54 protein-coding genes, 1 riboswitch and 1 other annotated feature (2 of these 56 running past the window's edge) are annotated in these 57671 nt (G+C 39.2%); of the genes, 43 read left to right on the top strand and 11 right to left on the bottom strand.

The window, feature by feature from the left end:
• The 3 genes in view from liaF to MF646_RS07590 are tightly spaced (at most 1 nt apart) and all read left to right on the top strand, a layout consistent with a single transcriptional unit that may run on beyond the window.
• Positions 1-188, top strand: the final stretch of a protein-coding gene (gene liaF, locus MF646_RS07600) for a cell wall-active antibiotics response protein LiaF (RefSeq protein WP_250095893.1). 607 nt of this gene lie to the left of the window's left edge; only the last 188 of its 795 coding nucleotides appear in the window; its start codon lies beyond the left edge, outside the window; its stop codon occupies positions 186-188.
• Positions 185-1234 carry a sensor histidine kinase gene (locus MF646_RS07595; protein ID WP_250095892.1) on the top strand — a complete coding sequence of 350 codons (1050 nt, stop codon included), beginning with the start codon at positions 185-187 and terminating at the stop codon, positions 1232-1234. Before liaF ends, MF646_RS07595 begins: the two co-directional genes overlap by 4 nt.
• A gap of 1 nt (position 1235) precedes the next feature.
• Positions 1236-1868 carry a response regulator transcription factor gene (locus tag MF646_RS07590; RefSeq protein ID WP_250095891.1) on the top strand — a complete coding sequence of 211 codons (633 nt, stop codon included), beginning with the start codon at positions 1236-1238 and terminating at the stop codon, positions 1866-1868.
• A gap of 52 nt (positions 1869-1920) precedes the next feature.
• Here MF646_RS07590 and MF646_RS07585 read toward each other — a convergent pair whose 3' ends face one another.
• Positions 1921-2328 (bottom strand): antibiotic biosynthesis monooxygenase family protein, encoded by a 408-nt coding sequence (locus MF646_RS07585; protein ID WP_250095986.1) that lies wholly within the window; start codon positions 2326-2328, stop codon positions 1921-1923.
• 227 nt (positions 2329-2555) lie between these two features.
• Here MF646_RS07585 and MF646_RS07580 point away from each other — a divergent pair, with 227 nt between their 5' ends.
• The 8 genes from MF646_RS07580 to MF646_RS07545 all read left to right on the top strand — a co-directional run bounded on the left by MF646_RS07580 (position 2556) and on the right by MF646_RS07545 (position 14585).
• Positions 2556-4700 (top strand): transglycosylase domain-containing protein, encoded by a 2145-nt coding sequence (locus tag MF646_RS07580; RefSeq protein WP_250095890.1) that lies wholly within the window; start codon positions 2556-2558, stop codon positions 4698-4700.
• Positions 4701-5057: 357 nt separating this feature from the next.
• Positions 5058-6098, top strand: a complete 1041-nt coding sequence (gene hemE, locus MF646_RS07575) for a uroporphyrinogen decarboxylase (RefSeq protein ID WP_250095889.1) — start codon at positions 5058-5060, stop codon at positions 6096-6098.
• Between the two features lie 14 nt (positions 6099-6112).
• Entirely contained in the window at positions 6113-7045 is a 933-nt protein-coding gene (gene hemH / locus MF646_RS07570) for a ferrochelatase (protein ID WP_250095888.1), read from the top strand.
• 9 nt (positions 7046-7054) lie between these two features.
• Positions 7055-8461 (top strand): protoporphyrinogen oxidase, encoded by a 1407-nt coding sequence (gene hemY / locus MF646_RS07565; RefSeq protein WP_250095887.1) that lies wholly within the window; start codon positions 7055-7057, stop codon positions 8459-8461.
• 156 nt (positions 8462-8617) lie between these two features.
• Positions 8618-10399 carry a sigma 54-interacting transcriptional regulator gene (locus tag MF646_RS07560; protein ID WP_250095886.1) on the top strand — a complete coding sequence of 594 codons (1782 nt, stop codon included), beginning with the start codon at positions 8618-8620 and terminating at the stop codon, positions 10397-10399.
• Positions 10400-10554: 155 nt separating this feature from the next.
• Positions 10555-11742, top strand: a complete 1188-nt coding sequence (locus MF646_RS07555) for an iron-containing alcohol dehydrogenase (protein WP_250095885.1) — start codon at positions 10555-10557, stop codon at positions 11740-11742.
• A gap of 26 nt (positions 11743-11768) precedes the next feature.
• Positions 11769-13103 carry a GntP family permease gene (locus tag MF646_RS07550; RefSeq protein WP_250095884.1) on the top strand — a complete coding sequence of 445 codons (1335 nt, stop codon included), beginning with the start codon at positions 11769-11771 and terminating at the stop codon, positions 13101-13103.
• Positions 13104-13130: 27 nt separating this feature from the next.
• The gene (locus MF646_RS07545; protein ID WP_250095883.1) at positions 13131-14585 is read left to right on the top strand and encodes a CoA-acylating methylmalonate-semialdehyde dehydrogenase; all 1455 of its coding nucleotides are present in this window, start codon (positions 13131-13133) and stop codon (positions 14583-14585) included.
• A gap of 47 nt (positions 14586-14632) precedes the next feature.
• Here MF646_RS07545 and MF646_RS07540 read toward each other — a convergent pair whose 3' ends face one another.
• The 5 genes from MF646_RS07540 to MF646_RS07520 form a co-directional block, all read right to left on the bottom strand.
• Positions 14633-14773: a YrzI family small protein gene (locus MF646_RS07540; protein ID WP_250095882.1), complete on the bottom strand. Its 141-nt coding sequence runs from the start codon at positions 14771-14773 to the stop codon at positions 14633-14635.
• Between the two features lie 126 nt (positions 14774-14899).
• A complete protein-coding gene (locus MF646_RS07535) occupies positions 14900-15034 on the bottom strand; it encodes a YrzI family small protein (RefSeq protein WP_250095881.1) in 135 nt (44 codons plus the stop codon).
• A 420-nt stretch (positions 15035-15454) separates the two neighbouring features.
• A complete protein-coding gene (locus MF646_RS07530) occupies positions 15455-16462 on the bottom strand; it encodes an aliphatic sulfonate ABC transporter substrate-binding protein (RefSeq protein WP_250095880.1) in 1008 nt (335 codons plus the stop codon).
• Positions 16463-16496: 34 nt separating this feature from the next.
• Complete coding sequence (locus MF646_RS07525; protein ID WP_250095879.1) at positions 16497-17252, bottom strand: ABC transporter permease; 756 nt, start codon at positions 17250-17252, stop codon at positions 16497-16499.
• Positions 17185-18030, bottom strand: a complete 846-nt coding sequence (locus tag MF646_RS07520) for an ABC transporter ATP-binding protein (protein WP_250095878.1) — start codon at positions 18028-18030, stop codon at positions 17185-17187. Before MF646_RS07520 ends, MF646_RS07525 begins: the two co-directional genes overlap by 68 nt.
• Positions 18031-18294: 264 nt before the next feature.
• Here MF646_RS07520 and MF646_RS07515 point away from each other — a divergent pair, with 264 nt between their 5' ends.
• The 4 genes from MF646_RS07515 to pheA all read left to right on the top strand — a co-directional run bounded on the left by MF646_RS07515 (position 18295) and on the right by pheA (position 21589).
• Entirely contained in the window at positions 18295-18828 is a 534-nt protein-coding gene (locus MF646_RS07515) for a Spo0B C-terminal domain-containing protein (RefSeq protein ID WP_250095877.1), read from the top strand.
• Positions 18829-18838: 10 nt separating this feature from the next.
• Positions 18839-20122, top strand: coding sequence for a GTPase ObgE (obgE, locus tag MF646_RS07510; RefSeq protein WP_250095876.1), 1284 nt, complete (start codon positions 18839-18841; stop codon positions 20120-20122).
• Between the two features lie 136 nt (positions 20123-20258).
• Positions 20259-20705, top strand: a complete 447-nt coding sequence (locus MF646_RS07505) for an ACT domain-containing protein (RefSeq protein ID WP_250095875.1) — start codon at positions 20259-20261, stop codon at positions 20703-20705.
• Positions 20706-20722: 17 nt separating this feature from the next.
• The gene (pheA, locus tag MF646_RS07500; RefSeq protein WP_250095874.1) at positions 20723-21589 is read left to right on the top strand and encodes a prephenate dehydratase; all 867 of its coding nucleotides are present in this window, start codon (positions 20723-20725) and stop codon (positions 21587-21589) included.
• A gap of 121 nt (positions 21590-21710) precedes the next feature.
• Here the strand turns inward: pheA and MF646_RS07495 are convergent, their stop codons facing one another.
• On the bottom strand, positions 21711-22253 hold the full coding sequence (locus tag MF646_RS07495) for a transcription repressor NadR (protein WP_250095873.1): 543 nt from the start codon (positions 22251-22253) through the stop codon (positions 21711-21713).
• Entirely contained in the window at positions 22240-23379 is a 1140-nt protein-coding gene (locus tag MF646_RS07490) for an IscS subfamily cysteine desulfurase (protein WP_250095872.1), read from the bottom strand. The genes MF646_RS07495 and MF646_RS07490 overlap by 14 nt, the downstream gene beginning before the upstream one ends.
• 121 nt (positions 23380-23500) lie before the next feature.
• Here MF646_RS07490 and nadB point away from each other — a divergent pair, with 121 nt between their 5' ends.
• The 12 genes from nadB (at position 23501) to yajC (ending at position 36521) form a co-directional block, all read left to right on the top strand.
• The gene (nadB, locus tag MF646_RS07485; protein WP_250095871.1) at positions 23501-25063 is read left to right on the top strand and encodes an L-aspartate oxidase; all 1563 of its coding nucleotides are present in this window, start codon (positions 23501-23503) and stop codon (positions 25061-25063) included.
• A gap of 11 nt (positions 25064-25074) precedes the next feature.
• The gene (gene nadC / locus MF646_RS07480) at positions 25075-25914 is read left to right on the top strand and encodes a carboxylating nicotinate-nucleotide diphosphorylase (protein WP_250095870.1); all 840 of its coding nucleotides are present in this window, start codon (positions 25075-25077) and stop codon (positions 25912-25914) included.
• Between the two features lies 1 nt (position 25915).
• Positions 25916-27022, top strand: a complete 1107-nt coding sequence (gene nadA, locus MF646_RS07475) for a quinolinate synthase NadA (RefSeq protein ID WP_250095869.1) — start codon at positions 25916-25918, stop codon at positions 27020-27022.
• Between the two features lie 1083 nt (positions 27023-28105).
• Entirely contained in the window at positions 28106-29362 is a 1257-nt protein-coding gene (safA, locus tag MF646_RS23225; protein WP_338035480.1) for a SafA/ExsA family spore coat assembly protein, read from the top strand.
• 181 nt (positions 29363-29543) lie between these two features.
• Complete coding sequence (locus tag MF646_RS07465; protein ID WP_250095868.1) at positions 29544-30932, top strand: YhcN/YlaJ family sporulation lipoprotein; 1389 nt, start codon at positions 29544-29546, stop codon at positions 30930-30932.
• A gap of 164 nt (positions 30933-31096) precedes the next feature.
• Positions 31097-31669 (top strand): intercompartmental signaling factor BofC, encoded by a 573-nt coding sequence (locus MF646_RS07460; RefSeq protein WP_250095867.1) that lies wholly within the window; start codon positions 31097-31099, stop codon positions 31667-31669.
• 349 nt (positions 31670-32018) lie between these two features.
• A complete protein-coding gene (ruvA, locus tag MF646_RS07455) occupies positions 32019-32630 on the top strand; it encodes a Holliday junction branch migration protein RuvA (RefSeq protein WP_250095866.1) in 612 nt (203 codons plus the stop codon).
• Between the two features lie 18 nt (positions 32631-32648).
• On the top strand, positions 32649-33650 hold the full coding sequence (gene ruvB, locus MF646_RS07450) for a Holliday junction branch migration DNA helicase RuvB (RefSeq protein ID WP_250095865.1): 1002 nt from the start codon (positions 32649-32651) through the stop codon (positions 33648-33650).
• The gene (locus MF646_RS07445) at positions 33647-33865 is read left to right on the top strand and encodes a DUF2905 domain-containing protein (RefSeq protein WP_250095864.1); all 219 of its coding nucleotides are present in this window, start codon (positions 33647-33649) and stop codon (positions 33863-33865) included. The genes ruvB and MF646_RS07445 overlap by 4 nt, the downstream gene beginning before the upstream one ends.
• An 83-nt stretch (positions 33866-33948) precedes the next feature.
• A complete protein-coding gene (queA, locus tag MF646_RS07440; RefSeq protein WP_250095863.1) occupies positions 33949-34974 on the top strand; it encodes a tRNA preQ1(34) S-adenosylmethionine ribosyltransferase-isomerase QueA in 1026 nt (341 codons plus the stop codon).
• A 17-nt stretch (positions 34975-34991) separates the two neighbouring features.
• Positions 34992-36131, top strand: coding sequence for a tRNA guanosine(34) transglycosylase Tgt (tgt, locus tag MF646_RS07435; RefSeq protein ID WP_250095862.1), 1140 nt, complete (start codon positions 34992-34994; stop codon positions 36129-36131).
• Positions 36132-36257: 126 nt separating this feature from the next.
• Entirely contained in the window at positions 36258-36521 is a 264-nt protein-coding gene (gene yajC, locus MF646_RS07430; protein WP_250095861.1) for a preprotein translocase subunit YajC, read from the top strand.
• Between the two features lie 62 nt (positions 36522-36583).
• On the opposite strand, the gene MF646_RS07425 is transcribed toward yajC, so the two are convergent.
• The gene (locus MF646_RS07425; protein WP_250095860.1) at positions 36584-36961 is read right to left on the bottom strand and encodes a TIGR04086 family membrane protein; all 378 of its coding nucleotides are present in this window, start codon (positions 36959-36961) and stop codon (positions 36584-36586) included.
• A 159-nt stretch (positions 36962-37120) separates the two neighbouring features.
• On the opposite strand from MF646_RS07425, the gene MF646_RS07420 reads away from it, so the two are divergent.
• Positions 37121-38410, top strand: a complete 1290-nt coding sequence (locus MF646_RS07420; protein ID WP_250095859.1) for an ArsB/NhaD family transporter — start codon at positions 37121-37123, stop codon at positions 38408-38410.
• Positions 38411-38496: 86 nt separating this feature from the next.
• On the top strand, positions 38497-39156 hold the full coding sequence (locus tag MF646_RS07415) for a DUF421 domain-containing protein (protein WP_250095858.1): 660 nt from the start codon (positions 38497-38499) through the stop codon (positions 39154-39156).
• Positions 39157-39388: 232 nt separating this feature from the next.
• Here the strand turns inward: MF646_RS07415 and spoVB are convergent, their stop codons facing one another.
• Positions 39389-40963 (bottom strand): stage V sporulation protein B, encoded by a 1575-nt coding sequence (spoVB, locus tag MF646_RS07410; protein WP_250095857.1) that lies wholly within the window; start codon positions 40961-40963, stop codon positions 39389-39391.
• A gap of 74 nt (positions 40964-41037) precedes the next feature.
• On the opposite strand from spoVB, the gene MF646_RS07405 reads away from it, so the two are divergent.
• The 14 genes from MF646_RS07405 (at position 41038) to MF646_RS07340 (ending at position 57448) form a co-directional block, all read left to right on the top strand.
• A complete protein-coding gene (locus MF646_RS07405) occupies positions 41038-41571 on the top strand; it encodes a COG2426 family protein (protein WP_250095856.1) in 534 nt (177 codons plus the stop codon).
• Between the two features lie 15 nt (positions 41572-41586).
• Complete coding sequence (locus tag MF646_RS07400) at positions 41587-41877, top strand: post-transcriptional regulator (RefSeq protein ID WP_250095855.1); 291 nt, start codon at positions 41587-41589, stop codon at positions 41875-41877.
• A gap of 341 nt (positions 41878-42218) precedes the next feature.
• A complete protein-coding gene (secD, locus tag MF646_RS07395; RefSeq protein ID WP_250095854.1) occupies positions 42219-43523 on the top strand; it encodes a protein translocase subunit SecD in 1305 nt (434 codons plus the stop codon).
• Positions 43513-44454 carry a protein translocase subunit SecF gene (gene secF / locus MF646_RS07390; protein ID WP_250095853.1) on the top strand — a complete coding sequence of 314 codons (942 nt, stop codon included), beginning with the start codon at positions 43513-43515 and terminating at the stop codon, positions 44452-44454. Before secD ends, secF begins: the two co-directional genes overlap by 11 nt.
• 201 nt (positions 44455-44655) lie before the next feature.
• Positions 44656-45579: a cation diffusion facilitator family transporter gene (locus MF646_RS07385; protein ID WP_250095852.1), complete on the top strand. Its 924-nt coding sequence runs from the start codon at positions 44656-44658 to the stop codon at positions 45577-45579.
• Positions 45576-45926, top strand: coding sequence for a LapA family protein (locus tag MF646_RS07380; protein WP_250095851.1), 351 nt, complete (start codon positions 45576-45578; stop codon positions 45924-45926). The genes MF646_RS07385 and MF646_RS07380 overlap by 4 nt, the downstream gene beginning before the upstream one ends.
• 54 nt (positions 45927-45980) lie before the next feature.
• Entirely contained in the window at positions 45981-48344 is a 2364-nt protein-coding gene (recJ, locus tag MF646_RS07375) for a single-stranded-DNA-specific exonuclease RecJ (RefSeq protein WP_250095850.1), read from the top strand.
• A gap of 3 nt (positions 48345-48347) precedes the next feature.
• The gene (locus tag MF646_RS07370) at positions 48348-48863 is read left to right on the top strand and encodes an adenine phosphoribosyltransferase (RefSeq protein ID WP_250095849.1); all 516 of its coding nucleotides are present in this window, start codon (positions 48348-48350) and stop codon (positions 48861-48863) included.
• Positions 48864-49343: 480 nt separating this feature from the next.
• The gene (locus MF646_RS07365; protein ID WP_250095848.1) at positions 49344-51530 is read left to right on the top strand and encodes a RelA/SpoT family protein; all 2187 of its coding nucleotides are present in this window, start codon (positions 49344-49346) and stop codon (positions 51528-51530) included.
• A gap of 9 nt (positions 51531-51539) precedes the next feature.
• Positions 51540-51980 carry a D-aminoacyl-tRNA deacylase gene (dtd, locus tag MF646_RS07360; RefSeq protein WP_250095847.1) on the top strand — a complete coding sequence of 147 codons (441 nt, stop codon included), beginning with the start codon at positions 51540-51542 and terminating at the stop codon, positions 51978-51980.
• Positions 51981-52150: 170 nt separating this feature from the next.
• Positions 52151-52327 (top strand): hypothetical protein, encoded by a 177-nt coding sequence (locus tag MF646_RS07355; protein ID WP_202595330.1) that lies wholly within the window; start codon positions 52151-52153, stop codon positions 52325-52327.
• A 56-nt stretch (positions 52328-52383) separates the two neighbouring features.
• Positions 52384-52613: a binding site (T-box leader), on the top strand.
• 291 nt (positions 52614-52904) lie between these two features.
• Positions 52905-54185, top strand: coding sequence for a histidine--tRNA ligase (hisS, locus tag MF646_RS07350; RefSeq protein ID WP_250095846.1), 1281 nt, complete (start codon positions 52905-52907; stop codon positions 54183-54185).
• 1 nt (position 54186) lies between these two features.
• The gene (gene aspS, locus MF646_RS07345; protein WP_250095845.1) at positions 54187-55974 is read left to right on the top strand and encodes an aspartate--tRNA ligase; all 1788 of its coding nucleotides are present in this window, start codon (positions 54187-54189) and stop codon (positions 55972-55974) included.
• A gap of 69 nt (positions 55975-56043) precedes the next feature.
• Positions 56044-56158: riboswitch (SAM riboswitch) on the top strand.
• 60 nt (positions 56159-56218) lie between these two features.
• Entirely contained in the window at positions 56219-57448 is a 1230-nt protein-coding gene (locus MF646_RS07340; RefSeq protein ID WP_250095844.1) for a homoserine dehydrogenase, read from the top strand.
• Here the strand turns inward: MF646_RS07340 and MF646_RS07335 are convergent.
• Positions 57425-57671 carry the 3' portion of a hypothetical protein gene (locus MF646_RS07335; protein WP_250095843.1) on the bottom strand. Its footprint extends 59 nt past the window's final position, so only the last 247 of its 306 coding nucleotides appear in the window; the start codon falls outside the window, past its right edge — the gene reads right to left on this strand; it ends in the stop codon at positions 57425-57427. The genes MF646_RS07340 and MF646_RS07335 overlap by 24 nt on opposite strands.

The following is a 57671-nucleotide window of genomic DNA, read 5'->3' as shown; positions in this document are numbered from 1 at the left end:
TACCAGAAGATTTAGCGGTTGCCATCCAAGCCACTTCAACGATTGGTGAAGTTTCCCTCTTTCATGAAAGTCACAGTGGAATCAATCAACAGCTTAGCATCGCAACAAAAGATTACAAACAAGCACAAAGAAGAGTCAAACTCATCCTTTCTACTTTTGTTGGCGAAGTGAAGGTGAGAGCAGTATGAAAAAACGGTTAGCTAGCATTCGTTGGCAATTTATTAGACATAGTCTCCTTGTTACTTTTATTTTGTCATTTCTTTTGCTTTTTCTAATGACATATGATGAACCACGTGGCTTACTCATCGTATTTGATCGTAAACTAGTAGCGATTCCGCTCTTTTTTTGGGTGCTTACTGTAATCGTGATTACGGGAATAATTGCTGGTTATATTCAAGCCGATCCAATAAGGAGGCGGGTTGACCAATTAGTTCATGGAGCACTGAGATTTGAACGTGGGACATTTACGCACAGGGTTGAAGTCGAGGGGGAAGACGAATTAGCAGAGCTTGGTAAGCGACTAAATGGAATGGCTCAAAACTTTGAAGAACAAGTGGCGTCCTTGCAGCGACTTTCTAGCGAACGTGCTGCGATGCAAGAAACGGTCAAAAAGGCAGCTGTATCAGAAGAACGGCAGCGTTTAGCTAGAGATTTGCATGATGCGGTTAGTCAACAGCTATTTGCTATCTCCATGATGACCGCTGCTATTAAACAAACGATGGTACAGACGTCAGATCCAAGTGTTGAACAAGTAAAGATGGTTGAAAAGATGGCTAATACGGCTCAAGCAGAAATGCGTGCATTGTTACTTCACCTTAGACCTGCCCATTTAGAAGGGAAGAGTTTAAAGGATGGTATACATCAATTATTTAATGAATTGCAAGAAAAGTATGGAATGGATGTCACCGTGACGATTGAAGAGAATATGATGATCCCTAAAGGAATAGAAGATCAAATTTTCCGAATGGTTCAAGAAGCGATTTCGAATGTTTTGCGGCATGCAAAAGCAACACAATTAGAGCTTCAGCTTAGACAAACGAATCAAGATCTAAAAATAAAACTAATCGATAATGGTGTTGGTTTTGATGTGAAAAATGTTCAGAAAAATTCTTATGGTTTACATACAATGCGAGAGCGAATGACTGAAATTGGCGGAACGCTCCAAATCGTTTCTGTTCCTAATAAAGGAACACAAATTGAAGTGAATATTCCAATTGCATGGAAGGGTGAGTAAAATGATTCATGTCTTGTTAGTCGATGACCATGAAATGGTACGAATGGGATTGTCAGCGTATTTATCGACACTGCCAGATATAAAGGTTGTTGGGCAAGCGAGTAATGGACTAGAAGGGGTCAAGGCGGCATTAGAACTGCAACCGGATGTTGTGTTGATGGACTTAGTAATGGAACAGATGGACGGGATTGCTGCAACAGCAGAGATTGTTAAGGAATTGCCACATTGTAAGGTGATTGTTCTTACAAGTTTTATCGATGATGAGAAAGTGTACCCGGTAATTGAAGCTGGGGCATTTAGTTACCTGCTCAAAACATCATCAGCAATTGAAATCGCTGATGCGATCCGAGGAGCCGTAGAAGGTAAGTCTGTCGTGGAAGCGAAAGTTACGAATAAAATGATGGACCGGATGAGAGGAAAGAAAGAGAAACCATTACACGATTCACTTACCCCACGAGAAAGAGAAGTACTTGAGCTAGTGGGAGAGGGGAAAAGCAATCAAGAAATAGCTGATGCGCTCTTCATTGGTATTAAAACGGTTAAAACGCATGTTAGTCATATTCTGCAAAAGCTTGAATTAGAGGACCGTACACAAATGGCAGTTTATGCACATCGTTCTGGATTAGTAAAGTAGTAGAGAACATGCAGGGAGAATATAGCTGCATGTTCTCTTTTTCGCGGTTATTTTATCCAACTTTAAATGTCGTAACAAAAGAAGGACGTGGGAAAATGGTAGTTGGTAACGCTTGAGAAGTTCCTCGTTTCTTATGTGCGTTCTCATACGATTTCGATGTTTGCCACTTTTGAAAAGATTCCTCATCATCCCATATTGTCATGATTGCATATGTATCATCACTAACAGGTCGTAAAATCCGAATGGCTTGGAATCCAGGCTCGCCATCAACTAATCCTGCACGATTACGAAAACGTTCTTCAAAAGAAGGGCGTCCTTCTTCGCTGACAGGAATATTATTAATAACAACAAATCCTTTCGTATCAATCGTTCCTGTTTCACTAATGACTTCATAATGTTTTGCCGTACTAAGTTCAGAGACTTCCTCTACATAAACAAACTGCCCCTCTTCTCCTTGCATCGTAACTCCATTAAGCGCAGGAGTTTCACTATTAATTTGAACAATACTAGCTTTTTTCAAATGAGGCACCTCCTATTGTTTTGTAATCTTTGAAACGAAAAAGTAAATCTATTCGTAAATAAGTTTAGCTGTAGGGGATTTGCTTTGCAACTGTTATGAACTAGTCGCAGACGGGTATAGTAGGTAATAGAAAGGATTGCGCTCTGAAAAAGGGAGGTGAATGTCATTTGAAAAAGAAAACAATTATAGGGATAGCAGCGGTTGTAGGAACAATGCTTTTTGCTCTTATTATTTATTTAAGTATTATTCTAGCAGGGAATTATGTAATAGATGATCAGAAATTGGTGATGAAGGCGACAACGTCTCTTGTTGATCAAAATGGAGAGGTTCTTACCCAACTTTATATTGAAAATAGAGAACCTGTGGCCATTGGTGATATACCTGAACATGTACAGCAAGCCTTTGTTTCGGTGGAGGATATACGTTTTTATGATCATCAAGGGATAGACATTCGTGCTATAGGGAGAGCGTTATATCGTGATTTGCTTGCAGGTGCAAAAGTAGAAGGAGGAAGCACAATTACTCAGCAACTTGCAAAAAATGTCTTTCTTACAAGTGAGAAGACATTACTACGAAAAACGAATGAAGTTCTAATTGCTATGAATTTAGAACGAAAATACAGCAAAAGTGAGCTTTTGGAAATGTATTTGAATCGAATCTATTTTGGTCACGGAGCTTATGGAATACAAGCCGCGTCTAAATTGTATTTTAATAAAGATGTGAATGATTTATCAATTGAGGAAGGAGCTCTACTTGCCGGGTTACCAAAAGCCCCTAACTCTTATTCTCCTATTATAAATCCAGAACAAAGCAAACAACGGCGGGATCTTGTCTTAACATTAATGGAAAGGCATGGGAAGTTAAATCCTGAAGAGGCTAGGCATTTACGTGGACGAACTGTTGTTATTAATCAAAATCGTATAACGGAAAATGAAGCTTATTTAACCTATATTGATATGGTGTTAGATGAAGCGCGCGATCGTTATCACTTAACGAATGAAGAGGTCCTAACGGGAGGCTATCAAATTGTCGTTCCGATGAACAAAGAGATCCAAATAGATTCATATCAAAAGATACAAGATAATCGATATTTTCCAAGTGGCAATGAGGATGCTGAGGCAGCCATAGTTCTCCTTGACTCAAAAACGGGAGGTGTTCTTGCAGTACAAGGTGGAAGGGAGTATGTACGAAAGGGTTTAAATCGTTTGAATGTAAAACGACAACCTGGTTCTACAATTAAGCCACTTGCTGTTTATGCTCCGGCAATGGAGATGGGGACATTTCATCCGTATTCGATGATTGTTGATGAATTGATTGATTATGATGGATATACTCCTAGGAATTTCAATCAAGAGTATTCAGGGAAAATGACGATGTATGATGCAATCACTTATTCAGCCAATGCACCAGCTGTTTGGCTGATGAATGAAATGGGAGTTGAAACGTCTGTCGAAGCTCTAGAACGTTTTGGTATTCACACAAATGATCGAGGATTAGCAATCGCATTAGGAGGATTATCAGAAGGTGTAACTCCTCTTGAACTCGCTTCTGCTTACAGTGTCTTTGCCAATAACGGCAATCAAGTAGATCCCTATTTTATTGAAGCTATTTATACTAAAAATGGGGAGCGGTTACTAGGTGAAAAATGGCGCAATGAAACGATCATATCGCCTCAGACGTCATGGTACATGACAAGAATGCTCGAATCTGTTGTGAAGAATGGTACGGGAAAAAGTGGAGAGGTCCATAGCTCTTTAGCTGGAAAAACAGGGACGACATCTTTTCCAGGAGTAGAAGGCGCAGTAATGGACGCCTGGTTTGTCGGCTATACGCCAACGGTTGTGGGGGCAGTATGGATGGGTTATGATGTTACAACAAGTGAACAGCATCTTAGAGGAGGAAGTGCGTATCCTACTGTGTTATATAAGGATATGATCAATGAACTGCCAAGTCGGATGCGTGTAGAGGCTTTTGAGAAACCTGGTGAAGTAGAGGAACTGCTGCCACCTGTTGAACTTCCAGTGATTACAGATTTATCAGCGACTTTTTCAATGGGCGGAAGAGGATTTTCTAGTATTCACCTAAACTGGAGTGGCAAAGCTGATGAGAGAATTTACTATCATATTTATGAGAATACTGAAGATGGAAGCCACCTTCTTGCAACAGTTGTTGGACAGACAGAATTTTACATTAATAGTCGAAATCCATTTACATCTAAAAAATATGAGGTTATTCCTTATAACTCAATAACAGATCAAGAAGGGGTATCTTCAAATTTAGCTGAGGTGGAATTTAGGCTAGGATTTCATTAACTACGGGGGGGTGTCCTAAGAGGTCTGTTTTTGACCTTTTGATACACCCCTGAAGCAATGAGCGAAGTCGATACATCTTTTAAAAGCCTTGAGAGGAGTGGGTTTCTCACTCACGGTGCGTAGCGAACGGAGCCATTCCCACCTCTGTTCCGGACTTTTGGGACAGCCCCTTAACGCTTTCTTTGGGCCTAGTAGCTAAGTCATTGAAACATACGGGAAACATTCATCTATTTTATGACAGTTGTTCGGATTGTCTATACACGTTAAGGTTCGGTCATTATAGTAAAAGTGTATAATATGCTTTTTGGAATGTAATCAAGTAAAATAGGTAGGAAAGATATTTAAAGGAGTGGCACAATGGATCAGAAGATTTTTAACGATACGTTTTTAAAAGCCTGTAGAGGAGAGGCTCATGATCATGTACCTGTTTGGTATATGAGGCAAGCTGGACGGTCTCAGCCTGAATATAGAAAAATTAAAGAAAAATATTCTCTTTTTGAAATTACACATCAACCGGAACTATGTGCCTATGTGACTAAGTTACCTGTTGATCAATATAATAACGATGCTGCTATTTTGTATAAAGATATCATGACACCGTTACCAGCCATTGGAGTAGATGTTGAAATTAAGTCTGGAATTGGTCCAGTTATTGATAATCCGATTCGTACGAAAGCAGACGTAGAAAGGTTAGGAACGATTAACCCTGAAGAAGATGTGCCTTATGTTCTAGATACAATTAAGCTGCTCCGTGAACAGCTAACGGTTCCATTAATTAGTTTTGGAGGAGCTCCTTTTACGCTTGCTAGCTATATGATTGAGGGTGGCCCATCTAAAAACTACAACAATACAAAAGCGTTTATGTATGCAGAGCCTGAAGCTTGGCACCTGTTGATGGACAAGCTAGGTGAAATGACCATTACATATGTAAAATCGCAAATCGCAGCGGGAGCGCAAGCGATTCAAATTTTTGATTCTTGGGTAGGGGCGTTAAATGTTGCTGACTATCGTACGTTTGTAAAGCCGGTCATGAACCGCATCTTTGCAGAACTTAAACAAGAAAATGTCCCACTTATTATGTTCGGTGTAGGAGCAAGTCATTTAGCAAACGAGTGGAATGACTTACCTCTAGATGTAGTTGGGCTTGACTGGCGTTTGTCTGTACAAGAAGCAAGAGAGCTAGGTATTAAGAAAACGGTTCAAGGAAATTTAGATCCTGCCATTTTATTAGCGCCATGGAATGTGATTGAAGAACGCGCGAAAGCAATCTTAGATCAAGGAATGAAAAATCCAAACTTTATCTTCAATCTAGGACATGGAGTCTTCCCGGAGGTTAGTCCAGATACGTTAAAGAGATTAACGGCGTTTGTGCATGACTATTCAATGAACAACAAGTAATTTGAGGTGAGGAAATGACTAAGAGAAAAATTGGCTTATTAGTAATGGCATATGGAACACCACGAAAGAAAGAAGAGATTGAACCGTATTATACTCATATTCGCAGGGGGAGGAAACCTTCTGATGAAGCGTTAGAAGAGTTGACGGAGCGCTATGAAGCTATTGGAGGTATTAGCCCCCTAGCTAAAATTACAGAAGATCAAGCATTTGGCTTAGAGGCACAATTAAATAGCGAATTTGAGGATATTGAATTTAAAGCTTACCTTGGTTTAAAGCATATTGATCCTTTTATTGAGGATGCTGTTAAGCAAATGAAAGAAGACGGAATTGAAGAAGCGGTAAGCTTAGTCCTTGCACCCCATTTCTCTACATACAGTGTTAAATCTTACAATGGCAGGGCTAAAGAGGAGTCAGAAAATGTTGATGGACCAACGATTTACAGCATTGATAGCTGGTATGATGAGCCGTTGTTTATCGATTATTGGGTAAATCAAGTAAAAGAAACATTAGGTAAAATTAAGGATAAGGATAAATCCTGTGTTATCTTTTCAGCCCATAGCCTGCCAGAAAAAATTACAAAAATGGGAGATCCGTACCCAGATCAACTGCAAGAAACAGCTGACTTGATTGCAGAAAAAGCAGGAATTAAGAATTATACAATTGGCTGGCAAAGTGAAGGCAACACACCTGACCCTTGGCTAGGTCCAGATGTCCAAGATTTAACGAGAGATCTATACGAACAGCATGGTTATACTTCCATTGTCTATTGTCCGGTTGGGTTTGTCGCTGACCATTTAGAAGTACTTTATGATAATGATATTGAATGTAAGATTGTAACAGATGAGCTTGGGATTGATTATTATCGCCCTGAGATGCCCAATGCCAAACCAGAATTTCTTCAATGTTTAGCAACTGTTGTCAAAAAAAAGCTTGCAGAGAGAGAGTAGTGAAAATTTGTGGTGCAAAAGGATAGAAGGATAGCGATTATTGGCGGTGGAATTACTGGGTTAGCAGCTGCGTATAAACTAAAAAAGGCAAAGGCAAATGGTGCATCTATTTCCTATGATTTGTTTGAAAAGAGTGAGCGACTTGGTGGGAAGATACAGACCGAGCGTGTCAATGGCTTTGTTGTTGAACTTGGGCCAGATTCTTACTTAGCTAGAAAGGACAGCATGACAAGGTTAGCGATAGAAGTTGGGCTAGAAGAGGAACTTCTGTTTAATGATTCAGGTCAAGCATATGTCTTAAAAGGTGAAACCCTTCATCCGATTCCTGGTGGAGCCATCATGGGCATTCCTACAGAGATCAAGCCGTTTTTGCATACAAGTCTATTATCTCCAATTGGGAAACTAAGAGCAGCAGGCGACTTCTTTTCTCCACGTATTACAGCTAGAGATGAGGATATCTCTCTTGGCCACTTCTTTCGGCGGAGATTAGGCAATGAAGTGGTTGATAGTCTCATTGAGCCGTTATTATCTGGGATTTACGCAGGTGATCTAGATAAGCTAAGTCTAAAAGCTACCTTTCCTCAGTTTTTGCAAGTTGAGCAAAAGTATGGGAGTCTCATTCGAGGAATGAAAGGAGCAAAGGCCAAGCAAGCAAAACCGCAAACGGAGGCTGCTAAATCAACAGGCATGTTTTTAACGTTTCGAAGGGGGTTACAGTCTTTCGTTGACGCCATTGAAATGCAGCTTGACTCAGATTCAGTCCATAAAGGTAGTGATCTCATGAAAATAGTTAAGCAAGATAAGCATTTCCATTTGTATTTTAAAAATGGCGAGGAAGCTATCTATGATGAAGTGATCATTACTACCCCGCCTAAGGTAACAGCGAGCTTGCTAGCTGATTATCCATATTTCAGTTATTTAAGTGAGATGGAATCAACAACGGTTGCAACAATAGCGCTTGCTTATAAGAAAGAAAAGGTCATAAATCGACATGAAGGGACAGGCTTTGTTGTCTCGAAGAAAAGTAACCACACCATTACCGCTTGTACATGGACGCATAATAAGTGGCAGCATTCCACTCCAGAAGGGTACGCGCTACTCCGCGCTTATGTTGGACGCGCCGGCGATTCGGCCATTGTCTCGAGATCAGATGAGGAAATAGTAAGTGCTGTCCTTTATGATCTGAAGCAAATTATGACAATTGAAGGAAAGCCGGAATTTTACTTTATTAAACGTTGGCAGGAGGCTATGCCACAATACAATGTGGGTCATACATATAAATTAGCCAAAGTGAAAGAAGACATTGTGCGGAATCTTCCTGGCCTTCATCTTGCTGGCGGAGGGTATGATGGAATTGGGTTGCCAGATTGTATTAATCAAGGAGAGGCAGCTGTAGAACAAATTTTAAATAGGTAGAGAAAAAGCAGGCACTGAAAAAGGATGGTATTCCCTTTTTCAGTGCCCTCTATTTAAGTCCGTATGTTGTTATATGACCTTATTAATGGAATGGAGAATCAGAAGCCCTCTTTTTTCCATTTTAAATTTGAAAATGTAAGACAAGGAGGCGAAAGGATGGAGAACTCAACTGATCAATTGAGTGTAATCGATGAATCTGATCTTCAGTCGGAGCTTCAAGTGATACATTGGATGGTTCCTCCTCATTTTGTTGTATACGACAACCACTCCATACATGACATACTTGAAATAATGCAATATAAAAACAATGATCTAATTGTTATTGATCAGGATCATGTTGTATTAGGGGTCATTACTCAACAAATGGTGAATCGTCTTTATTTAGAAGGGATATCTCCTAATCAAAAACTGGAGGTAGCATGGCTCGAAATATCACCTACTATTTTTCCTGATACATCAATTTTACATATCCCTTTTAATGAACAAGTGATTCCAGTTGTGAATCAAAACGATAAATTAGTTGGCTCTATCAGTACGAGAGAAATGTTCGTTGCACAGGAATTTTTAATAAGTTCGATTCAGCATAATGTGAATGTTATTGATATCATTCTTGATATTGCTTATGAAGGGGTTGCTCTTGTCGATCGAAATGGATTTATCGTAAAGATGAATCAAGCGTATCGAAATTTCTTAGGTATTATTTCAGAAGATGTTATAGGAAAACATGTAACAGAAGTTATTGATAATACGGAGCTCCATCTAACGGCCAAGACAGGCATACCTCAAAGAGGAAAAGTTCAAGTAATTCAAGGTCAAAAAATGATTGTCCACCGCATACCGATTTGGCAGAACAATGAGCTGATTGGCGCAATTGGGATGTTAATTTTTGAAGGAGTTTCAGAGTTGTACCGTATATTAGAAAATGCAACTCAAGCTTCAAAAGAAGACTCTCCATTTTCTTTTATAAGTGAAGAGAAGAAAAAAATTGAAGTAACGCCTTTGAACACATTTGATAGAATTCTAGGAGTTAGTGATGAAATTAATGCATGCAAAAGACTTTCAAAGAAAGCAGCTAGGACAAACGCTACGGTACTGATTACTGGAGAGACCGGAACAGGAAAAGAAGTGTTTGCCCAAGCTATTCATCAATCTAGCGGAAGGTCGCAAGGGCCCTTTGTTGCTATTAATTGTGCAGCTATCCCAGAAAACCTTCTTGAATCAGAATTATTTGGGTATGTAGAGGGGGCATTTACAGGGGCGAAAAAGGGAGGAAGTCAAGGGAAGTTCGAATTGGCTAATGGAGGTACAATTTTTTTAGATGAGATCGGTGATATGCCAAAGCATATGCAAACCAAAATTCTTCGTGTGTTAGAGGAGAGAAAAGTGATGAAAGTCGGAGGGAATCAGGAAGTTCCTGTCAATGTTAGAGTCATTGCAGCAACGCATCAAGCTTTGCTTGAGAAAGTAAAGGCAGGTTCCTTTAGAGAGGATTTATATTATCGACTTAACGTCATTGAATTAGAAATTCCTCCATTAAGAAGACGTCGTTCGGATATTCCAATATTGTTTGCTTATTATTTAAAACAATTTTCTCTTGAAAATAAAGTAGAAGTGAAAAAGGTCGATCCAACTGCTATGGAAAAAGTCATGTCATATGATTGGCCAGGTAATATTCGTCAACTCATCAATACAGTTGAACAACTTAGTGTTTTAGTCGATGGACAGATAATTAAAACGATACATTTACCTGCAGCTATTAGAGATCAGCAAAAGGTAATGGTAGGTCAGCCGCTTAAAGTTGAGCGAATTGAGAAAGAAAAGCTCACAATTGAACAGATGTTAGAAGAAGTAGGCGGGAATAAGTCAGAGGCAGCTAAGCGATTAGGGATTCATAGAACAACGCTTCACAAGAAAATGAAGCAGTATAATTTAAAATAGTGTAGCAAAAAAGATACATATCTATATAGGGTGTATCTTTTTTGCTACACTATTTTCTTTTCTATTTCTTTGAATATGGCATATTTTCAACAATTGAAAAGTTGGCACGAATTTTGCATTACTGAAATCGAAAAGCAAAAAAGGAGGAATCAAATATGAATGTAGCGGCAGTCCACTTGCCAAAGAGTATTTTCTACGGTCAAGGAAGCTTTGAAAAAATCGGAGAAGAGGCGGCGAAACTAGGGAAAAAGGCACTGATTATTAGTGATTATGTGATGAGAGACTTAGGGAATTTAGAAACTTGTCATACATATTTAAGCGAATCAGGTGTTGCTTTTGTTGATTTTTTAGAAGTTGCGAGTGAACCAACGGATCAATACGTTTACGATGCACTTACTTTAACGAAGACAGAACAATGTGACGTTATTATAGCGTTAGGTGGAGGCAGTTGCATTGATACGGCAAAAGCAGTGGCGGTGCTAGCAACAAACGATGGAGAAATTAGTGATTACATGAATTTGAAAACGTTAGCAAAGGTCAAGCCTCTGCCGCTAATAGCTATTCCTACTACGGCTGGTACCGGATCAGAGGCAACTGATGTAACGGTTATTACCAATACGAGTAATGATGTAAAAATGATGATTAAACAACCGGCATTTATGCCTGAGATTGCCATAGTTGACCCTGTATTAACGATATCGTCACCCAAAAATACAACATCTGCAACTGGAGTTGATGCGCTAACTCATGCGTTGGAAGCATATATCTCAAGAAAAGCACATCCATTTACAGATCACATGGCTCTTTCGGCAATTAAGTTAATTACAGAAAATTTATTAACAGCTTATCATAATGGTTCTGATCTAGAAGCAAGAGATAAGATGATATACGGTTCAATGCAGGCTGGAATTGCATTCTCAAATGCTTCGGTTTGCCTTGTGCACGGGATGTCTAGACCAATTGGCGCATTATTCCATGTTCCTCATGGCATATCAAATGCGATGTTATTGCCTGCTGTCTTAGAATATACAAAAGATTCATGCGTGATGCGTTTAGCGGAAATAGGACGTTTTTTATACCCAGAGATGAAAGGGTTTACAGATGAAGCAATGGCTGACCGTGTAGTAACAAATATTCTAGAGTTGTGTCAAAGCTTACATATTCCTAATTTAAAAGCGTGGGGTGTAGATGAAGCGGAGTTTGAAAGTGTTCTTGAAAAAATGGCAAAGGATGCTTTAGATAGTGGAAGTCCAGCTAATAACCCTAAAGTTCCTACAGAAACAGAGATCATTTCTTTATATCGTCAAGCTTATGTGTACGAACATTCATTGAAGAAGGTATAATGGACACTTTTTAGGGGGAGAAAAAGATGTTGAGCATGATTGGGTTATTTGTCGCACTAGGTCTTCTAATCTTTTTAACTATGAGAGGGATTAACATCATTGTTGCAGCATTGCTTTGCTCGATTGTACTTGCTATAACAGGAGGGTTAAACCTAAATACAGCAATGGCTGGCTACTATATGGATGGGTTTACAGGTTATTTTGCTAATTGGTTTTTGATCTTTCTTTTAGGGGCCATTTTTGGAAAGGTCATGCAAGATACTAAATCAGCAGAATCCATTGCCGATTGGGTAAGTCGGACAATGGGACCTCAATGGGCGGTTTTTGCAGTTGTAGGTGCCTGTGCCATTATGACGTATGGTGGTGTGAGTTTATTTGTAGTTGGATTTACCGTTTACCCAATTGCTGTTTCATTATTTAGACTAGCTAATTATCCACATAGGTTTATTCCTGCAGCCTTAGTTTTTGGATCAATTTCTTTTACAATGACATCACCTGGGTCGCCTGAAATTCAAAATTTAATTCCGACCGAGTTCTTTGGTACGACACCTACAGCTGGTGGCTGGGTCGGAGTTTTCACAGGGGTTTTCATTGCGACAGTTGGTGGATTGTGGTTACGATTATTAGTTAGAAAAGCAATAGCGAATGGTGAGGTGTTTGAATTACCAAAATCAAGCCCGTTCTACTCTGCAGACAAAGCTGAAGATGAGATAGCTGCTACAACGGAGAAGAAAAACTTACCAAATCCATTTTTTGCTATTTTACCACTTGTTATTGTAATTGCAGTACTAAATATTCTTTCTTTCTACATGCCGCCAAAGACGGCAGCTCTTGTTGCGTTAATACTTGGTATTTTAGCAGTTTGGGGATTTAACTATAAATTTGTTCAAGAGTATTGGCAGTCATTAGCTGTAGGTACACAAAATTCACTTGTAGCCATTGCCAATACGTGTGCTGTTGTAGGTTTTGGAAGTGTGGCAGCCCAAGTATCTGCTTTTGATACATTTATTAATGCTCTTGTAAATATTTCAGGACCTCCGCTACTTGGCTTAGCTATTGGAGTTACGATTATATGTGGACTTACCGGCTCTGCCTCAGGTGGTCTCGGGATTGCTCTTCCTCTATTGGCGCCGATTTATTTAGCGAAAGGGATAGATCCTGGTTCTATGCACAGGGTTTCAGCCTTAGCATCTGGTGGATTAGATTCCTTGCCACATAACGGATATGTGGTAACAACGGTTAGGGCGATCTGTGGTGAAACACATAAGAGAGCTTATTTACCGATATTCTGTGTAAGTGTTATTCTTCCGACAATTGCGCTAATTTTAGCGATTGTATTATATTCTTTGTTTTATATTTAAATAAATGAGAAAAAGGAGTTTTTGAAAATGACAGTAACAACAACAGCAGTATTAAAAAATTATATTAATGGTGAATGGGTTGATTCTACATCATCTGAATATGAAATTGTTCCAAATCCTGCAACGGGTGAAGAGATTGCTCGTGTTCCGCTTTCTACAAAGGAAGATGTGGATCGTGCTGTATTAACAGCGAAAGAAGCTTTTAAAACATGGAAGAAGACTCCCGTGCCAAAGAGAGCTCGTATTCTATTTAAATATCAACAACTTTTAATGGAAAATTACGAAGAGCTTGCAACTTTAATAACGAAGGAAAATGGTAAGTGTTATGATGATGCGTATGGGGAAGTGCAAAGAGGAATTGAATGTGTAGAGTTTGCAGCGGGTGTACCTAGTTTAATGATGGGGGAAATGTTACCTGATATTGCAACTGGAATTGAATCTGGTATGTATCGTTATCCAGTCGGAGTAATTGGTGGAATTTCTCCATTTAACTTTCCGATGATGGTTCCTTGTTGGATGTTCCCATTAGCGATTGCTTGTGGAAATACGTTCGTGTTAAAGCCGTCTGAGCGCACGCCGTTACTTGCTGAGCGTTTAGTTGAATTATTTACAGAAGCTGGCTTACCTAAAGGTGTGCTGAGCTTAGTTCATGGGGCACATGATGTTGTAAATGGATTACTTGAGCATAAAGATGTCAAAGCCATTTCGTTTGTAGGCTCTCAACCAGTAGCTGAATATGTTTATAAAACAGGTGCTAGTTACGGGAAGCGAGTTCAAGCTTTAGCTGGGGCGAAAAACCACTCGATCGTTCTTGCTGATTGTAATATGGAAAAGACGATTCAAGGAATTGTTGGAGGGGCATTTGGAAGTGCAGGTCAACGTTGCATGGCTACGTCAGTCGTTGTTGTAACCGAAGATATTGCGGATGAACTTATTTCTAAATTAAAAGAAGCGGCAGATCAGTTAGTTTTAGGTGACGGATGTGATAAATCTGTGAATCTAGGGCCGGTTATTCGTCAGTCTCATTTAGATAAGGTCAACAAGGCGATTGAAGAAGGCATTCAAGAAGGGGCAACGCTTGTGCGTGATGGTCGTCCGGATGGCCAGGATCTTGACGGTTTCTTCTTAGGAGCAACGATTTTTGACAACGTGACGACAGATATGAATATTTGGAAAAAGGAAATCTTTGCACCTGTTTTATCTATTGTTCGTGTGAAAGATTTAACGGAAGCAATTGAAGTGACGAATGAGTCTGACTTTGGGAATGGCTCTGTATTGTATACTGATAGTGGAGCAGCAGTCCGTCAGTATCGTGAAGATATTGAGGTAGGAATGCTTGGTGTCAATGTAAATGTGCCAGCGCCAATGGCATTCTTCCCATTCTCTGGCTGGAAAAATTCATTCTATGGTGATCTTCATGCAAATGGAAAAGATGGAGTGAACTTTTATACAAGAAAGAAAATGCTAACTTCACGTTGGTAAGATATTAAAAAAGGCGACTAGCTTGATAAAAAGCTAGTCGCCCTTTTTTAGTTCCATTTTTCAATGCGCGAGATTCGCTCTTGGTGTTCTTGTTCGTAATCTTGTTGTCTAACAATTTTCTCTAATTCTTTCCCGGTATATTTGCGTTTCTTTATTGTAATCGTAAATAAAATAAAATGAAATGTCATAGATGCCTCCTAAATAGAAATTTTAGTCATTCAGGTGAGGCCTTTCACCTGTTCATACCAGCCTTGTAAAACAATCCCTTTAAGAAAAATCATCGTCATTACCTCCTTTTTAAATTTTATTTGGTTTTATTGCATAAATTTGTGAATCTGTTGATTATGGTACTCTTCTAATTTCTGTTGTCTAACTAATCGTTCAAGTTCTTCTCCAGTATATTGTCGTCTTTTTATAGAGATTGTAAAAAGTAAAAATGTAAAAGTCATTTGATCACCGCCTTTCTATTTCAAAGATAAGCAAAAGCTATTCCTATTTTTGGAAGTTGGATTAGAAACAAAAAGCCACAGGAAGACGATCCTGTGGCTAGATAGATATCTAAAAAAGCCACAGGTATACGCTCTACCTGCGGCTTGAAAAATTAGCTTCCTAATAGAAATTTAACAAACTTCTAGTTTGAGGCTAGCAGGTTTTGAACGCATGATATATGAAGATAATGTAGGTGTAAGTAATCCTTTAATCATTTTGTTCAACCTCCTTTGCTCTCAAATTTGTTTTCATAAGGAATTATATCCAATGTTTGGTAAGTTGTAAATATAAAATGTGAATTTTTTTTGCCTATTTTATAAAAGGGTTGACAAAAAGACAAAAACCGCTCAAATCCAACAGGATCTGGGCGGTTCGTATTTTTATTGATTTAAGATAGCCTCTAGACGAGAAGTATCAACAAATCCAGTAAGGTCTGGGTCTTTATCCATGAATTTCAATTCATAAGAAGCATCTGCCCAAGCTTGTAAAGCATCTGGGTGTGTTTCTGTTGTAACAGCCATACGAGTCCAAGCTTTTTCAAGAACGGTTTCAGGTAGACGGTTTTGTGTTAAATCAAAAAGATGATCGTTAATTGTTGTTAGTGTATCCTCTGTATTCTCTTGTGTGTAATCAACGGCTTGCTTATGACCACGTAATACAGCATCAACAGCTTCAGGATTTTCTTCTAAGAACTTTTTAGATGTAACGACAACAACACTTGCTAGTTCTTCACCTAAGAAAACATTATTCCATTCTGTAACGACATTAGCATTTAGCTCTTCTACAAGGTACGTGCCCCAAGGCTCTGGTGCAGCTGCAGCATCAATTTGTCCTTGCTCAAACATAGCAACCATATTCGCTGGAGCAATCCGTGATTGATGTTCTACAGTTCCACCAACACGGTTTGATTCTAGACCAATGTCTTTTAACATCATTTCAAGCTGAACATTGTGTGTGCACCCATTTCCTGGCGTACAGAACGATTTACCACCAAAATCTTCAAGTGTTTCAATACCAGAGTCCTCACGAGAAACAATGAGTGTAGCTCCGTTAGCAGCAGCTCCAAGAACAACGATATCTCCACCAGTAAGGAAGTAGTTAATAGCTGGACCTGGTCCAACGTATCCAACATCTAGATTCCCTGTTTCAAGCGCTTCGATGAAGTCATTTCCATTTGGGAAGTGGGTATACTCAGCACCTCTTTCGCCTAATTCATCGTCAAAAAATCCTTTTTCTTTCCCAATAATAGCAGCGGCATGGTCAAGATTTGGAAAATAACCAATACGAACATCGCTTTCTGAGTCTGAACCACTCGTACTACCTGCACCACACGCAGTTAATGCCCCAAGCACTAACGCAATACCAGTTGCTTTCAACCATTTTTTCATCGTCTTCTCTCCCTTTTTAAAAGTTAATTTTTATTTATTTCGCATATCCCCAACGACTAAGTACTTTCCGTTCAATTGGATTAAAAATACAATACTCTACAATAAGACCAATAACAGCAATGATAATCATAATGGCAATGACTAATTCCATATTAAAGAAGTCACGAGCATCTAGAAGAGTACGGCCAAGGCCACCTCTTCCTAGAAGTTCTGCTGCCATCAATGCACGCCATCCAAATGCCCAGGATAAACGAACCCCTGTAAGAGCGGATGGTATGGAAGCTGGTATCATTACTTTCCATATTAATTCATAGCCTTTGTAGCCCATTGTACGTGCGGCTCTAATTAATAGTGGCTGAACATTTTTAATTCCCATTCTAACATTCATCGTCATTGGCCACGTTCCCCCAAGTACAATCACAAATAAAATGGCTGTTGTTCCGCCTTGAAACATAACTAAGGCTAACGGCAACCAAACGATACTTGGTACAGATTGCAAAGCAACAACAAGTGAACCAAGTGTTTCATCAGCAATTTTAGAAGTAGCTAAAATAATACCAAGAATGGAGCCGATGATAACAGCTAGGGCAAAACCTAAGCCAATACGTCCTAAACTTGTTGTTAAAGCAACTGTTAAGATCCCGGTCTCGAAAAAGCCTTTATAAAGCTCTACAAATGAGAGAAGGGGGGAAGGGAACATCCTTGTACCAAAGACATCAAGTTTATATATTATCTCCCATATCGCGATGAGAGCTGTAAAGAAGAGTAGCCTTCTGACTATGGTAATCATCGCCCATTTCCTCCTTCATCACTTTCTCAATTTCCCCTGCTAGTTGTTTACTAATTTTATCTTCTAATGAAGCAAAAGCTTCATCAGATGGTTTTCTAGGACGAGCAAGAGGAACGTCAAAAATATTAATAATTCCACCTGGTCTTACACCCATTAAAACAATTCGATCTGATAATAAAATAGATTCGCGAATGTTATGGGTAACAAAGATAATGGTTTTACCAGTTTGTTCCCAAATGAATTGTACTTCTTTATGAAGCATTGATCTTGTTTGCTCATCTAATGCTCCGAACGGTTCATCCATTAATAGAACTTCTGGATCCATTGCTAAAGCACGTGCAATGGAAACCCGCTGTTTCATTCCACCGGATAACTCGTGTGGATATGAGTCAACAAATTTACTAAGATGTACAAGTTTAAGGTATTCAATTGCCCGTTCTTTTGCTTCTTTTTTGCTGTAACGCTTTTTAATTCCGAACATAACATTATCTAGAACGGTCATCCAAGGCATAAGTGCAGCTTCTTGGAAGACTACTCCTCGGTCGACGCCAGGACCTGTAACTTTACGTTCACCGACTAATACAGAACCAGTGCTTGCTTGATCTAGTCCAGCAATGATATTCAATAATGTTGATTTTCCGCATCCAGATGGACCAAGTAGTGATACAAATTCACCTGATTTTACATGTAGATCAATGTTATCGAAAACAGTATAGGAAGTTTGTTCCTCTTTATTCTCAAATGTCTTTCCTACACTAGCAATTTTAACGTCTGACATGGTATCCCTCCTCATTCAAGGAATTTCTTTACAATTCATAGTAATTTAGTGGGTTTTAGCTTTTATTAAGTATATGTAGAAGTTTGTCATCTGTCAATTATTTTCTTAGATTTCCGAGTTGGATAGTGAGGATTAGTATTGTACAATATTTAATAATAGACTGAATAAAGAGAACATGGTTTCTATTCCTTACTTTGTGGTAAGATAATCCATGTAATGAAAAGAGCGATTCTTATTTTAATGGAGGACAAGGGAGAGACTGAAATGGATAACCAATTAGATGTCTTAAAGGCGCTTAGGCAAACACGTCATGATTGGTTGAACGTTATGCAGTTAATAAAAGGGAATTTAGCACTTAAACGATACGATCGCATTGAAGAAATTATTGATCAAGTGACACAACAATCGATTTGCGAGAGCAAAATTTCAGAAATACAGGCAGTTAGTGTTGTGTATTTTCTTTTAACGTATAATTGGTTCAGCAGTAAACTGAAATTAGAAATAGATGTTGCAGGTGACGTCTTTTCACTTGAAAAAGATGAAGTTCGTATGTTGCGATTATGTGAGCAAATTACGGAGAAACTAACAGAAGGGTGTTCAACAGAATCAGAAAATAATTTGTTGATTACATTTCTTTTCACAGATATTGAATGTAAAATAACATTTGATTTTCAAGGGTCATTACAAATGAAAAAGGAAGATTGGCTTGAATTTTTAAGTGAATGGGAGCCAAACGTAAAGCTAGTGGAGATGGACGAGTCTGAATGTGTATTAGTCGCTAGGTTTATGAGAAGTTGAGGTGAAAGGTATGTTTGTAGATAAGGTAAAAGTATACGTAAAAGGTGGAGACGGTGGAAATGGACAAGTCTCTTACCGTAGAGAGAAGTATGTACCTGACGGTGGCCCAGCAGGTGGAGATGGCGGTCGAGGTGCAAGTGTCGTTTTTGAAGTAGAAGAAGGATTACGAACGTTAATGGATTTCCGTTATAAGCGTCATTTTAAAGCCCAAAGAGGTGAGCACGGAAGACCAAAAAATCAGCACGGAAAAAACGCAGATGATATGATTGTCAAAGTACCACCGGGAACAACCGTTATTGATGATGCAACTGGTCAAATTATTGCAGATTTAACCGAACATGGACAAAAAGCTGTCATCGCTAAAGGTGGTAGAGGCGGACGGGGAAATACTCGTTTTGCTACACCGGTAAATCCTGCACCGGATATTGCTGAAAATGGAGAGCCTGGTCAGGAACGAGATGTTGTGCTTGAATTAAAGGTTCTTGCTGATGTCGGGTTAGTTGGCTTTCCTAGTGTAGGTAAGTCGACATTGCTTTCAGTAGTCTCTGCAGCTAAGCCTAAAATAGCTGATTATCATTTTACTACGATTACACCGAACTTAGGGGTCGTTGAGACAGAAGACAATCGTAGTTTCGTTATGGCTGATTTACCAGGGTTGATTGAAGGTGCACATGAAGGGGTCGGGTTAGGCCATCAATTTTTGCGACATATAGAACGAACGAGAGTGATTGTTCATGTAATTGATATGTCAGCACTTGAAGGTCGCGATCCATATGAAGACTTTTTGATGATTAATGATGAGCTGAAGCAATATAACATGCGATTACTTGAGCGACCGCAAATAGTTGTAGCGAATAAAATGGACATGCCCGAGTCTGAAGAAAATTTAAAGATCTTTAAAGAAAAGCTTAACGGACAATATCCTGTCTTTCCAATATCTGCAGTGACAAAAAAGGGGTTACGTGATCTCTTAATAACAGTAGCTGATAAGATTGAAGAAACCCCAGAGTTTCCTCTCTATGAAGAAACGGAGGAGTCTACTCGCGTTGTCTATCGTCATGAGAAAAAAGAAATTCCATTTGTAATCACAAGAGATGACGATGGTACATTTGTATTATCTGGAGCAGAGCTTGAACGATTGTTTAAAATGACTGACTTTTCTCGTGATGAGTCAGTAAGGCGCTTTGCAAGACAAATGAGAGGAATGGGCGTTGATGATGCTCTTCGTGCAAGAGGAGCTAAGGATGGAGATCTTGTTAGGATCATGAAATTTGAGTTTGAGTTTATCGATTAATACAGACTATATAGAAAAACTGTCTCTTCTATGGAGACAGTTTTTTACTGTAAAAAGACATATTTGTGTTGTCAAAAAGTTTCGTCAATTCTATAATGATACATAGCTCTTCGTTGAAAGAAGGTGAATACGATATATGACAGCAAGAAAATCATTTTATCTTGTACGTGAGGATATGCTAACAGAAGCAATGGAAAAAACGTTAGCTGCTAAAGAGCTGCTGGAATTAGGTAAAGTGAAGAAGATTAATGAAGCTGTTAATAAGGTTGGGCTTAGCCGAAGTGCTTTTTATAAATATAAGGATGGAATCTTTCCTTTTCATAAAGTAGTGAAGGAAAAAATTATTACCCTTTCGATTATATTAGTCGATCGCTCTGGTTCGCTTTCACAGTTACTAGGGAAAGTCGCTGAGACAGGTGCAAACGTATTAACAATAAACCAGACAATTCCCTTACAAGGGAGGGCTCATATGACGTTATCAATCGATACGGAGCCAATGAAACTAGATTTAGATGAACTTATGGAGTGGCTTGTAGGATTAGAAGCAGTAGAAAAGGTGGAACTGGTAGGAACTGGTTCATAGGGAGGAGTTTGGACAACATGAAGATCGGTTTTTTAGGACCAAAAGGGACATTTACAGAAATGGCGGCGAGAGGACTATTTGAAAAAGGGGACTTCCTTCCTTTCCGGACCATTCCTTCGTGTATGGATGCAGTTGCTACGGAAGAAGTACAGGTTGCTGTTGTACCTATTGAGAACGCAATTGAAGGCTCTGTTAATATGACATTAGATTATTTAATTCATAAACAAAGGCTACCAATTATAGGAGGAATCACAGTCCCAATCGAGCAGCATTTATTAATGAACCCTGATTATCAAGGTAGTAAAATTGATAAAATAGTATCTCATCCACATGCGATTGCTCAATGCCATGAATTTTTACAAAACTATTACCCGGATACTGAATGGGAATATATGAATTCGACAGGAGCGGCAGCTGAGTATGTAAAGAACCACCCTGAATTAGCAATTGCAGCAATAGCTAATGAGAGAGCTGCGCAAGAATATGGGTTAAAGATGGCTCATACAAATATACATGATTTTGAGAACAATGGAACAAGCTTTGTCGTTTTAAGTAAAGAGCCACTTAATGTTTTATATGAAGGTGCGAATTTTATGGAAGACAAAACGACATTAATGGTGACGTTGCCTTCAGATTATTCAGGTGCACTTCACCAAGTACTGTCGGCTTTTGCTTGGAGAAAATTAAACCTAAAGAAAATTGAATCTAGACCAACGAAGACAGGATTAGGGAATTACTTTTTTATTATCGATGTTGAAGGTGCAATGGACGATGTTTTAATACCAGGGGTAGTGTCAGAAGTCGAAGCCCTCGGATGTGGCGTCGAAATTCTTGGAAGTTATCCATGTTACACAATGGCTAAAAACAAAGCGAAATCTTTTTAAAAATCTCTTTTAGCAAATTCGAGGAAAGACCACTGAAAAAAGCTGTAAAACGTTCCTTTTTCAGTGGTTGGTAGTTGAGAAGGAACCGGCATGCTCTTAGCTGGTTCTTTTTTTTATATGATCAATCATTTAAAATAAAGCCTTTTTCATTAAGAGCCTCGATTGCTGTATCAAGTTGATTAGTGCTATCTCCTTCAATTACATGAAGATGAACTCCATCGGTCAATTCAGATAACAATGAGGATTGAGTTTGCTCAACTTTTTTACAAAATGCTTCAACATCTAAGCGAGTGGAGAGCATGAGTGAAGCGGTAATTTCACCGTAAATAGCATGCTCGACAATAACTTGTTGGACTGTTACGCCATGGTCAACTAAAGTAAATAATTCTTCTTTCGTTTCAGCTGGAGAATGCTTGCAAGCGATAATTCGATTCACTTTTGGTGAAGGCGTTTGCTGAACGTAAATATATCCTTGAGCGGTTGCAATAATTGGGTGCTTTTTCGCTTTTAGAATTGAAATGTCTTGGACGATAACTTGTCTACTTACATTTGAACGCTTTGCAAGCTCTCCGCCCGTGAGTGGCTCCTCACTGCTAGACAACCATTGAATAATTAACTCTCTTCTTTTGTCACCTAATATTTTTTTTCCATCATTCACTTCCATCAAACCCCTTAAATTCTAACAATATTTGTTTAAACGCTTTAATAAATTTTATAACTTCATCTTCAGTCGTATAGCGGCCAAACGTGATTCGAATTAGTTCGTGAGCTTCATGGTGTTTCCGACCTAAACTAATTAATGTCCGAGGTGGAGCGCTCTCTCCTACTCTACACGCAGAACCGGTCGAAATAGCAAAACCCTTTCGGTTAAACTCGAGCATCGCGAGCTGACCTTCAATGCCACTAATTCGCAAGCTTATGTGAAAGGGAAGACGCTCAGTTGGATGTCCTTCAAAATAAATGTGGCGATTGCCTTTAAATTCATCTACAACTTTATTTCTGAATGCTAGTAACCGTTTCATATCTGATGGAGCTTGGGGGAGATACTCTTCTATTGCCGCTGCAAATGCTGCTATACCGGGAACATTGACTGTCCCTGCCCTAAATCCACTTTCATGAGTTGTGCCGTGCAAAAAAGAAGACCAAGGAACCTGTTTATTAAGATAAGCGGCACCTACTCCTTTTGGTCCATAGCATTTATGTGCGGTAATGCTGATACTTGTCAACACGTCAATAGGAATAGGCAGTTTTCCAAAAGTTTGGACGCAATCACTATGAAAAAGTATATCATTATCAGCTAAAAAAGACCCAAGAGCCTGTAAGTCTTGAACGGTCCCAATTTCACTGTTGGCATGAGCAATTGATACTAAAATGGTGTCTTGTGTAATAGTGGAGGCTAGTTGTTCTATAGTAACTTGTCCGAATTCATTAACTGGGACAAATAAAATAGTAAATCCAAAATTCTTTAAATAGTTCATTGCTTGCAGGACCGAGTGATGTTCCCCTTCCGTTGTAATGATTGTTTTTCCTTTCTGCTGATGGGAAAAAGCTAATCCTGTTAAAGACAGAAATGTCGCCTCTGAACCAGAACCAGTAAAGTATATTTCATTGCTATTTACATGTAGAGCATCGGCAATCGTCTTACGGCTTAAAGAAAGAATATCGTCACTTTCTAGCCCGTGATTATGCAAACTACGACTATTAGCAAAAAAATCAGTCGCAACGCGGTTATACGTTTCTAGAGCATAAGAGGACATGGGGGTTGTTGCACTATAATCAAAGTAAATCATGAAAAAGACCTCCTCACTAGCCAATAATTCCCTATTTAATCAAAAAAAAGCGCTTGTCACAACTCTTATTTTATGTAAAGATAGGTGACAAGACAACTGTAAATTATTTAGGGGGATGGGGATGGCTAATAAGACGGTCGATGCTATTATTATCGGAAGTGGTATTGCGGGTCTTATGACGGCTCATTTGCTAGCTGATCATATGAATGTGATGATTATCACAAAGTCTAACGTTAATACGAGCAACTCTAGCTGTGCACAGGGAGGTATGGCAGCAGCACTTGGACCTGACGATGATTGGAGAAAACATCTTGCTGATACATTAAAAGCAGGAGGGGATCACCATAATGAAACTCATGTTGAGATGTTGGTAAAACGAGCTCCTGCAATTGTTTCTTTATTAGACCAACTCGGGGTCCCATTTGATAAAGATGAAAATGGAGCACTCGTTTTAGGAATGGAAGGAGCTCATCAAAATCGCCGAATTGTACATGTAAATGGTGACAAGACTGGTCAGGCTTTTACTGAGGCATTAATAAATTCGGTCAAAGAGAGAGTAGAAATTCTCGATTATACAATAGTGAAAAAACTAGTTTCAAAAAATGGAAGAGTCATCGGGGTTCATACTGAGAAGGAATGTATTTATTCAAAAGCGACAGTGTTAGCAACTGGAGGGCTCGGTAGGCTTTATGAGCATACGTCAAATGTTGAAGAGGCAACAGGTGATGGATTTGCACTTGCTTACCGTGCTGGTGCTACGTTAATTGATATGGAATTTATACAGTTTCACCCTACGCTGCTGAGAGTTGGTGGGGAAACAATGGGATTAATTAGCGAAGCGGTGCGTGGTGAAGGAGCTAAGCTTATTGATAAAAATGGAAAAAGATTAATGGAAGATTTTCCATTGAAGGAATTGGAATCTAGAGATGTTGTTAGTAGAGAAATTCATAAAGCTTTACAAAATGGAAATGAAATTTATTTAGATTGTCGAGGCATAAAGGGTTTTAAACATAGCTTTCCAGGGTTAGCGGAGCGTTGCGAGAAAGCGTTGATTGATCCAACAGTTACACCGTTAGCGGTTGTACCAGGGGCGCACTTTGTAAGTGGAGGAATTGAAACTGATTCATCTGGTCGAACATCATTAAAGGGATTATATGCTGTAGGAGAGGTAGCTTGTACAGGTGTTCACGGAGCTAACCGTCTTGCAAGCAATTCGTTATTAGAGGGTTTGGTTTTTGCCGAGCAAGTAGCGAGTGATATTCAAAGTGTTCAGTCGAAATTTCAGTTAGTTTATTCAGAGGAGGACTCTGACATCACAGTTCCTCGTCATTTGCCTTCTTTTTCTGATATTCAAATCCGTATGACTAAATTTGTTGGGATTGAGCGTGATCTATCAGGTCTTCTTGAAATGAAGAGTTGGCTTGAACAATTTCTACCTTATGCTAATCAAATTCTCTCTACGGATTCTCGTGCCACGATAGAATGCAAAAATATGCTTATCGTTTCTGCTTTAGTTACAGAAGCTGCGATTCATCGGACTGAAAGCAGAGGGGGGCATTATCGATTGGACTTTCCAAAGAGGAATGACCACCTTTGGTCAAGTACGTACGTTGCATTATCGAAAGAAAAAGGTGCGCAAATCACACAAAAAGAAAAACGACACCTTGTACTCGAAAATATCTAGGGGGAGAGAGAATGAACAAGTTATTAGTAAAAAAACAATTAGAGCATTTTTTTATAGAAGACCTTGGTGAAAGTGATGTTACGAGTGAATCGGCCATTTCAACTAGTGCAATTGGGAAAGCGAAAATTGTAGCTAAGGGGAATGGGGTAATGGCTGGTTGCGATTTACTGACATGGGGATATGGCATGTTAGATTCTACGATCTCAGTTCAAGTGTTGGTTTCAGATGGCGAAGAATTTCAAAGAGGGGATACGATCGCTATTTTAGAGGGAAGGGTGATTTCTTTATTAGCTGGAGAAAGGGTGCTATTAAATTTATTGCAACGTATGTCAGGAATTGCGACGATGACCTATACAGCAATTAAGACACTTGAAGATGAAAAGATACGAATTTGTGATACAAGAAAAACAACACCGGGCCTTAGAGTGTTTGAAAAATACGCAGTAAGATGTGGAGGGGGATTTAATCATCGAAGAGGCTTAAGTGATGCTGTCATGTTGAAAGAAAACCATATACTCGCTTGTGGGGGAATAAAGCAAGCTGTGGAAACAGTTAGAAAAAATGTTGGGCATATGGTGAAAATTGAAGTTGAAACGACAAATGAAGATGAGGTAAGAGAAGCGGTAGAGTCAAACGTAGATGTTATCATGTTCGATAATGCCAGTCCTATAGAGATCAAAAATTATCGCAAGCTTGTACCTGAAAATATTATCACTGAAGCATCTGGTGGAATTACGATCGATAATCTCCCGGCCTTTCGCGAGACGGGTGTGGATTATATATCGCTCGGTTGTTTAACACATTCAGTGAAAGCGACAGATTTAAGCTTTTTATTAGAGGGGGGCAAATAGGATGAATTTTCTTGAAAAAGTAGCAACGTTAGATCGCATACCAGAACGGTACAAAGAGATGTCTATAGAGGATAAAAAAGAGCGAATTAAACAAATTAAACAACAACTGGGCAGCAAACTGTTTATTCCTGGCCATCATTATCAGCGCGATGAAGTTATTGAATTTGCTGATGTAACAGGTGATTCACTCCAACTAGCTCAATTATCAAAGACTAATCGTGATGCAGAATATATTGTTTTTTGTGGAGTCCACTTTATGGCAGAAACGGCCGATATGCTCACTACAGACAATCAGCATGTCATTTTGCCAGATTTGAAAGCTGGCTGTTCAATGGCAGACATGGCGGACATTGCTCAAACTGAGCACGCATGGGGTGAGTTACAGAAACAATTTGGAGATACGATCTTACCTTTAACGTATGTTAACAGTACGGCTGCAATTAAAGCTTTCTGTGGAAGGAACGGCGGAGCAACTGTAACATCTTCTAATGCAAAGGCAATGGTTCAGTGGGCATTTACGCAAAAACAAAGGCTGCTCTTCTTACCTGATCAGCATTTAGGAAGAAATACAGCCTATGATCTAGGTATAAAACTGGATGAGATGGCAGTCTGGGATCCAATTGCTAGAGAGCTTGTCTGTGAAGGTCCTATCGAACAGGTGAAAGTTATTCTTTGGAAGGGACACTGTTCCGTACATGAAAAATTTACTGTTGGTCAAATTGAAGAGTTACGCCAAAATTCACCAAATACAAATATTATTGTTCATCCAGAATGTACCTTTGATGTTGTTCAAGCAGCTGACTTAAATGGTTCGACGCATTATATAATTGAAACAATTAAAAATGCTGAGCCTGGTTCATCATGGGCAGTCGGAACAGAGATGAATTTAGTGAATCGTTTAGCACAACAGCATCCTGATAAAAATGTATTTTCTTTAAATTCAACGATGTGTCCGTGTTTAACAATGAATAGGATTGATTTAGATCATTTGCTTTGGTCTCTTGAAGAAATTATTGAAGGGAGACTGCATTTTCCAATCACTGTAGATGAACAAACAACTTTAGAAGGAAACCTTGCATTGCAACGCATGCTTGATCGTCCGTCCTAACGATTAAAGAGTGTAGTAAAAAAAGGAAAAACCAACCTTTTTTGCTAAAGGGTTCAGTTTTAGGAGAGAAAATGAAAAATAACATTAAAATAGCGTACAAATTCCCAATGATTTTGTACGCTTGTTTTTTATTGGTATATTAATGTGAAATTCAATCTGAAATTAGCAGTTGATTTAGCATACCTTTTGGCAGAGTACAAAAACTTATGTTCCCTTTCTATTTCATATGTTAAAAGATATGCTGGTTACTTTGTTAGCTTACAAGTGCATTTATTTTCGTGGGGAATGTGGGATTAAATGTTAAAACAGGTGAAGGGAAATTCTTTATTCAACTAGCGAACAGCTTAGTGGAAGAAGATGGATATTAAAGATGTAATTAACAGGTACTGTTTCCCGTATCTGGGATAGTGAGAGTCCGCTCTTATCGGCTGTGGATCAGGTAAAGAACCCGATATGATAAATAAACGGAGAAATTCCCCTTAATTAGTAATTAGTTAGCACTGAAAATAGCTTCAATAGACGGAGATATTCCGCCTATTGACTCAGAAAATCCGAAATTGGGTAATTTTTCTCTGCATAATCGGAAAAACTCCCCCTATATACCTCGGAACGAGCTCTATTCTGCATTTAACCGAAAAATATCCGCTTATTTTACTATGGCTAGTTACAATATGGAACTTTTGTAGGAGACATTTTACTCTGGTTTGTTAAATTAACGAGAGTAGTTCAATAAGGGGAAAAAATATGAGTGAAAAGCACAGATGGAGGATAAATTCATTATCTGTGCTTATGTATGCTAATTATAGTGTTAATTCATTTGAGATTGAAGTGTTAAATGTAATGCTATTTAACATGTGAATTAACGTTTTCCCTCCCACAACTGAACCCGTTACTTTTTTGCTACACTCTTTTTGTTTTTCTGTTTATGTAGGCATAAACCTATTTTTTCCGACATAAGCTGTGCTGAGACCCCTGTAATATTAGGATTTTTTCAATCATTTTTTCTGTTCTAAGGTAAGGTTTCGTGTCAATTCGCCTATAGCGACATACGATGTAAGGAACGGTAAGAGGAGGGAATGAAACGTGAAAATTCATATTGTCCAAAAAGGTGACACACTTTGGAAGTTAGCTCAAAAATACGGGGTTGATTTTGAACAACTAAAGGCAGCGAATACACAATTATCCAATCCAGATATGATTATGCCTGGTATGAAAATCAAAGTGCCTACAGGAAGTGTACCAGTAAAAAAAGAAACCCAGGTCGCTCCACAAGCACATGTAAAAGAGCAGCCTAAAAAGGAAATGCCAAAACCAATCCAAAAGAAAGAGGTACCAAAGCCGGCACCAATGCCAATGCCACAGATGCCAACAATGCCACAAATGGTGCAACCAAAACAAAAGACAAAGGTTGATTATCATTCATTTGAAACAAATATCAATTTTTATCAACCACAAGTAAAACCTAAAAAAATTATGCCAGATGTCAAAAAGCCGCCTGTGAAGAAGCAAGTTGAACCGAAAAAAGAAATGGTAAAACCAAAAGAAGAAATGGTAAAACCAAAAGAAGAAGTTAAACCTATAAAAAAAGAAGCGCCGATTACTCCAAAACATTATGCGCCAAAGCCAGCAGTTCAAAAGCTAGATCATAAACCCATTCAAAAGCAGGATCATAAACCAATTCAAATGCCAGCGCACAAACCAGTTCACAAACCTATTCAGCCGCAAATGCATCAACCTAAGCAAAAGGCACCTTGCCCACCATTGGTTCCAATTAGTCCGCTAATGCCGGGGTGTGGTCCGTCAAAACCTAAAACAGCCCCATACAATCAACAGCCTATCCCGGTTAGTCCATTAATGCCAGGATGCGGTCCGTCGCAGCCAATGATGCAACCATACCACCAACATCAAATGTCTATGCCACCAGCACAAGAACCAATGCCATATTATCCAGAACAACCTTATATGCCACAACAGGAATCTATGCCATTTTATCCACAGCAACAACCGATGCACCAACAACAACCGATGCACCAGCAACAACCGATGCACCAGCAACAACCGATGCACCAACAACAACCGATGCACCAGCAACAACCGATGCACCAGCAACAACCGATGCACCAACAACAACCGATGCACCAACAGCAGCCAATGCACCAACAGCAGCCGATGCACCAACAGCAGCCAATGCACCAACCTTACCAAAGTCCACAAAAAGGGTGTTGTGGACCGACACAACCAATTACTTATGGTCCAAATGGCCAACTGATGCCGATGCAAGATTATCCACAACAGCCATTTATGCAAGGTTACCATGAGTCAGATGATTATGATGATTAAGATCAAGCCATATATATAAAGTAAGCTTTTTTGCCTGCTATGAGTCACCTGCTTATAGCAGGCTTACATAGGTATAAGCTAATTCTATTTTTAATTTCTTGTAATGGAACACTAACCAAGATGTAACAGTGTAAAGAAACCTCCGATTAGCCAACATAATTGGTGAAAGGGGGAATTAAAAATGAAAAAAATTGCAATGTCAGTAGCAACAGCAACAATGCTTTTAGGTGGACTTGCTGGATGTGGTGTAGATAACCAAGCAACAGACATGGGTGCAAATCAACAAACAGGAATACATGCACAAGATATGCGTGGTGGAGGAGCAATAGATGGTCGTCATAGAGGTGAAGGTCCAATAACTGATATGATGACACCAGACCGTCAGCGTGGTGGTACCATTGGACAAGGTACGACTAGAGGAGCAGATGTAGGACACCGTGGCGGGCTATTTGGAGGGCAAGGCGCAGGCCAAACAGATGCACGTGGTGGAGCTTTTGGAGGCCAAGGAGCTGGTCAAACAGGAACGCGTGGCGGGCTATTTGGAGGCCAAGGTGCAGGCCAAACAGATGCACGTGGTGGAGTTTTTGGAGGTCAAGGAGCTGGTCAAACAGGAACACGTGGCGGGCTATTTGGAGGGCAAGGCACAGGCCAAACAGATGCGCGTGGTGGATTATTTGGAGGCCAAGGTACTGGTATGACTGGACAAGGCCGTACACATTTAAATAATTTCCAAACTCGTGGAACTGGCAATGACCGTGGTGTAGGTTATACAAATACTGGCCGAGATAACTTTGGTACTAATACTGGGTTATTCGGAACTCATGGCGCACAAGGTATCACAGGACGTCAAGGAACAGATGCACGAGGAATGGGACCTGCTGGTTTAAATCGTGGAACCGCTCGTGATGGTATTCGTGCAACGGATCGTAATGCAGGAATGGGACGTGCTGGATTAACAGGAGGAAATCGTCCTGGTATGGTTGATGAAGATGGAATTCTTCGTGGAAGAGCACGCCGAGGAACTGGTGCTTTAGATGCAACTCCGGGCCATCGTCGTCAAGGGCAAGGAGCTATGAATTTAGAAGCGCGTGATCGCGGGAATGTAAATCATGGTACACGCACACCGAATCGCTTTGATGCAACTGGTCGTGGTGACCGTACGGGAGTCCACCATGGTCAACAACGTGCACAAGATAACCAAGGCACTCGTGCGATGAACTATCATAAAGACTATGATGGAAAAACTGTTCAACGTCTTACTGAGCGAGTTGAGCGTGTTGATGGTGTAGAAGATGCACGTGTGATCGTTCATGATAATGATGTTGTTGTAGGAATTACAACAAATGGAGATATGGATGATGTGAAAAAAGAAGTTGAAAAAACGGTTAATGGTTTAGCGAAAGATAAAGATGTACGAGTAGTAACTGATTCTGATGCAGTAGGTCGCATACGTAATATGGACGATAGGTTACGTACAGGGACTGCATTTGATGAAGTTACAGCTACATTTACAGATATGCTTGGAGATTTAGGAAGAGCGGCACAACGACCATTTGAACGTTCTCGTTAATTTGTTACAGACAGTGGAGTTCTTCTCCACTGTCTTATTACTTTTCATAATAATTATGAATTTAAAGTGGAAATGAAATGATTTAATTACGAATGATGACTTCCATTTATGGGCAACATTAGCCTAGATGGAAGTTTTTATTTTTATTATGGTGGTGAGAGCTGATGAAATTACAACGAACTCAGCGAAAACATATCTTTTCTTTGCTTTTAAGTTTGACATTAATTGTTATGGGTTTTATGTTGTGGAATACGACAGTAATAGAAGGCAGCCAAAAGAAATCAAATAGCCAGAAACAAGCAGAATCGGAAGCTTACGAAGTAATGGGACCTCAAACAATCAACGTGATATTAGAACGTGTTTACCTTGATGGTGAGAAGAGTGAAGAACGAATTCAAGAAACAATTTGGTCGATGGAAGATTTTTGGGCTTATTATGAAGACTGGAACTTGGTTGACCAAAGTGAAAATGAGATGATTTTTAGGAAGGAAGTTAATGATATTTCACCGCTCTTGAAGGTAAATGGATATTTTGGAATAACAGAAGATGGCATTCTTTCCATTTATGAAGGGCAGCCAAATGAAGAAAGAGTTATTCAATCCTTCTTCCAATTGGATACAGCTAAACTAAAGAGTCGACAACATTCCGAACTGAGAAAAGGTATACCTGTTCAGGACCTTAAACATTATGAGGAAGTGCTGCAAGTTTTTGGACAATATAAATCAGCACAAATGTAAGTTAATTGGGTGGTTTCGTTATAGAAATCACCTTTTGTTTTTGACGTGGTTATAACAGGGAAAAGGTACAGATTATTGGACGGAGAACAAATTTGCATTCGGCTCCGCGTAACGCTACGAGTTAACCTAAAAAGGTAAAAGGGGGATAGAGTTCTTTTGAAGAATGAGCGAACATGAGGCGCTGGCTCCACACGCCGTGCGCCTTCCTGCGAAGATCGCTCAAAAGGCTTAAAACAAAACGGCGGCTCCGCGCAGCGCATAGAGTTCCACCAAAAAGGTGAAAAGCGATCTTTTTGGTGGAACTCTATGCTAAAATAGAAATAAATGTTCGTATGGAGAGGGATATAAATTGATTGAATATGTAGTTGGAAAGTTAGTGGATATTGAAACTCAATATATTGTTGTGGATCATCATGGGTTAGGTTATCAAATATATTGTCCGAACCCTTATCGATTTCAAAGTAAAATGGAGCATACCGTTCAAGTGTTTACATACCAATATGTAAGGGAAGATGTAATTCGTTTATACGGCTTTGAGACAAAGGAAGAACGAGCGTTGTTCGAGAAACTTCTAAATGTTTCAGGAATTGGTCCAAAAGGTGCATTAGCTATTTTGGCAACGGGAGAACCAGGGCATGTTGTTCATGCGATTGAGGAAGAGGATGAATCTTTCCTCGTTAAATTTCCTGGTGTTGGGAAGAAGACCGCAAGACAAATTATACTAGATCTAAAAGGAAAGCTTGATGATTTTGCTCCGAATTTATTTAAACAAAGCGGAATGACTGCTACACCTAAAAGTTTAAAAACGGAAAATCCGTTATTGGAAGAAGCTTTAGAAGCCTTGCGAGCTCTTGGGTACGTAGAGAGAGAACTGAAAAAGGTGCGCCCGCACTTGGAAAAAGAAGATTTGACTACCGATGCGTATATTAAAAAAGCACTTCAGTTATTATTAAATGGGTAATAAACGGGGATGATGGGAATGGATGAACGAATGGTATCGGCGGAAGAACAAGGTATGGAAGATTCACTTGATCAGCAAATTCGACCACATAAACTCCAGCAATATATTGGACAGGAAAAGGTTAAAAAGAATCTTCAGGTGTTTATGGAAGCAGCCAAAATGCGAGAAGAGTGCCTGGATCATGTTCTTTTATACGGCCCGCCTGGACTAGGGAAAACAACGTTATCTGGAATAATAGCAACGGAGATGGGTGTTCAAATGAGAACAACTTCAGGACCTGCTATTGAAAGGCCTGGTGATTTAGCGGCAATTTTAACTGCTCTTGAGCCAGGGGATGTTTTATTTATTGACGAGATACACAGACTAAACCGTATGGTCGAAGAAGTTCTCTACCCTGCAATGGAAGACTTTTGTTTAGATATTGTCATTGGGAAAGGGCCAACTGCACGCTCCGTGCGTTTAGACTTGCCCCCATTTACTCTTGTTGGTGCGACTACACGCGCAGGAATGCTCTCAGCTCCTCTGCGTGATCGGTTTGGTGTACTTGCGCGTCTTGAATATTATACAGAGCAAGAACTTTCCATCATTGTTCGTCGTACAGCCGAGATTTTTGATACAGATATAGATGAAGAAGCAGCTGTTGAAATTGCTCGACGCTCAAGAGGGACACCTCGGATTGCCAACAGACTTCTGCGCCGTGTTCGTGATTTTGCACAAGTGAAAGGGGACGGAACGATCACTCTTGAACTTGCTCAAGATTCCCTTGAACAATTGCAAGTTGACCGATTAGGACTTGATCATATTGACCATAAATTATTATATGGAATGATTGAAAAATTCCGTGGAGGTCCAGTTGGACTCGAAACGATATCGGCAACCATCGGGGAAGAGCCTGACACAATTGAAGATGTGTATGAGCCTTATTTGTTGCAGATTGGCTTTATCCAGCGGACACCTCGTGGAAGGATTGTAAGTCCAGCTTGTTATGAACACTTTAATTTGGAGGTTCCAAAACAATGAATACATTTCCGAAAGTATTAATTACGATCGGTATTTTATGTATTGTAATTGGTGGGGTATGGATGTTAATCGGTCGATTTATTCCAATAGGTAAGCTACCAGGAGATATTTTAATTAAACGTGAAAACTCAACCTTCTACTTTCCTATAATGACGAGTATTGTAATAAGTGTTGTTCTATCACTGCTTTTCTTTATTATTGGTCGTTTTCGTTAAAGTTGCATCGACTTAAGAGTTTGGGTATGATAACAAAGATGTATAAAAATGAACGGATATTTTAAAAAAAGGTGAATGTTAACATGAATGTAGAAGAATTTGATTTTGAATTGCCAGATGAATTAATTGCTCAGACGCCGCTTCTCGATAGGACGGCGTCTCGTTTGCTTGTCCTAGATCGTAAGACAGGCGAAACAAAAGATCGAAATTTTATATCAATTATTGATGAATTAAATGAGGGCGATTGTCTAGTATTAAATGATACCCGTGTTTTGCCTGCAAGGCTTTATGGTCTTAAAAAAGATACAGGAGCAAGTATTGAGATCCTGTTATTAAAACAGTTAGAAGATGACCAGTGGGAGACACTTGTGAAGCCTGCTAAGCGTGTGAAAGCAGGAACAGAAGTTGTATTTGGTGACGGCCAATTAACTGCAACTTGCACGGGTGAAGCTGAGCACGGTGGACGGATAATGAAAATGAACTACAAAGGTATTTTTCATGAAGTGTTGGATGAATTAGGTGAAATGCCTCTACCTCCGTATATCAAAGAAACATTGCCCGATCAAGAACGGTATCAGACTGTTTTTGCAAAGAATCGAGGATCCGCAGCAGCTCCAACTGCAGGATTGCATTTTACAAAAGAATTATTAACATCTATCGAGAAAAAGGGCGTTCACATTGCATATATCACATTGCATGTAGGTCTAGGAACATTTAGGCCAGTTAGTGTTGAAAATATTGAAGAACATGAAATGCATGCAGAATTTTATCAGATGAGCGCTGGTACAGCTAGATTACTTCAAACAGTTAGAGAAAATGGTGGACGGATTTTTGCTGTTGGTACAACGTCAGCTAGAACACTTGAGACGATTATGAAGGATCATGGACAGTTTCAAGAAGCATCAGGGTGGACATCGATCTTCATTTACCCGGGCTATGAAGTACGTGGTTTTGATGGATTGTTAACAAATTTTCATTTACCAAAGTCGACCTTGGTAATGCTAGTAAGTGCGTTTGCGAGCAAGGACTATGTTCTAAATGCATATAAGCATGCAGTGAAAGAAAAATATCGCTTTTTTAGCTTTGGGGATGCAATGTTGATTAGATAGTAAAAGGAGGAAGATGGATGGCTGCAATTACGTATGAACATATAAAAACGTGTAAGCAATCTGGGGCTCGTCTAGGTCGGGTTCATACACCACATGGTACTTTTGAAACACCAATATTTATGCCGGTTGGAACATTGGCAACAGTAAAGACGATGAGTCCTGAAGACTTATACGATATGAACGCACAAATTATTTTGAGCAATACTTATCACTTATGGTTAAGACCTGGTCATGATATAATTAAAGAAGCAGGTGGTCTCCATAAATTTATGAATTGGGATCGTCCAATTTTAACTGATTCTGGTGGATTTCAGGTCTTTAGCTTAAGTGATCTGCGTAAGATAGAAGAAGAAGGTGTCCATTTCCGTAATCATTTAAATGGAGACAAGTTATTTTTAAGTCCTGAAGGAGCTATGGAAATACAAAATGCCCTTGGATCAGATATAATGATGGCATTTGATGAGTGTCCTCCATATCCAGCTGAATTTGATTACATGAAAAAATCAGTAGAGCGGACAAGCCGTTGGGCGGAAAGATGTTTAACAGCACATAAACGTCCAAATGATCAAGGCTTGTTTGGGATTGTACAAGGAGGAGAATATGAAGATTTACGCAGGCAAAGTGCAGAAGATCTCATTTCTCTAGACTTTCCTGGGTATGCAATTGGGGGATTATCTGTTGGTGAGCCTAAGGATGTGATGAATCGAGTACTAGAGTTTACAACTCCCAATTTACCTGAAAACAAACCTCGTTATTTAATGGGAGTAGGATCAGCTGATTCATTAATCGATGGAGCGATTCGCGGCATTGATATGTTTGACTGTGTATTGCCAACGAGAATTGCCCGTAATGGAACACTTATGACAAGTACAGGTAGGTTGGTTGTTCGTAATGCTAAATATGCCCGTGATTTTAGACCTTTAGATGAGAATTGTGACTGTCATGTCTGCAAGAATTACACAAGAGCCTATATAAGACATTTAATCAAGTGTGAAGAAACATTTGGATTTAGATTGACCTCTTACCATAATCTATATTTCCTGTTAAACTTAATGGAGCAGGTTAGACAGGCCATTAGAGAAGATCGTTTACTTGATTTTAGAGAAGAATTCTTTGAACAATATGGTTTTAATAAGCCAAATGCAAAGAATTTCTAGGGATTCATTCTATAGGATGATCTTTTCTTTCCGTGCGTCTCGAAGCAGAGTATAGCCACCCGCTATTTGGTTTGCTTTACTCGTTCTGGTAAGTAAGGCGTTTATTAATGAAAGGGGGGAAAACAGATGGAACTATTTGGAACTTTACTTCCACTAATTTTAATGTTTGCGATTTTTTACTTCTTACTAATTCGTCCTCAGCAAAAGAAGCAAAAGGCTATTCGTGAAATGCATAGTGCACTTCAACGTGGTGATAAAATTATCACAATCGGAGGCCTTCATGGAACAATTGATGCTGTTGATGAAGACACGATCGTTATTCTTGTTAATGATAATCGTAAGCTTACGTTCGACCGTGCAGCTATTCGTGAAGTCGTTAACCCAGATTGATATAGTACATAAGAAAGCGCAGCGATTAGATCGCTGCGCTTTCTTTTTTTAAAATAGTTTGGTTATTTGTGACTGCTTAAATTGACACCTATAATTCCTCCGATAGCTGCTGCTAATATATAACCAGCATGGTACATGTACTGTTCACTTGTAAAGGTGTTATTGTAGCCTAAATATTGAATGAAGAAAGTTAACAAGGAAAATAAAAGAGCTGTACATGCGCCCGCAATCCAGCCTTTTTCTTTTGCTTTCGCCCCTGAGATTGTCCCTCCTAAAAACATAGTAACAAATGCAACCCCTGTGATTAACCACTGAACTGAATGTTCAGTAAGAGATGTAAAAGATAACACAATTGAGACAACCAAACTAAATGATAAAGCAATGACCAAAATAGTTGACAGCCCGAACAAAATTGCTGGAAAAAAACCTCGATACGTCAATGGAAACTCTCCTTTCAATGATGAAATACAACTACTGTTTAATACAGCTTATTCAGGCTTGTATAGAATAGACGCAAAATTTGCTTGTCTTAGAAAAAGGACATGTTTTTTGTGGGCTTGTCATAGGATGGTAGAAATGCGAGGGAGAGGAGTACAATCATGGGGGTAACCTTAGCTTTAATTATTTTTCTTTGCAGTTACTTCTTCATTATCACAGAAAAACTAAATCGAGCTGTCATTGCCTGCTTCGGTGGTGTACTCATGCTTGTATTTGGTGTGTATGAAATAAATGCTGCATTTTTGCACCATATAGATTGGCATACGATTACGCTTCTGTTGGCAATGATGATCTTAGTATCCATAACAAGTCAGAGTGGCTTTTTTGAGTATGTAGCAGTGTCTTTAGCTAAGTGGGTAGATGGTCGGCCGGTTCCACTGCTTATTGTAATCTCATCTTTAACTGCATTTGGGTCGGCTTTTTTAAATAATGTGACAACCGTTTTATTAATTGTTCCAATAATATTTACATTAACTTCATTATTAAAGCTTCCCGCAGTCCCCTTTCTATTGTCATTGGTTATGGCATCAAACATTGGAGGGACGGCAACATTAATTGGAGATCCTCCAAACCTGATGATTGGGCAGGCAGTTGATCATTTAACATTTAATGACTTTCTAATTCATTTAAGCCCAGTCGTTCTCATTATTTTTATAATCGTTATGGGAGGTCTAGTTTTACTATATCGTAAGCAATTAGTTGTTACAAAAGAGGATCAAGCGAAATTATACGCGATTAACCCAACTACATACATTAAGGATCGGAAGCTTCTTATGAAATCGGTCTCCGTATTAACATTAACTACAATAGCCTTTATTTTTCAGCCTTTTATTCATGTTGAGTTAACAAGCATTGCAATGGTTGGAGCCCTTTTGTTAATGTTAATTACGCATGAAGAGCAAGATATGGAAGAAGTCTTTCGTTCAGTGGAGTGGGTAACGCTCTTTTTCTTTATAGGATTGTTTATGCTTGTTGGTGGTTTAAAGGAAGTAGGAATTATTGATGAAATTGCAAAATCAATTATTTACTATACGGAAGGTGACCTGCCTAAGACCGCTCTATTTATCCTCTGGGGCTCAGGGATTTTATCTGGATTTGTTGATAATATCCCTTTTGTTGCTGCGATGATTCCTGTCATTCTTGAGTTTCAAGAATATGGTATGAACAATTTAGATCCTTTATGGTGGGCCCTTGCTTTAGGTGCATGTTTAGGCGGGAACGCAACGATTATCGGCGCCACAGCCAACGTGATCGTTGCTGGTATGGCGGCAAAAGCGAAACATCCGTTCAGTTATTTAGAATTCTTAAAAGTGGGATTACCAATAGCCATAATCTCGTTTATTATTTCAACCGTTTATCTCTACTTCAGATACCTCGTTAACTTCATGTAGAAATACCAAAAGCTACAAATCATGTGTCTTTCCTCCCTTGGTCATACTAAGCTTTAGATATGTTAGAACGCAAGGGAGGATATCTGATGGATTATATGACAATCATGCTGCGTACAATATTCATCTACTTCATTATTCTCTTTGTGCTTCGGTTTATGGGGAAACGTGAGATTGGACAGTTATCTGTTTTGGATTTTGTTGTATCAATAATGATAGCAGAGTTAGCTGTTGTATCGATAGAAAATATAGAAGTACCAATGATGTATTCCATTATCCCCATTGTTATTCTTTCCACGATTCAAATTATCTTGGCCCTTGTTTCGCTGAAAAACAATGATTTACGTAAATTAATTGATGGTAAGCCTTCTGTTCTAATTAATGAAGGAAAAATAGATGAAGGGGAAATGAGAAAGCAAAGGTATAACTTTGATGACCTTTTAGTACAACTAAGGCAAAATAAAATTAGTAAATTATCTGATGTTGAATTTGCTATTTTAGAACCATCAGGGAAGCTGTCTGTGATTGAAAAGCAGGAAGACCCAGCTGATGGATATGCTCCAAGGCTGCCATTGCCGCTTATTTTAGATGGGAAGATACAGAATGAACATTTAGAACAAATTAATCAGACGCAATTATGGTTACGGCAGCAAATGAGGAAGCTAGGGTATCGTGATATTAAAAAAATATCCTATTGCGCGTTAAAAGATCGTGACACATTTTTTGTTGATGTAAAAGATGAAAAATAACCAAGCAATGGTCCTATAGAAAAGGATTTAGCTTGGTTTTTTAGCTTCAAAAAGGTCAAAAAACGGGCCTTTTTAAAAATTTGCAATGGCAAGCTCGGTGCGCGCCTGTATGTTCATAGGCGCAAAGCAAGTTTGCATCTATGAACATGCAGGCTTGAAAAGATTACAACGGCTTAGCTCATTGCTTCAGGGGGGGCTCAAAAGGTCAAAATACAGACCTTTTGAGCCCCCCTTATTGTGTTCTTTGAATGATTGAGGCTAGCTTTTTACCTATGATGGGAACTCGTAAAGCTTCCTCCTCTTTAATTAACCCAAGAAGAACCATGAACATGCAGTAGATTACACTAGTAAGGCTTATTGCGAGCAATGTCTGCCAAAGCTGAGATAAAGAAGTAAATGCATACTTAGAAAAAAGAAATCCTATACACGTAGAAGCAACAATAAGAATAATCGATTTAACAACCATTTTAGTTTCAATTGTAAAACTTATTGTTTTGGCTACTGATGCAAAGTGTAACAAAGTGACTAAAACGAATCCGATGACAACAGCAAGGGCCGCACCCATGATTCCTAATTCCGGCCTTGATGCAAGAACAAAGATAGCAGCCATTTTAATGACGGCTCCAAACAAACTATTCATCATCGCAGCTTTAGCTAGGTCTAATGCCTGTAAAGTAGCTTGAAGAGGTCCTTGGAAATATAAAAAGATACTAAAAGGAGCCATTAATTTTAAATACGTAGCGACTGTTGGGGCCCCATACATTAAGCTCATAATTGGTTCGGCATAAACGTATAAAACAACAGCAGAAATGCCTCCTGATAAGAGTGCAAGGCGTAATGCTTGGTTTAACCTGTGATGAATTGTTTTGTAATGCTTTTTCGCTGCTGCTTCACTTATAGCTGGTACTAAAGAAACAGAGAGGGAATACGTAATAAATGTTGGCAGCATGAGTACTGGAATGACAAATCCAGCGAGTTCCCCGTACTGCCTTGTGGCCATTACTGTAGCGACTCCAGCCAATGCCAAGCTTTGGGCGACAATAATAGGTTCAAAAAATAAAGAAATGGAACCAATTAGGCGACTTCCAGTTGCCGGCAATGAAATAGCCATTAAATCTCTAAATGTTTGTTTCCCCTCTTTTGCATAAGTGAAGAAGTTCCGTCGAACATGAAATCGCTTGTTCCTCTTGAACATAAAAATCATGTAAATTAAGGAAGCGAGTTCCCCAATTACAACGGAGGCCATGGCACCAGCTGCTGCATATTCTACACCCATTGGTAAGAATGCACTTGTCATTACGGCAACTAGCGTAATTCTAACTACTTGTTCAATGACTTGAGAATAGGCAGTAGGTTTCATATTTTGACGACCTTGAAAGTAGCCACGCATGACTGAAGAAAGTGCTACAATAGGGACGATTGGTGCAATGGCAATTAAAGGATAATAGGCTCTTGCATCAGTTAGTAAGGTGTTTGCTACAAATGGGGCAAAAGCAATCATTGCAATGGTAAAAATAATGCTAAGTATTGATGTAATGGTCAGGGAGACTACCAAGATCTTTCTTATTCTTTGCCTATCTTGTTTAGCCTCGGCTTCTGCAACTAGTTTTGAAATGGCAACGGGCAGTCCTAATTGAGTTAAAGTGATGACTAACAGCAATGTAGGGACTGCCATCTGATAAAGGCCTACTCCCTCAGCCCCCATAATTCTTGCAACGACAATTTTATTCACAAAGCCTAGGAATCTTGTAATAAGACCGGCGATGATTAAAATCAATGCTCCTTTAAGAAATGTTTGCTTCGTCATGAATAGTCCCTACCTTCATAAAAAAATGATGGATATTTCGCGTTATTATTTATATGCTTAGTAGTGGGGCAAGCATGACAAGTAGTTATTTTATTAATACAACGTTAGAGAGGACGGATATAGTGAAAGAGGCAATTGAACAGTTTGTTTTTGATCATTTTGGTTTTTTACCCCCTGAATTAATTGTTGTGTTAATTTCTGCATTGCCTATTTTAGAGCTGCGAGGGGGAATACCCGTAGCACACCAGCTTGGTTTATCGTATTGGGAGGCTTTATTCTATGGAATTGGTGGAAACTTGTTACCGATCATACCAATCTTGCTATTATTTCAGCCGGTAAGTAAGTGGTTTCTTAGATTCAAAGCGTATAAGAAGTTTTATGATTGGCTTTACAACAGAACAATGAAAAAAAGCGACAAAGTAGAGAAGTTTGGGGCTATTGGTCTCATTTTGTTTACGGCTGTACCATTACCTACTACAGGTGCGTATTCAGCTAGTCTTGCAGCCATCCTATTTTTCATTCCATTCCGGTTTGCTTTTTTTGCTATAGCTACAGGAGTCGTTATCGCTGGATTTGGAATAGCAAGTATTATGTATTCAGTCTTTTAAAGGGGGAGAGAATTAATGGAGAAACAACAATTTGAAGTATGGCGTAGTGATGTTGAGCCAGCTTTAGTAAGTAAGGTCGATGAATTTCATTTTCTTGGCTATGATCGAGCTACGAAAGACGATGTATGGGAATGTGTCCTCTATCAGTTAAGAAAGAAGAAAGAATTTATTCACATTAATAGTTTTGTTAGTGAACTACTTACACTAAAGCCACAAACGTATATGACGTGGCTAACGGTCAATGCATACAAAGATCCTACCGATTGGTTTAGAGAAATGGAAGCTGCCGAAGGGGAAAGTATTTAAATTGGTAAAGGTTCAAGCGCGAGTCATAGATAATGGTTTATCCCAATAGGTCTCATTTGGACCATTTGGGATAAACCCGAAGCATGTGCGGAGTCTGTACATATATAAGCCTTGAGAGGAGTAGGTTACACACTCGTGGCAAGTGTCGAACGGAGCTGTTTTATCATCTCTATTGATGGGCTTTTGAGATCGCATTTTAACGAGGTGTGTTTTCAGTTATTTGTAGTATACATAGCATAAATTGACAGAGATTTTCTATAAAAGCTATAATGGGACTATTGTGTCTATGAAAGGTTGAGATGGACAAGTAGTCTGTTTCATGAAGGAGGCAGAAAAGCAGTATGGTGAAAAAAGGAAGGATTTTCGCTTTTTTCCTTATTGTCGCAATTCTCGCAGGTTTGATTAGTACGACTGTGATGGGGATAGCGAAGGAAATTAAGCTAGGTCTTGACCTCCAAGGTGGGTTTGAAATACTTTATGAAGTAAAACCGGCTCACGAGGGTGACGTTATTGATAATGAAGCATTGCGTGCAACGGTCAGTGCTTTAAATCAACGAGTTAATGTACTAGGGGTTTCTGAACCGAATATTCGAATAGAAGGAGACGATCGTATTCGAGTTCAACTTGCAGGAGTAGCCGACCAAGCTACAGCAAGAGAATTACTCGCAACGGAAGCAAGTTTAACGATACGTGATGTACATGATGAGGTATTAGTAGATGGAGCCGATTTGCGCCAGAATGGGGCCAGCTCTTCATTTCATCCTGATACTAATGATCCAATTGTGACTTTGACTTTAGATGATGCTCGTCAAATGGAGCAAATCTCTAGGGAGATGCTATCAAGGCCACCAGCGGAAAATTTACTCGTAATGTGGCTTGATTTTGAAGAGGGTATAGATTCTTACGCCGAAGAAGCTTTAAAAGAGGATCCGAAGTATCTTTCTGCAGCTACAGTTCGAGAAATTATATATTCGAATACAGCGACTATCAGTGGAAGTTTTACACTTGAAGAAACACAATTTTTGGCAGAAGTATTAAATGCAGGAGCCCTTCCAGTCCAGCTTGAAGAAATGTACTCTAACTCTGTAGGTGCATCGTTAGGGGAGCAAGCGATGCAAAAAACGGTGTATGCTGGGTTTATTGGAGTCGCGCTTATCTTCGCCTATATGTTGTTTTATTACAGGTTCATGGGAATCATCGCTGTTGTCACACTCAGCACCTATATTTACCTTGTGTTGCTTGTGTTTAATTGGATGAATGCAGTTTTAACATTGCCTGGGATCGCTGCATTAATTCTCGGGGTAGGGATGGCAGTAGATGCAAATATCATTACCTATGAACGAATTAAAGAAGAGATCAGGTCTGGTAAATCGATCATGTCGGCCTTTAGGGCAGGAAGTCGAAGATCGCTTTCAACGATTCTAGATGCCAACATTACAACAATCTTAGCAGCTGCTGTACTATTCTCATATGGGACAAGCTCTGTACAAGGTTTCGCTGTTATGTTGATTGTCAGTATTTTAACGAGCTTTATTACGGCTGTGTATGGGTCAAGACTTCTTCTTGGTTTATGGGTAAACAGTCGAGCGCTTAATAAGAAACCTCGTTTGTTCGGTGTGAAGGAAGGTGAAATTAGTGAGCTTTAATTTCCAAAATCGTGAGATAGACTTCGTTAAGCATCGAAAAAAGTTTTTCGCCTTTTCAGGATTATTTACGTTACTTGGTATTGTTTTGCTGCTTACACTAGGGCTGAATTTAGGAATTGATTTTGAAAGTGGCTCACGAGTTGACTTGTTATCGACAGAGCCGATAACGCAAGAAGAGGTCATGGAGGAGTTTGCACAAATTGGGTTTATACCAGATGATGTTCAGCTTGGCGGGGATCAAAATGAAATGGCAAGTGTTGGGTTTATCGGTGTTTTGTCTCCTGAAGAAATAAATGAAATTCAAGCGTATTTTGCCAATGCTTACGGACATGAGCCGAGTGTTAGTACTGTTGATCCAATCATTGGTGCAGAACTTGCGCGTAATGCATTAATATCTGTTTTGATTGCCTCAGTTGGGATTATTATTTATGTAACCATTCGATTTGAATTGCTATATGGAATTGCAGCAATTGTGGCATTACTACATGATGCATTTTTTATTATTGCGGTGTTTAGTTTGTTACAAATTGAAGTAAATGTTCCGTTTATTGCAGCTGTATTAACGATCGTTGGTTATTCAATTAATGATACGATTGTAACGTTTGACCGTATTAGAGAGAACACGAAGCTTGCTAAGCGAGTGAAAGACTTTGAGGATTTAGCTTCAATTGTGAACAAAAGTTTAGTTCAGACATTAGCACGTTCGATTAATACGGTATTAACTGTCGTATTTGCAGCTACGGCGATTTTTATTTTTGGTGGGGAGGCTATCCGCTCCTTTGCTTTTGCTTTGCTTATAGGACTTGTAGCCGGAACATACTCTTCGATGTTCCTTGCCTCACAGTTATGGCTGATTTGGAAGGCGAAGCAATTAAAAAAGAAAAAGTTCGATTCTCACAAGCAACAGCCTGAGGGAGAGCCAACAGTATAAATCATAGATTGCTTTAAGGGCACTGAAAAGGAAAGACCATTCTTTTTCAGTGCCCTCTTTCTGGCCTTTAAGACACCATTTTTTCGCAAAATGATTGTCAATTCTCTTAAAGGTGAATGATGCTACCTATTGATGGTAAAATAAGTACAGGTTTTTCGAACATACTGTTTGAAATATGAACAAGATAAAGTGGGTGTTGATGTGTCCGAAGCAGATATACGTTATCGAAAAGTTAGGTTTGCAGCGTGGGTTGGAATAATTGGCAATATTGTCTTAGCGATTATTAAGGCAGTCGTTGGTATTATGGCAAATAGTCGTGCATTAGTCGCAGACGCAGTTCACTCAGCTTCGGATGTTGTCGGTTCAGTCGTTGTTTTAATAGGCGTTCGTGCTGCAAAATTGCCACCAGATCGTGATCATCCGTATGGACATGGTAAAGCGGAGTCGGTTGCAGCTATCATTGTAGCAGTATTGCTTTTTATTGTGGGCTTTGAAATAGCACTTGGTGCATTTCAATCGTTTTTTGAACCCGTTGAAGTTCCGGGGGTCATAGCGATATATGCTGTTATTTTTTCCATTGTTGTGAAAGAACTTATGTTTCGGTATAAGTACCAATTGGGTAAGAAGTATAAAAGTGAGGCGTTAATGACCGATGCGTGGCATCATCGTTCGGATGTGTTCTCTTCGTTTGCGGCATTAATCGGGATAGGTGCAGCCATTCTTGGCGGGCATTTAAATATACCTTGGCTAGTGTACGGGGATTCCGTAGCGAGTGCATTTGTAGCTGTTTTAATTGGGAAAATGGCTTGGACACTTGGGAAACAGTCAATTCATAATGCGCTTGATCATGTCTTGCATGAAGAAGATACGGTTGACATGAGAAAGGCTGCAGCAAGTGTGGAAGGTGTTTTAAATATTGATGAATTTTTAGCTCGGGAACATGGACATTACGTTATCATCGATATTAAGGTGGCTGTTAACCCATCTATTTCAGTTGAAGAAGGGCATACGATTGGAAAGCGAGTAAAAGAGCGCCTCTTAGAAGAGAAGAACGTTCATGATGTTCTTGTCCATATTAACCCTTACAGAGAAAGAAAAAAAGAGGGAGAGGAGTTGGATGAATGAGGGGACAGTGGAGTCTAATACTCGGAATAATAGCAGCTGTTATTATTGCTATCTTTGCTGTTATCAATGTTGATTCAGTACGAGTCAACTATATGTTTGGAACAGCTGAGTGGCCACTTATCTTAGTTATTTTAGGGTCTGTTTTAATGGGTGCTATCATTGTTGGTGCAGTTGGAATGGTAAGGATCTATCAATTACAAGCTGAAATTAAACGGTTGAAACATAACCAAGAAAGTAGTAATTCAGATGCAGAACTAGTTAAAAAAGGGAAAAGAAACCCTTCTGACCAAAGCGGCAATCAGAATCGTCAAAAGGAAATATACCAGTCTAAGGAAAAGAGTGATTGAACGTTGTAACCCCTTGAATGCTCCTGTATAATGAGACATTCAAGGGGTGTTTATATGTTAAAACCGAAAGCTAGATGGAAAATAAAAGAACAAGCATCCAGTCAAGTAGATCAATTAGTCAATGAATTAAACATAGCTCCACTAGTGGCGAGTTTACTTTTGAATCGAGGATTTGAAACAGTAGAGGCTGCTAGACGTTTTTTAAATAAAGAAGAGATGGCCTATCATGATCCGTTTTTGTTAGATGATATGGACCGTGCCGTAACAAGAATTCGCGCAGCAGTTGAGGCAAATGAGCGAATTCTTATTTTTGGTGACTACGATGCCGATGGAGTAAGCAGTACGGCCTTGATGTACAAAGCCTTACAATCTATAGGAGCGCAAGTAGACTTTTATATACCGAATCGATTCACCGAGGGATATGGACCTAATGAACCGGCGATCAGGCAAGCAAAAGAAGATGGATACGGACTAATCGTAACGGTAGATACGGGGATTGCTGCAGTACATGTTGCAAACGTGGCAAAAGAGATTAACCTTGATTTCATTGTGACCGATCACCATGAAGCACCACCCGTTTTACCTGATGCGTATGCGATTATTAATCCTAAAAAACCGGGATGTCCATACCCATTTAAAGGGTTGGCGGGTGTAGGAGTTGCTTTAAAAGTTGCTCATGCATTATTAGGAAGGGTTCCAAGTGAGTGGCTGGATATAGCTGTGATAGGTACAGTTGCCGATTTGGTTCCTCTTGTTGATGAGAACCGTCTATTAGTAATGGAGGGCCTTCATGTTCTTCAGTCAACGAACAAACCAGGTTTAATTGCGCTAAAGAAAAAATGTGGTATAGATTCACAAGTCGTTCAAGCAGACCATGTTGGATTTGGAATTGGACCTCGAATTAATGCCGTAGGGCGACTTGATTCAGCTGATCCAGCGGTTCACTTGTTATTAGCTGAAACACAAGAGGAAGCTGAACATTTAGCGACGGAAATTGATTACTTAAATAAAGAGCGTCAAACAGTTGTTAAAGAGATCACAGAAGCGGCTGTTACTGTCGTTGAAGAGCAATATCCTCCTGACAAAAATGACGTATTGGTCATTGGTGGTGAAGGATGGAATGCAGGAGTCATCGGAATTGTTGCTTCCCGACTTGTTGAGCGTTATTATAGACCAACGATTGTATTAAGTATCGATCGGGAAAAGGGAGTTGCAAAAGGGTCTGCCAGAAGCATCGAAGGCTTTGATATGTTTGCAGAGCTTTCTAAAAGCAGGGATATTTTGCCTCATTTTGGTGGGCATCCAATGGCTGCAGGTTTGACAATGAACGTGGAGGATTTGGATTTATTACGTACTAGGCTTAACGAACAAGCAAAAGTAGTATTGACGGAAGAAGACTTTAAACCAGTAACATCAATTGATTTAGTCGCTACGGTAGATGAAATCTCCGTATCTGTCATTAAGCAATTAGATCAACTTGCTCCATTCGGTGTTTCTAATCCAACACCGAAAGTGCTACTACAAGACGTTCAATTAGATCAAATGAGAAAAATTGGAAGCGATTCAAACCATTTAAAAGTTGGATTCTCTGGGAATGGGGCAACATTAGATGGGATTGGTTTTCACCTAGGTTATTTATGTGATGAAATCACATCACATGCGAAAGTGTCAGCAGTTGGTACCCTATCGGTTAATGAGTGGAATGGGCACGTTAAGCCACAATTAATGATTGACGATATGGGTGTATCAGAATGGCAGTTATTTGATTGGAGAAGTATCCAAAAAACAAGGTTGGCTGATAGGCTTCTAACAATTCCTATTGAAAATCGCGTACTCATTACATTTAAAAAGGAAACACAGAGAATACTAGGTCTTGAGAATGAAACGATTATTTCATTAGATGATCAAGAAGACGTTGGTGATTTATCCAATCGCTATGTGGTGTTACTTGATATTCCAAATGAACGTGAACAATTGAAAACCTTGTTCCTTAATCATGGACAACCTAGTCGTATTTATACGGTCTTTTATCATGAAGATGATTCTTTCTTTACGACCAACCCGAATCGGGACCAATTTAAATGGTACTATGCATTTCTTTTAAAGAGAAAATCATTTAATATTAAAAAGCACAGCGAAGAATTAGCAAAATATAAAGGGTGGTCAAAAGAAACGATAACCTTTATGTCACAGGTATTTAGTGAGCTTGGTTTTGTTACAATAGACGATGGAATACTAAGTGTTACTGATAATCCTCAGAAGAAAGGATTAGAAGAATCTTCAACGTATCGAAAGAAACTAGAGCATGCGAAAATCGAAAATGATTTTGTCTACTCTTCCTACGTTGATTTAAAGCGGTGGTTCGCTCAAGTGCTAGAACAAACAATAGAGGAAACAAAAGTCAAGGAGACGGTGTAGAAAATGGATTTTAAAAAGTATATTCAAATTGTTGAGGACTATCCGAAAAAGGGCATTCGTTTTAAAGATATTACGACGTTAATGCAGGACGGGGCTGCATATAAAGCTGCGATTAACGAAATGACTGATTTTGCACGTGATAAGAATGTCGACGTAGTAGTTGGGCCTGAAGCTAGAGGGTTTGTAGTGGGTTGTCCGATTGCTTACGCATTAGAAGTTGGCTTTGTCCCAGTTAGAAAAGCAGGAAAGCTTCCACGCGAAGTCATTTCTGTTGACTACGGTTTAGAATATGGAAAAGACAGCTTAACGATTCATAAAGATGCGATTAAAAAAGGTCAGCGCGTACTTATTACGGATGACTTGTTAGCAACAGGAGGTACGATTGAAGCAACGATTGAGATGGTGGAACAGCTAGGTGGAGTAGTTGTTGGAATTGCCTTTATGATTGAGCTTGGTTATTTAGAAGGAAGAGATCGTTTAGAGAACTATGAGTTATTTTCATTAATGACGTATAATTAAACAAGACTTGGGCGGCTCAAACTTACTTGATGAAGAAAGAGAAATGATTGAATAAGGATGCCAATTTTACTTTTTAGAATCTCTGTTTATTTGAGTTGCCCTCTTATTATAAGGCTTTTTTCTAAATTTTGTTGTTTTTTATTATTTTCTCCTTTGCGGGTCCGTTACATTGCGCTGCAGTCACTTGCTTTCCGCGGGGTGTTGCCAAGCCTCCTCGACGTTCCGTCTGCGGGGTCTTGCCTTTTCCTCTATTCCCGCAGGAGTCAAGTGCCTTCCGCTCCATTCCACTTCGTTCTAACCGATTATCAAGAGCAACAATTTTTGTGAAAAGAGTCTTTTATAAAGGTTATTCAAAATGGCTGATTATCCCTTTTTGAATAACCTTTAGCTTACATTTGAAAAGTTTGATCTTTTCCCTTTACATAGTTCATAACTTTACCCATAATAAAAAGAAATATTGAATCGTAAATAGGTGATTCCATGACGATAGATCAAGTTTTAGAAAAGGCAAGTCAATATTTAAATGAGAGTGACGTTGCTTTTCTCCGCAAGGCTTATGAATATGCAGAGCAGGCTCACGAAGGGCAATACCGTAAATCTGGAGAACCATATATTCTTCATCCAATCCAAGTAGCCGGGATTATTGTGGAACTCGAGCTTGATCCGAATACGGTCGCTGCTGCATTTTTACATGATGTGGTTGAAGATACAGATGTGACGGTTGAGGATTTAGAAAAAGCGTTCAATGAACAAGTAGCGATGTTAGTTGATGGCGTAACGAAATTAAAGAAGTTTAAGTATAAATCAAAAGAAGAACAGCAGGCAGAAAACCATCGGAAAATGCTAATAGCGATGGCAAAAGACATTCGTGTTATCTTAATTAAATTAGCAGATCGTCTGCACAACATGCGCACGCTTAAATTTATGCCTCCGGAAAAGCAGCGTGTAACATCAAATGAGACATTAGAAATTTTTGCTCCATTGGCACATAGACTTGGTATCTCCACAATTAAGTGGGAGTTAGAGGATACAGCCCTTCGATATTTAGATCCACAACAATATTATAGAATTGTGAATCTAATGAAAAAGAAACGAGCAGAGCGAGAAAAGTACCTTTCTGGGGTTATGGATACGATTAGTGAACATTTAAGAGATGTAAATGTGAAAGCCGAATTATCAGGTAGACCTAAACATATCTATAGCATTTACCGTAAAATGGTGCTTCAGAATAAACAGTTTAATGAAATTTATGACTTACTGGCTGTTCGGATTATGGTTGATAACATCAAAGATTGCTATGCTGTATTAGGTGTTATTCACACATGCTGGAAACCAATGCCTGGACGCTTTAAAGATTATATTGCCATGCCTAAGGCCAATATGTATCAGTCCTTACACACAACCGTAGTTGGGCCTTATGGCGATCCTCTTGAGGTGCAAATTCGAACAGAAGAAATGCATCGAATTGCAGAGTATGGGGTAGCAGCTCACTGGGCTTACAAAGAAGGAAAAGATCTAACTCAAAATAAAAACTCATTCGAAGATAAATTAAACTGGTTCCGAGATGTCATCGAATCGCAAACAGAAACGAATGATGCTCAAGAGTTTATGGAATCTTTAAAGATGGACTTGTTTTCTGATATGGTGTTTGTATTTACACCAAAAGGTGAGGTCATTGAATTGCCAGCTGGTTCGGTACCACTTGATTTTGCGTATCGCATTCATAGTGAAATTGGAAACCGTTGTATTGGCGCAAAGGTAAACGGAAAGATGGTTCCACTTGAGCATCGCTTGAATACAGGTGATATTGTTGAAGTATTAACATCGAAACATTCTTATGGCCCAAGCCAAGATTGGCTAAAGATCACCAAGTCTTCTCATGCAAAAAATAAAATTAGGCAGTGGTTTAAAAAAGAGCGTCGAGAAGAAAATGTCGAAAAAGGTCGCGAGCTAGTTGAAAAGGAAATTCGTTCTTTGGATTTTGAGCCAAAAGAAGTATTAACGGCTGAAAATATTGCAGAGGTAGCTAACAAGTTTAGTTTCTCAGGTGAAGAAGATATGTTTGCTGCAGCGGGTTATGGCGGGATTAGTGTGAAACAAATCGTCAACCGAATGACGGAGAAATTACGTAAGCAGCAAGACCAAGAACAAGAGGATAAATCATTAGTAGCTGCTTTATCTGATGTCCAGACGTATCGGCCTAAGAAAAAGGTGAACTCTGGGGTTCGAGTAAAAGGAGTTGATAATCTTTTAATAAGATTATCTCGTTGTTGTACACCTGTCCCGGGTGATGACATCATTGGATACATCACGAAAGGCCGAGGGGTTTCAATTCATCGATCAGACTGTACGAATGTGAAAAATGAAGAGGCACAAGGTCGTTTGCTTCCTGTGGAATGGGAAGGTGACATGCAGCAAAGCAAGTCCTATAATGTCGATATTGAAATCAGTGGATACGACCGAAATGGATTGTTGAATGAAGTGCTGCATGCGATCACCGAATCACGAACAGTTATTAATGCTGTCTCAGGACGTTCTGATCATAGGCAAAAAGTAGCGACTATTCATTTAACTATTTCGATTCATAACATAGATCACTTGCATAAGGTTGTTGAAAAGATAAAACAACTAAACGATATTTACTCGGTACGAAGAGTGATGCATTAGAGGTGGACCATGAAAGTAGTGTTACAACGAACAAAGAAATCATCTGTAAGTGTGAATGGTGAAACCGTCGGTCAAATTGAATCTGGCTTAACGCTTCTAGTAGGCATTACACATGAAGATAAAAGTGAAGATGTCACGTATGTCGCCGATAAAATAATAAACCTTCGAATATTTGAAGATGCTGATGGGAAAATGAACCTTTCATTACTAGATGTTAAAGGACAGATCCTATCGATTTCACAATTTACTCTTTACGGGGACTGTAAAAAAGGAAGACGACCAAACTTTATGAACGCAGCAAAACCAGATTTAGCAAAAGAGCTGTATGACCAATTCAATGATGAACTTAGATCAAAAGGAATTGACGTACAAACAGGCGAATTTGGCGCGATGATGGAAGTATCCCTAGTAAATGACGGCCCCGTAACACTGATTGTAGAGAGCCGCTAAAAAAGGGCGAACTTCCCTTTTTTAGCGGCTCGACGTGATGAGCGAAGCCATCACAAACCATGTCTGCGCTGACAAAATTCAAGGATTTTTCGTGCAATTTCCCCTTCCATGTAAGTTTTCCTCTTAACTTGGTCAAAATAGGAGAAACGACTTTGGAAGGATGAAGCAAAATGCGCTCGAGTATGCGTCAACAAATGCATCATAATCGGTTGCAGCCACTTTTTAATATGGACTACCATAGTTTTGTAGAACGTGAAAATCAACATACAAATCTTGAATTAGCTAGTGAATTTGGGTTATCCTTACGTGATGTAAAATTACTAAAGGATAAAATGAATCGTAATTAAACTATTGACACATTGCCTGAACATTCGTATGATAATAATCAATTAAATGAACTGCAACTATTCCGAAGAAGAGGCATAGTAGTTAAGGTAGCAGGTAAACAAGAGAGGAGAGGTCAAGGCTGAGAGCCCTCCATATCTGTCTTAATGAATGAACACCTCAGAGGAGTTTTTCTGAACGTATTGACTATTAGGAAAAGACGTATACAGGCGTTAACTGTTTAAAGAGGAAGCAATGATATTGCTTCAATTTAGGGTGGCACCACGGGTATAAACTCTCGTCCCTGATGATTATTTTTCATCAGCGATGAGAGTTTTTTTATTTGGCTGTTTTCGTAAAGATTGTTGCTGTGAAGAAATATGTTTTCTCGTAGTGAAATGGAGTGGAAGTCACCCTACTCCTGCGGGATGTAGAGGTAGGGGCGAGACCCCACAGGCGCAGCCGAGGAGGCTCGGCACCTCCTTGCGGGTGCGAGTGGCTGGAGCTCAGGTGGAACGAACATGTGAAGGGCACGTAACCCATAAAAACAACAAAGTATGCGAAAACAGCCTTTTACTTTTATATTTGGAGGATGAGAGAATGAACATTCAAATCCCGCGAGGTACGCAGGATATATTACCAGGCGAAGTAGAGCTTTGGCAATACATTGAGGAAAAAGCAAAGGATGTTTGTCGCAGGTACAATTATCACGAGATACGTACACCAATATTTGAACACACCGATTTATTCCAACGTGGAGTTGGCGATACAACAGACATCGTTCAAAAAGAAATGTACACATTTACAGATCGAGGGAATCGTAGTTTAACATTAAGACCAGAGGGAACCGCTGCAGTTGTTCGTTCATATGTTGAAAAGAAAATGTACGGGCAACCCAATCAGCCGACTAAATTATTTTACACTGGTCCTATGTTCCGTTATGAACGGCCACAATCAGGGCGTATGCGTCAATTTGTTCAGTTTGGAGTCGAAGCATTAGGAAGTCAAGACCCTGCTATTGATGCGGAAGTGTTAGCTTTAGTAATGGGTTTATATGAAGAACTCGGGTTAAAGAATGTGAAGTTAGTATTAAATAGTTTAGGGGATAAAGACAGTAGAGAGGCTCATCGACAAGCATTGATTGATCACTTTAGACCAAGCATCAATGAATTTTGTGATGATTGTCAAAGTCGACTAGAGAAAAACCCTTTACGAATATTAGATTGCAAAAAAGACCGAGAGCATCCATTAATGAACAATGCACCGTCTATTCTTGATTATTTAAACGAAGAGTCAAGTACATATTTTAGTCAAGTGAAGAATTATTTGGACCGATTGGGTATTGCTTATGTAGTCGATCCAACGCTTGTACGAGGGCTTGATTATTATTATCACACAGCATTTGAAATTATGTCTGAAGGAGAAGGGTTTGGAGCAATAACGACATTGTGTGGTGGTGGACGTTATACAGGTCTTGTAGAAGAAATCGGAGGTCCTTCCACTCCTGGAATTGGTTTTGCTTTTAGTATTGAGCGAGTAATTATGGCACTAAAAGCTCAAGAACAAGCAATTCCGGCTGCTCCACAACTAGATTGTTACCTAGTATCATTAGGTGATGCAGCAAAGGAAAAAACAGTCGAACTACTTTATCAATTAAGGCGTGCAGGTATTAGTGCTGACAAAGATTATTTAGACAAGAAGATGAAAGCGCAGTTTAAGGCTGCAGACCGTCTTCAAGCTCGATTCACCGCAATACTTGGTGATGATGAACTTTCGCAGGGGAAAATCAATGTAAAAGAGATGGAAACAGGCGAACAAAGTGAAATTGATTTGGCATCATTTATTGATTATATAAAAGGGAAAACAGTAGGAGGTAAGTAAGATGATAGGGAGAACACATGAGTGTGGAAAGCTAGGCGAAGAGCACGTAGGTGAAAGAGTACAATTAAAAGGGTGGGTACAAAGACGCCGTGATTTAGGACAAGTAATTTTTTTAGATGTCCGTGACCGTTCAGGTATTGTTCAAGTTGTATTTAATCCTGAGGTGAATCAAGAAGCTTTAACTACTGCAGAACGAGTTAGAAATGAATATGTCATTGAGGTTTGTGGGAACGTCGTTGCAAGGGACCCTAAAACAGTTAATGAGAAAATCGCAACAGGTTCAATTGAAGTTCATGTTGAAAAAATAAGTATCTTAAATGCATCAAAGCCACTGCCGTTTCAAATTGAAGCTGATACAGACGCTTCAGAAGATGTTCGTTTAAAGTATCGTTATTTAGACCTTCGTCGTCCAGATATGCAAGAGACGTTTAAATTACGTCATCGTACGACAAAGTTAATTCGTGATTTCCTTGATACGGAAACATTCATGGAAATTGAGACACCAATGCTAACAAAAAGTACACCAGAAGGGGCACGTGATTATTTAGTTCCAAGCCGTGTTCATCATGGCGAGTTCTATGCTCTACCACAATCACCGCAACTTTTTAAACAATTATTAATGGTTTCAGGTTTTGAACGTTATTATCAAATTGTCCGTTGTTTCCGCGATGAAGACTTGCGTGCTGACCGTCAACCGGAGTTCACTCAAGTCGATATTGAAACATCGTTCATGGACAAAGAAGACTTAATTGCCATGATGGAAAAAATGATGGAAAAGATTTTGAAAGAAATCAAAGGCGTTGACATATCATTACCGTTTCCACGTTTGACATATGATGAAGCTATGAACCGTTTTGGTTCAGATAAGCCGGACCTTCGTTTCGGAATGGAGCTAATTGAGCTATCAGAGATTGTGAAAGACTCAGAGTTCAAAGTATTCCAAAGTGCTCTTGCTAGTGGGGGAACAGTAAAAGGATTGAATTTAAAAGGGGGAGCAGATAAGCTTTCTCGTAAAGAAATCGATGCTCTAACTGATTATGTAAAACAATATGGAGCGAAAGGCTTAGCATGGCTTAAGGTAGAAGAAGAAGGACTTAAAGGACCTATTGCTAAGTTCTTCACTGGAGAGGTTGCTACGTCGTTACAAGAAGCTCTTGGCGCAGAGGTTGGCGATTTATTATTCTTTGGTGCTGATAAGAAACAGGTTGTATTTGATAGCCTTGGTGCACTCCGTTTGAAATTTGGGAAACAGTTTGATTTGATTGATAAAAGTCAGTTTAATTTCCTTTGGGTTGTTGACTTTCCACTTGTTGAATACGATGAGGAAGCAAAACGTTATGTTGCCCTGCATCATCCGTTCACAAGTCCAGTAGAAGAAGATCTTGCTTTACTAGCAACTGATCCTGCTAGTGTACGTGCTAATGCTTATGATCTTGTATTAAATGGATATGAGCTTGGTGGTGGTTCGCAACGTATTTACCAAAGTGATATTCAAGAACAAATGTTTAAAGCACTAGGATTTTCTGAAGAGGAGGCTCGCGAACAATTTGGTTTCTTGTTGGAAGCATTTGAATTCGGCACACCGCCACACGGTGGAATTGCATTAGGACTAGATCGTCTAATTATGCTACTAGCAGGTCGAACGAATTTACGTGACACCATTGCCTTCCCGAAAACAGCAAGTGCTAGTGATCTGTTAACGAATGCACCAGGTGAAGTAAGTGTTGAGCAATTAATTGATTTAAATTTATCAATCATCGGGAGAAAATCTGAAAAGGTGAATGTTTAATCATATTTGACAGTTAAGCGAAGCTAACGTATAATCACGTTAATTGTATATGAACGTTTGATAAATTCAAACTTATCCAGAGTGGTGGAGGGACTGACCCTATGAAGCCCGGCAACCGTTTTGCAAGCCATGCAAAAAAAGGTGCTACTTTCAGCAGAATGTGTTTCATTCTGAAAGATAAGTGAAGGCAAAAAAACCTTTCCTTATCTGGAAAGGTTTTTTTATTTAAGAGGAGGGTATGAATATGCTACAAATTGGTTTAATAGGATTTGGAACTGTTGGCAGCGGTGTATATGAACGCTTAACTAATACAAAGGAGCAACTAGAACAGCTGTTAGGAGAGGAAATTCTCATTTCTGCAATTCTTGTGAAAAGTCGCCAAAAACAACGCGCCGCTGATATTGAAGCGTTTGTTACAACTAGTTGGGAAGAATTTTGTAATTCAGCTGAATTTGATATCATTTTTGAAGCCATTGGAGGAATTGAACCTGCACTTTCATATACATCAAAATGGTTAGAAAAAGGTGTTCCAGTTATCACTGCTAACAAAAAGCTTGTCGCAGAGAAGGGACAATTACTGGAAAGATTAGCAGATCAACACTCGACTTATTATGGATATGAGGCAGCAGTTGCAGGTGGTATTCCGATTATTAACGCGTTAAAGGGAACACTCACAACTACACCAATATCAAGAATTTCAGGAATTTTAAATGGAACAACAAATTATATGTTAACAGAAATGATTGAAAACCATAGAGGATTTGCTGATGTTTTATTAGAGGCACAAGAATTAGGTTATGCTGAGGCAGACCCAACTGACGATCTAGAAGGCTTTGATGCTTGGTACAAAATAAGAATACTAAGTCGCTTATGTTTCGGAAGCTGGCCTTCTTCTAATGAATTTTCACGTAAAGGTGTATCGACTATTAAGGATTGGCATGTTGAAATAGGAGAGCGTCTAGGATTTAAGTTAAAATTAATTGCTGAGGCTTGGCAGGGTGAAGCTAAAGTGAATGGTTCTGTAACTCCAGCCTTTTTAACACAAAACGAACCGTTAGCAAGTGTTAGAGGAGTGACAAATGGAATATCAATTGAAGGTGATTCTATTAATCAACTTCTTTTTATTGGACCAGGTGCTGGGAAAGAGGCAACGGCAAATAGTATGGTTGAAGATTTTCTTTTTCATGAGCGTACTAGACATTCACAAAGAAGTTTAGGAACGAAGGCGGAACAACGAAAAGAATCATTTACACATGCATTTGTTTTCCTAACTCATGCTGAAAGAGAAATTGCCCTTCAATGGGTGAAGAAAAATCAGATAGCTGTAATTGACACATTCTCTCACCATGAAGGAGAAGGATGGATTATTAATAGTACAGATGTTACACCTTTTGAAACGTATCCAATCTATGGGGATGTTTCAACACGCAGGCGTTTAGAAACAATTCACTCAGCGCAATTCGGGGCGTTCTGATTTTAGCTTTTTATAAGCAGTTACTAAAGCGTAGGCATCTTCCTTTATGTAATACGTCCGAACACCTCGACTTGTATGCAAATATAGAAAACCCATTGCACCTTTTTCTGGTTTCTTACGATAAGATATATCAAAAATAGCTGTAAGTGGGTAAACATCGTCTTTTACAGTGAGTTGATCATCAAATAACTTCATATCAAATGACGTTTCAATTGTACGCTTT

The organism is Halalkalibacter alkaliphilus (assembly GCF_023555415.1).
Taxonomy (GTDB): Bacteria; Bacillota; Bacilli; order Bacillales; family Bacillaceae_D; genus Halalkalibacter; species Halalkalibacter alkaliphilus.
The sequence above is the reverse complement of the archived record's forward strand: the minus strand, read 5'-3'. Positions and strand labels throughout refer to the sequence as shown.

Bases quoted from the DNA above. Each gene is read 5' to 3' on its own strand.
- hemH (WP_250095888.1), top strand. From the start codon at position 6,113: ATGACTAAGAGAAAAATTGGCTTATTAGTAATGGCATATGGAACACCA.
- dtd (WP_250095847.1), top strand. From the start codon at position 51,540: ATGAAAGTAGTGTTACAACGAACAAAGAAATCATCTGTAAGTGTGAAT.
- MF646_RS07365 (WP_250095848.1), top strand. From the start codon at position 49,344: ATGACGATAGATCAAGTTTTAGAAAAGGCAAGTCAATATTTAAATGAG.
- MF646_RS07460 (WP_250095867.1), top strand. From the start codon at position 31,097: ATGAAATTACAACGAACTCAGCGAAAACATATCTTTTCTTTGCTTTTA.
- MF646_RS07555 (WP_250095885.1), top strand. From the start codon at position 10,555: ATGAATGTAGCGGCAGTCCACTTGCCAAAGAGTATTTTCTACGGTCAA.
- aspS (WP_250095845.1), top strand. From the start codon at position 54,187: ATGATAGGGAGAACACATGAGTGTGGAAAGCTAGGCGAAGAGCACGTA.
- MF646_RS07465 (WP_250095868.1), top strand. From the start codon at position 29,544: ATGAAAAAAATTGCAATGTCAGTAGCAACAGCAACAATGCTTTTAGGT.
- MF646_RS07415 (WP_250095858.1), top strand. From the start codon at position 38,497: ATGGATTATATGACAATCATGCTGCGTACAATATTCATCTACTTCATT.
- MF646_RS07550 (WP_250095884.1), top strand. From the start codon at position 11,769: ATGTTGAGCATGATTGGGTTATTTGTCGCACTAGGTCTTCTAATCTTT.
- MF646_RS07525 (WP_250095879.1), bottom strand. From the start codon at position 17,252: ATGATTACCATAGTCAGAAGGCTACTCTTCTTTACAGCTCTCATCGCG.
- MF646_RS07400 (WP_250095855.1), top strand. From the start codon at position 41,587: ATGGAGAAACAACAATTTGAAGTATGGCGTAGTGATGTTGAGCCAGCT.
- pheA (WP_250095874.1), top strand. From the start codon at position 20,723: ATGAAGATCGGTTTTTTAGGACCAAAAGGGACATTTACAGAAATGGCG.
- hemE (WP_250095889.1), top strand. From the start codon at position 5,058: ATGGATCAGAAGATTTTTAACGATACGTTTTTAAAAGCCTGTAGAGGA.
- tgt (WP_250095862.1), top strand. From the start codon at position 34,992: ATGGCTGCAATTACGTATGAACATATAAAAACGTGTAAGCAATCTGGG.
- MF646_RS07505 (WP_250095875.1), top strand. From the start codon at position 20,259: ATGACAGCAAGAAAATCATTTTATCTTGTACGTGAGGATATGCTAACA.
- nadA (WP_250095869.1), top strand. From the start codon at position 25,916: ATGAATTTTCTTGAAAAAGTAGCAACGTTAGATCGCATACCAGAACGG.
- MF646_RS07530 (WP_250095880.1), bottom strand. From the start codon at position 16,462: ATGAAAAAATGGTTGAAAGCAACTGGTATTGCGTTAGTGCTTGGGGCA.
- MF646_RS07340 (WP_250095844.1), top strand. From the start codon at position 56,219: ATGCTACAAATTGGTTTAATAGGATTTGGAACTGTTGGCAGCGGTGTA.
- MF646_RS07490 (WP_250095872.1), bottom strand. From the start codon at position 23,379: ATGATTTACTTTGATTATAGTGCAACAACCCCCATGTCCTCTTATGCT.
- ruvB (WP_250095865.1), top strand. From the start codon at position 32,649: ATGGATGAACGAATGGTATCGGCGGAAGAACAAGGTATGGAAGATTCA.
- nadB (WP_250095871.1), top strand. From the start codon at position 23,501: ATGGCTAATAAGACGGTCGATGCTATTATTATCGGAAGTGGTATTGCG.
- MF646_RS07495 (WP_250095873.1), bottom strand. From the start codon at position 22,253: ATGGAAGTGAATGATGGAAAAAAAATATTAGGTGACAAAAGAAGAGAG.
- MF646_RS07515 (WP_250095877.1), top strand. From the start codon at position 18,295: ATGGATAACCAATTAGATGTCTTAAAGGCGCTTAGGCAAACACGTCAT.
- MF646_RS07355 (WP_202595330.1), top strand. From the start codon at position 52,151: ATGCGCTCGAGTATGCGTCAACAAATGCATCATAATCGGTTGCAGCCA.
- MF646_RS07545 (WP_250095883.1), top strand. From the start codon at position 13,131: ATGACAGTAACAACAACAGCAGTATTAAAAAATTATATTAATGGTGAA.
- MF646_RS07370 (WP_250095849.1), top strand. From the start codon at position 48,348: ATGGATTTTAAAAAGTATATTCAAATTGTTGAGGACTATCCGAAAAAG.
- MF646_RS07540 (WP_250095882.1), bottom strand. From the start codon at position 14,773: ATGACATTTCATTTTATTTTATTTACGATTACAATAAAGAAACGCAAA.
- MF646_RS07585 (WP_250095986.1), bottom strand. From the start codon at position 2,328: ATGCAAGGAGAAGAGGGGCAGTTTGTTTATGTAGAGGAAGTCTCTGAA.
- MF646_RS07420 (WP_250095859.1), top strand. From the start codon at position 37,121: ATGGGGGTAACCTTAGCTTTAATTATTTTTCTTTGCAGTTACTTCTTC.
- obgE (WP_250095876.1), top strand. From the start codon at position 18,839: ATGTTTGTAGATAAGGTAAAAGTATACGTAAAAGGTGGAGACGGTGGA.
- MF646_RS07560 (WP_250095886.1), top strand. From the start codon at position 8,618: ATGGAGAACTCAACTGATCAATTGAGTGTAATCGATGAATCTGATCTT.
- hisS (WP_250095846.1), top strand. From the start codon at position 52,905: ATGAACATTCAAATCCCGCGAGGTACGCAGGATATATTACCAGGCGAA.
- MF646_RS07520 (WP_250095878.1), bottom strand. From the start codon at position 18,030: ATGTCAGACGTTAAAATTGCTAGTGTAGGAAAGACATTTGAGAATAAA.
- nadC (WP_250095870.1), top strand. From the start codon at position 25,075: ATGAACAAGTTATTAGTAAAAAAACAATTAGAGCATTTTTTTATAGAA.
- spoVB (WP_250095857.1), bottom strand. From the start codon at position 40,963: ATGACGAAGCAAACATTTCTTAAAGGAGCATTGATTTTAATCATCGCC.
- MF646_RS07380 (WP_250095851.1), top strand. From the start codon at position 45,576: ATGAGGGGACAGTGGAGTCTAATACTCGGAATAATAGCAGCTGTTATT.
- MF646_RS07535 (WP_250095881.1), bottom strand. From the start codon at position 15,034: ATGACTTTTACATTTTTACTTTTTACAATCTCTATAAAAAGACGACAA.
- MF646_RS07590 (WP_250095891.1), top strand. From the start codon at position 1,236: ATGATTCATGTCTTGTTAGTCGATGACCATGAAATGGTACGAATGGGA.
- MF646_RS07595 (WP_250095892.1), top strand. From the start codon at position 185: ATGAAAAAACGGTTAGCTAGCATTCGTTGGCAATTTATTAGACATAGT.
- MF646_RS07405 (WP_250095856.1), top strand. From the start codon at position 41,038: ATGACAAGTAGTTATTTTATTAATACAACGTTAGAGAGGACGGATATA.
- queA (WP_250095863.1), top strand. From the start codon at position 33,949: ATGAATGTAGAAGAATTTGATTTTGAATTGCCAGATGAATTAATTGCT.
- yajC (WP_250095861.1), top strand. From the start codon at position 36,258: ATGGAACTATTTGGAACTTTACTTCCACTAATTTTAATGTTTGCGATT.
- secD (WP_250095854.1), top strand. From the start codon at position 42,219: ATGGTGAAAAAAGGAAGGATTTTCGCTTTTTTCCTTATTGTCGCAATT.
- MF646_RS07445 (WP_250095864.1), top strand. From the start codon at position 33,647: ATGAATACATTTCCGAAAGTATTAATTACGATCGGTATTTTATGTATT.
- recJ (WP_250095850.1), top strand. From the start codon at position 45,981: ATGTTAAAACCGAAAGCTAGATGGAAAATAAAAGAACAAGCATCCAGT.